Origin of the sequence: Poritiphilus flavus, from assembly GCF_009901585.1 — a bacterium.
Taxonomy (GTDB): domain Bacteria; phylum Bacteroidota; class Bacteroidia; order Flavobacteriales; family Flavobacteriaceae; genus Poritiphilus; species Poritiphilus flavus.
In genome coordinates, this window is the sequence record NZ_WXYO01000002.1 from 576,715 (window position 1) to 634,385 (window position 57,671).

Consider the following 57,671-nt stretch of genomic DNA (forward strand, 5'->3'; position numbering starts at 1 on the left):
GGTCCGGCGCGTAGTAAGGTTTGTGATGATCCTCAGCTGCCAAATGCGAGGAATGACCAGTTTCCAGGAATAACTCACCCTTGTCCTTTAATTTGGATTTTAAGGTTCTAACAAACTGTACTGGATCAGGGAGGTGTGAGTAAACGTTAAGCATTGAAATAAAATCATACTTAACGTCATGGCTCTCTATATCAAAAAAAGTGACGTCTAAATTTCTGTCAACACAAAAAGACTGCTTTTGTTTATTGGGTTCAGACCCTATTACCTTTAATTTGTTTCCAGTGTAATTACCCAGAGACTCAATGAACTCACCAAAACCACAACCGATATCCAACCAATTTAAAGAATCCTGGGACAGTGACTCCTTGGTATAAAAGTCTTTGAGAACGCTTTCGTAGTTCTTTACTTTTAGCGGGCTGTAACTACCGGTTACGTTGATGGTAGAATCTCCGCGGTGCATGCCCATTTTATGCGAAGAATTTATTTCTTCCTGTGAGGGCTGGGGGTTCAGGTAAACCAATCCACATCCAACACATTTAACATAGGTAAACCCATTTTCTTCATCATAGAGCTCTGATCGGCTTTCACCGCAGTTGTAACATGTAACAGAAATTCTTTTCATGTGCATTTAGTGTTTGGTTCCTGGATTTATTTTAAATGAACAGGGCGATTTCCAGGATCAGCTTGAAAATCGCCCGATATCATCATTATACTTATTTAATCATAAAACTTTTATTTCGCTATTACGAGAGGGCTACTATTGGTTTGCCCTTTATTATCCACCGTTCTGACGAAATAAACTCCGGTTTCCAATGAGCTGATATTCAGTAAATACTCTCCGCCTTTAAGGACATCATTGGCCTCATAGATCATAACAGCCCTTCCACTTGCATCAAAGATAATAATATCCTCCAGCACGGAATTGCCTGGATTTAGCCATACTGCGTTAGATGCAGGGTTAGGATACAATACCGATTGCACATTTTGAACTTCCGGTCCGAAGCTGTCCAGGTCAACCTTAAAGGAAGAACTTCCTGTGGCGAAGACCTCAACATTGTCAAAATAATAGAACTCATTGGAGATGCTAACCTGTGCTTCCACAATAACCTGTATAGTGCTACCAGTAAGTCCTGTAGCAGAGAAGGTCTGTGGGGAAATATCGTTCTGAGCAAAACCAAATTGTACAGGAGTTCCCCCATCTACGGAATAGAATGCTCTGATGAAATCAGCATTTTCCTTATTGTTATCCCCGTCATTTACATCTACGGAAACATTAACCACGGCACCGCTAATAGAGATAACCTCCGAAGTCCAGGTACCAAAGGAACCGCTGCCATTGGTTTCGAATTGACCTCCCTGTACCTCAAAAGATCCACTGCCTCTGGAAGAGGTCCATGCCGTAGCGCCATTATCCACTGTAGTCCCGTTGGAAAGCCCGCTAAAGTCTTCAAGCCATAAAGAACCTGAAGTGATTTCCTCCACCACAGTGATTGGTATGGTGGTGGTGGTCACAACGCCACTCAGATCCGTAGTATTCACTACTACATCATAGGTTCCCAGAGCGCTTAGAGGGGGTGTGCCGCGAATAGTTCTTGTCGCCGCGTTGTACTCCATCCAGGCCGGTAATGCAGTAGTTCCGTCAATCAGAACACTGTTAACCGACATTTCATTTCCAGGAAATCCTCTGTCTATGAAGAGATCTATATTAACACTAAAGAAGGTATCTACTTCTGCAAATTGCTCTGAAGCGATTGTGGAGACAGGGTCATCCTCAGGCTTAATATTGATAAAGTAGAACAGGTTATCGTTCCAGTCACACAATGGGCATCCACCGCCACCAGTAAAGTCCATGATACCTATGTATTCATTAGGTACGATGTTTCCATCCTGATCCCTTACTTTAAAGATCCGAGCTGCCAATATGTGCGGGTTTGAACCACTGGTATTCGTTCCTCCACTGGTAAGCCTGTTTTGGATCCGTATCCTGAAAGGCTGCGTAATACCACTGGTGTTCACATCATTACTGATCACCCCGCTATTGTTTCTCGGCAGTAGCGAATTGTACCAATTGATACTTCGGGTGAAATTGATGCCCCCTACCGTGGTTTGATCAAATGTCCTGACAAATCTTGCATTCCCTCCACCAACTCCGGAGAAAGCTGCTAACATAAACGCTCTTACAGGCTGACCGGGATCTGCCTGTACGAAATTCGATGATACGATCAGATCTCCCTCATATCCGGCATTCACGTTGGCCGCTATAGGAAATTCTGCATTCGGAATTTCAGGGGTTGGATTCTCAGGATCTATAGTCCCCTGCTTATTCACAATACTCTTTATGTTGGTCTGGAATCCAAAAACATCGATTATATCAATGAGGTCCATTTCCATGATTCCTCCTGGCCTTGCCTGATAGGAGCCATTCAAGGTTGCCTGAATGGACGCGCCATTATCAGCATTAGACACTATATCGATGGTGCCTCCGTGCATCGAATTATCTGGAGTAACTCCCAGGTCTGTGATAAAGGTAATATTGATATCTACGAAACTACCTGCTCCTACCGTAATAGGGAAAGTAGCCGGAGGATTGGTTACCGGAAGGATCTCATAAGTGTAGTCCGCAGGATCTGAAACAATAATATCAGAAATGATCAGATCCGAAGTCCCTGTATTATGCAATCGCATGATGTTGGAATCGTGGAACAGGGTTAGCGTACCGTGCTCTGTGAATTCCGGATCTCCGATCCTGTGGAAGGAATAATAGTCATCCGCCGGGAATCCCCTGTTGGTACCTGGAATCTTGGTCATATTCTCCAGGGTAAGTTCCGCGCCTGTCGCCGCAACGATAGAGAAATTGTAAGTCTCCTGAGAAATATTCCCATTGCTGTCCTCTGCTTCAACAAATAAAGTGTGAGGTCCAAGATCAGAAACGGTTATTGGCGTGGTATAAGAGGTAATCGAACCTCCATCCAGGATATAGTCCAATCGAATGATTCCACCGCTACCCGTCTGGTTTTCAGCCTGAAGACTTATATCAACTGTACCTCTATAGACATCTGGAGCTTCTGAATTTCCAACGAAATCCGCTGTGATCAACGGAGGTAGGAAGGCAGGATTTACCTGTACAAGCTGAATGTAATTCAACTTGGCATTTACACCGAACGGTTCTAACGCCAGTCGGAGAACACCATTATTAACATCTACCAACTCCATGTTCTCGAAGAACACCAGATTCTGCGGATTGTTGTTCTCCTCATCAAAATCGATAACATTAATGCCATTGACCTCCAGTAAATGGTAGCTGTCGTTGGCCGAAATATCACCAACACTGATATTCACATAGTATTTACCGTTCGGAACATCGATCAACCAATCTCGTGTGGGAAAAGACTGTGAAAGCGATCCCATTACCGAGAGGGTGTTTCTCAGGACATCGTTATTCACTCCCGTGTTTCGGTTTCTCGCATTAGCGCTGGCATCAGCCGGCGTTGCTGTACCTGGTAATACCCATCCAAACTGAATGTCACCCTGAGGCGTACTTTGTACTCCATAAGGTACTCCAAAGTCGTCTATATATCCTGGAGGTGATATTTCAATGAGATCAGGATCCTGGAAGTTAAATTGATAGGCGAATTGTATATCATCTACTATATCGAGATTAATAGTCACCTGAGCCGGAGCATAACCTGGTGATGAGGCGGTAATTGTAGCGCTGTAATTCCCGATCGGAAGACCTCGCGTATCTAATCCTATATCAATAGGTGTTCCCAGTGCAACAGCAGGGAGTACCACCCAGCTTTCTGAGGCGGCCAGATTCACTTCTCCCGCCGTGACCCCACCTGTACCGGTAAGTGTAACAGGCTGGGTAGGAATAATTACCTCCTGCTCATCCGAAGCGGTGAAATTCAAACTGGCAACATCAAAACTTAAGGATTCACCAAATGATGGGGTCGCATTTTCAAGCAGGAAAATGTAATCGTTATAGTCCCCGTCTGTGGAGTCCTCAAAGGCGATGAAATAGGTGTTGTCCAGTAAATTACCATCCCTGTCCTTGGCAGGATATGTCCTGGCCCTGTGGGCAATACCGGTATTTAGGTCGTCCTGGGTATACTTGAATCCACCAAAATTGGCTGATTCCACATATATCCCAAAAGTTTCAGTCAGTGGATCAAAACTTGTTGTTCCTGAAGACACCGGTGGGAACAGTGTTTGAGCATTGTCAAGACCGTCTGCAAGTATCCCAACTTCGTTAGTAACAACAGACCCATCTGAAGTAAACCAGCCAAATGGAAGAGGTTCAGCAGGTGAATAGCGACCCACTGGAGTAATGTTTACCAACCCCTGATTGGCGGCTACCCAGTTCTGAGCAAATATTTCATCTCCCATAATGATCGGATCTGTGCTTGTAGTTAAGGTGGTCCAGCCTACATTAACGCTAACACCGAGTACATCCGCGATATCCTGCAATATTGGTTCTTCCACACCTTCATAACCAACCTTTTTGAGTCCGAACAGCCCTACATCAAACACCGGATTGAATATTCCGTTACTGGTAATTGTAAGACTTGCATCCTGGTATCCGAGATTTGAACCGTCCAGATCAGGCGCGTAGGTCACAGTGTAAATGATGCTTTCACCAGGATTTAAACTGGTTCCACCGGAAGGTGATACCGGGTCAAATTGATTGGCAAAAGTTCCTGTTATGCTCACATCAGTGATATTCAGGATTTCGGTACCGGAATTTGTAATTTCCACGGTCTTGGCATCGGTATTTTGCCCGTCACCATTGGTGGTGATCTCAAAGATCAATTCGTCCGGAACACCAGCTATCCTTGGTCCTGGAGTGGCCGGTGTATCCGCTCTTAAGAGTGTCAGCCTTGGAGTTCCTCCGTTATCCCTGTCGTATTCCGATACGTAGAGATGGCCGGTGCTGGGGTCTTCTACAACATCCAGAGGATCGTCAAAGCCGTCTAAACCTGGAATTGTAGTATAAGCTTCTGCAATAGGTCCGCTAGGCATAGGGTCCATAACCAATACATCATCCTGCCCGCTAAACCTTACTACCATAAGCACACCTTGCAGCTTTCCATCGAAAGCGTCACTCTTGTACTCTATTACTCCATTCGGTGATTTATTCTTTCCAAAATCATAAGCTGGCTCCCTGTAATTTGGATCAGGTCCCAGGTTATCAGGATATTTATCAACATCAACATAGCTGGCCTCTGCCTGGCCCGGAAGGCCGCTGTAGCTAACACCGCCATGGTTCAATACAAATTCTCCCCTGTACGGGTTTGGGTGTCCGTGATACGAACCTCCTTGAGTCGCGTATAGGAAATCTTTCTGAGTTTCTCCTCCATCCAGCGCTGGAACAAATCCCAGTGAAGTGAGTCCATCGATCCTTCTTGCAAGAGTGTAGTCTGAGGTAGAAGGTGCATTTGGCGAATTCACCCCATTACCCGCGGTTCCGTTTGTCGGTACATACAGCCAACCATTGGAGTGCCAAACAAGGTCGTAGGCATTTCGAATACCTGAAGAAAATATGGTCAATGCGGCATTTGTGGCATAGGGATTATAAGTGCCATCACTCATGGTCAGACTACCATCGCTAGCGCTATTAATTACCGATATATCGTCCGTAGTGTGAACATCCAATGGCAGAGTACCTAATTTGCTGAAGTCCAGTTTAAGCACCGCACCTGAAAGCAGGCGTTCAGGCCTGTTCGCCCAAATGATATCGGGCTCTCCTCCCGCGGAATTACTTCCCTGGTTAATGTACATAAAGCCTTGGTCGTCAAAGGCCAAACTGTTCGTCAAGTGGTCTTTAGAAGATCTCGGCAGATTAATTACGATATCCTCCACAACGGACAGGTTGGGACCACTTAGTCTTGTGATCTTCCCATCCCATTCAGGACCGTCCGTAATCGCTGCCATACTATGGCTAACGTAAGCGATAAGGTTCTGTGCGGTAGATGCGGGATCAAATACCAAACCAATGATCAATCTGTCATTGTTATTATTGACCCCGGTTACGGGATGAGGTGAACCTTGTAGCGCCGGACTAAGGATCTCCAGATTACTTAGTGTACCATCCGCTGCCATGTCCCATCTATAAATTTGTCCGTCTGAGGAGAAATCTCCGATCGTACTGGCGTATAATTTACCATCAGGTCCAATTGTAAGACTTGAAAACCGCTGGTTCTCAGTACCTGGTCCAAGAGCCGGGCCCAAAACTTTGGTAAACTGAACCCCGGTAAGATCTCTCATAGGTATCGTACCAGGATCTATATCCCCGGTTGTAAAGGTTGATTCAAATGGAATGAATGATAACCTGTCATTAACATCGCCGATCAGGTTGACCTCAATGTTGCTTGATAATCTAAAGATATAGGTCGTAAAGGGTTTTAGTTCATCGAGCGGTGTAAGTGTAATGGCATCGCCACCTCCGGTATCATTGGAATTTGATGGCACCAGAATTTCTCCAACTCCGGGATCGACCTCAAACAGGTTGACATTTCCTGCAAGGGTACCTTCATCCAATTCGTACCCACTTGGAATGACCAGTTCAACATTTGCCTGGAAATCGTTTATAGCGACGTTAGTCGCGTTATTTGCCGGAGATACATTAGTAAAGAATGGGTTTGAACCAGAATTGAAACTTGTAATTTCAACATAGTTTATTTTCGTATTAAACCCACCAGTAGGATCTATGGTTATTCTGCCGTCAATTACATTCACCAGGGTGGTTTCTGTGGTAAATCTTGTAGAACTTCCCACAGCTCCGCTCGGCACAAAATTGTTAATGGTGTTGAACCCTTCAATATTGATCGTATGAGCGGGAGTTAAAGCCGGGTCAATATCAACCGTTGGGTCACCAACGCTTACAGTTACCGTATAGGTGCCGTTTGGAACTTCTATTTCCCACATGGCATCAGGTAAATAACCGTTGGCAGGATTTGTGGAAATCGTTCCATATTGCATATGGATAAGCGTGTTACTTAGCACATCAACACCTCCGATATTTCTGTTTCTTCCGTTAAGAGTTAGATCTGCAGGAGCTGATGTATTAGCGTCTAACCATCCATAATTAAAGCCATTTCCCCGGTCTCCGTAAGCATCACCGGAGTCTCTTTGATAGTTAGGTGGTGCTGCGGTAGTTGGATTAGAGAAATTGATGTTTACATTAAACTCGCTTGAAACTTCCTGAATATCAAAAGCATCGAAACTCGCGGTAAACTGGGTTCCATTCCTGTGGGTGGCATAGATCCCCGCGAAGGTCAGGTCTGTACCGCTGATGTTCCTACCGGTAAAATAGTTGGCAGGAATAGGAAGGGATCCTAGTAGTGTTCTGGATCCGGCCCCAATAGTATAGTACGCATCAGCCGTAAGGGCTACCGCATCAACTTCCATTTCCAGGACAACCGTTTGACCTGAAATGGCAAAAGTAGACTGAATCTGACCAGGTGAAGTACCCGCAGTCTCTACCCTTAGTTCAATATTGTCGTTGTTGTTGACGTTGAGTTTTACAAAGTTGTCCTCGTCAAACCCAAACCAGATCCCGGCCTGAGCGCTTCCGCCACCAGTCACAATATTAGAGAGTGTAGAACTGATGATGATCCTGGAAGTAATAGAAGTAAGTCCAACCCCCAGGGTATTGACCTGGTTGTTGTTATTGGAGCTCACCGGCGGGTCCAGATAGGCGATCCCTGCCTGTGAGAGTATCTCAAGCATTCCAGCATTCAAGTTCAGCAGCGAGGGCTCATAGCCGTTTACAGAAGGGTCAGAAACGGGAAGGTCGCCTGCTCTGCGTGCTTCGGAATGTTCCAGGATCATGGTGAAACCGGTACCGTTACCACTGCCATCGAGCAGGGAATTGGCCACCGGAGCACTAAAGTCCAGGGAATAAGGTAAGGCAATATCCACGTCGGCACAGTCAAGCGTGCTGATAGGAGGACATAGGCTAGGCAGAGCCTCGGTGACGGTTACCGTCCACACCTGAGGGGTGCCATCTTCTGCCGTTACCGTATAATCAAAAGGAGCAGAGAAATCCTGAGTAGTACCAGACAATGGGCTTATAGTAGCGTCAGCAGAGATGGTAATGGTCGGAGTCAAAGCCGTAAGTCCGCTACCGGCTGTAACTTCTACATCCACCGTGTGCCCTACCGCATCGATAGTGGCTGGCCCGGTTTGTTCGGTCAGTACAAAATCCAGAATATCATTTTCTGCGCTTAGGACGATCTGTTCCTGGATGTCAAAAGCATCGAAACTCGCGGTAAACTGGGTTCCATTCCTGTGGGTAGCATAGATCCCCGCGAAAGTCAGATCCGTACCACTGATATTCCTTCCTGTGAAGTAGTTGGCAGGAATAGGGAGGGAACCTAGCAATGTTCTGGATCCGGCCCCAATAGTATAGTACGCATCCGCAGTTAAAGCTACGGCATCTATTTCCATTTCCAGGATCACTGTTTGCCCGGAGATGGCAAAAGTAGACTGTACCTGGTCAGGTGAAGTACCGGCCGTCTCTACCCTTAGTTCAATATTGTCGTTATTGTTGACATTGAGTTTTACAAAGTTGTCCTCATCAAACCCAAACCAGATCCCGGCCTGAGCACTTCCTCCCCCAGTTACAATGTTGGAGAGTGTAGAACTGATGACCATCCTTGGAGGTACGGTGGGAAGGCCAACCCCCAGGGTATTGACCTGGTTGTTGTTATTGGAGCTCACCGGCGGGTCCAGATATGCGATCCCTGCCTGTGAGAGTATCTCTAGCATTCCAGCATTCAAGCTTAGTAGTGAGGGCTCGTAACCGTTTACAGATGGGTCGGAAACGGGAAGGTCACCGGCGCTTCGGGCTTCGGAATGTTCCAGGACCATGGTAAAACCAGTACCGTTACCACTGCCATCGAGCAGGGAAGCGGCTACAGGAGCACTAAAGTCCAGGGAATAGGGCAGTGCCACATCAATATCCGCGCAGTCAAGCGTACTGACCGGGGGACAGAGTGTCGGCAGAGCTTCGGTTACGGTTACCGTCCACACCTGAGGGGTGCCATCTTCTGCCGTTACCGTATAGTCAAAAGGAGCAGAGAAATCCTGAGTAGTACCAGACAACGGGCTAATAGTAGCATCAGTAGAGATGGTAATGGTCGGAGTCAAAGCTGTAAGTCCGCTACCGGCTGTAACTTCTACATCCACCGTGTGCCCTACCGCATCGATAGTGGCTGGCCCGGTTTGTTCGGTCAGTACAAAATCAAGAATATCATTTTCTGCGCTTAAGACGATCTGTTCCTGGATGTCAAAAGCATCGAAACTCGCGGTAAACTGGGTTCCATTTCTGTGGGTGGCATAGATCCCTGCGAAGCTAAGATCAGTACCGCTGATGTTCCTACCGGTAAAATAGTTGGCAGGAATAGGAAGGGATCCTAGTAGTGTTCTGGATCCGGCCCCAATAGTATAGTACGCATCCGCAGTTAAAGCTACGGCATCTATTTCCATTTCCAGGATCACCGTTTGCCCTGATATGGCAAAAGTAGATTGAATTTGATCAGGTGAAGTACCTGCAGTCTCTACCCTTAGCTCAATATTGTCGTTATTGTTGACATTGAGTTTTACAAAGTTGTCCTCATCAAACCCAAACCAGATCCCGGCCTGGGCACTTCCTCCCCCAGTTACAATGTTGGAGAGTGTAGAACTGATGATCATCCTTGGAGGTACGGTGGGAAGTCCAACCCCCAGGGTATTGACCTGGTTGTTGTTATTGGAGCTCACCGGCGGGTCCAGATAGGCGATCCCTGCCTGTGAGAGTATCTCAAGCATTCCAGCATTCAAGTTCAGCAGCGAGGGCTCATAGCCGTTTACAGAAGGGTCGGAAACGGGAAGGTCACCGGCGCTTCGGGCTTCGGAATGTTCCAGGACCATGGTAAAACCAGTACCGTTACCACTGCCATCGAGCAGGGAATTGGCTACAGGAGCATTAAAGTCCAGGGAATAGGGCAGTGCCACATCAATATCCGCGCAGTCAAGGGCGCTGATAGGAGGACAGAGGATAGCTAAGGCCTCGGTTACGGTTACCGTCCACACCTGAGGGGTGCCATCTTCTGCCGTTACCGTATAATCAAAAGGAGCAGAGAAATCCTGAGTAGTGCCAGACAATGGGCTAATAGTAGCATCAGCAGAGATGCTGATAGTCGGAGTTAAAGCTGTAAGTCCGCTACCGGCTGTAACTTCCACATCTACTGTATGGGCTGTTGTATTGATAGTAGCTGGACCGGTTTGTTCGGTCAGCACAAAATCAAGGATATCGTTTTCTGTGCTTAGGACGATCTGTTCCTGGATGTCAAAAGAGTCAAAACTCGCGGTAAACTGGCTTCCGTTCCTGTGGGTGGCATAGATCCCGGCGAAGCTAAGATCAGTACCACTGATGTTCCTGCCGGTAAAATAGTTGGCAGGAATAGGGAGGGATCCTAGCAATGTTCTGGATCCGGCCCCAATAGTATAGTACGCATCCGCAGTTAAAGCTACGGCATCAACTTCCATTTCCAGGATCACGGTCTGCCCGGAAATGGCAAATGTAGACTGCACCTGGCCGGGTGAAGTACCGGCCGTCTCCACCCTTAGCTCAATATTGTCGTTATTGTTGACATTGAGTTTTACAAAGTTGTCCTCATCAAACCCAAACCAGATCCCGGCCTGAGCACTTCCTCCACCAGTTACAATGTTGGAGAGTGTAGAACTGATAATCATCCTGGGAGGTACGGTTGGAAGGCCAACCCCCAGGGTATTGACCTGGTTGTTGTTGTTGGAGCTCACTGGCGGGTCCAGATAGGCGATCCCTGCCTGACTGAGTATCTCGAGCATTCCGGCATTTAAGTTCAGCAGTGTGGGCTCATAACCGTTTACAGATGGGTCAGAAACGGGAAGGTCACCGGCGCTTCGGGCTTCGGAATGTTCCAGGACCATGGTAAAACCAGTACCGTTACCGCTGCCATCGAGCAGGGAATTGGCCACCGGAGCCCCAAAGTCAAGGGAATAGGGTAGAGAAACATCCACATCAGCACAGTCAATTGTGCTAATGGGTGCGCAAGGTGTCTGCGCATGCATTGTGGCTACCAATAAAATTAAGGGTAGGAGGGGTGTAATTTTTTTCATATGTATCTTTTTTGGCCGGCTTTCAAGACAAACCACAGACCATAATTTGGCCTGCAAACTCTTGATAATACTCACTATAAATGTTTGGGGGAACTTCAGCTTTGAAACAGGGTGAAAGTTATTAAAACATCCCTGAAACAATTCCTATCTATCCTTCATATTTGATAAACGGTAATATTTCATCGATTAACTGCTAAGTGCTTATTTTGTTGGTTTATAAATCTTTGATAATCAGATATTTTATAAATATTTTCTTACGATTTTGTCAGACCTTTAAAAAGCGGATAAACTTTTGCTTTTTTCTAAAAACTGATCCTGATTTAATGCACATTTATCAAAATAGATTCGATTTTTTTAAAACTTTATTTAATCAATAAAAACTATAAATTCCGCCCTGCGGTTTTGCCGATGAAGCGAGTCTCTACAGCTAACTCCATCTGAGCAGTCGTTTATTAATTGCTCCTCTCCTAATGCTTCTATAAAAATCCGATTGTGGGCTATCCCCCGTGCTACCAGAAATTGCTTTATCTGCTTTCCTCGTTTTAACGAGAGTGATTTGTTCTTTGAAAAACTCCCACGGGAATCTGTATGGGTGGTGACCAGGAGTTCCAGTAATTTGTTCTCCTCTAACAAGACACTAAGGCGTTCTAGCTGATTTCTGTTTTCAGTATTTAAATCACCACTGTCTGATTCAAAATACAGAGAGCCTATTTCCGAAAGTTCCTCTAAAACCTCAGATCGGATATTCTCAGCTTTGCGGTAAACTTCCTGTGCCCTGGAGGGAAGAAAAAGTAAAAAAAACGCAATCAGGAAAAGCCAATTTTTTGGCAGTTTCATGTGTCCTTCTATTAGTGTTGCCTAGCAAATCTAGCATCAAAGGTTCAGCAAGGCTATAAAAGGGCATAAAGTGCGGGGATATTCGATAAAGGACAGGAATGACATAAATCAGCTGCTCAATTATCAGGAGATAATCCTTTTAAGGCGAGTTACTCAACTTCATTAAAGCATTTCGGATAATGCGTCAGTCCACCAAATTTAAAGCGATTAATTTGGTCGGCTTCAAGGAATCAGGTTCCGTTATTCTAAGGGTGGATTGATCCAGATATTGAAGATTGGAATTTGCAATGAGCAGGGCCTTATCATCCACAATACAAAAGGTCAGAGGCAGATCGAGTCGTGGGTCTTTGGACAGGATTTGCTCCACTGCGGTAATACTGTCCTGTGTCTCATTAAGGATTAGCTTTCTGAAGTTGTCACCGTGAAGGCGAACTCCATTCTGAACCGCGTATAAATGGCCCCTATAGAACTCAAGTCCGTCTATTCCCTGGGACCAGTTGTTCGCATCTGCTTCATTTACCAGCTCCCTGGAAGCCAGATCTAAAATCCGCACTCCTTTGGTAAAACTGGCTATGTAAAGTTTGGAATCATCCTCCGAAATCGCTATCCCATTAGGGTATTGGATTTCCTGGGATCCGTAGATGCGCTCTAATTTGTCCGCTCCTACTTCCATTTTATATATGGCAGAGGCTTTGGAGTCCGTTATGTATAGATTTCCTTTTTTATCCATGACCAGGTCATTTAAAAAATGGTCCGCGCTATCCAAAGGATGTAGTTTACTCAAAAGTTTTTTAGTATTCAGGTCTAAGGTGTAAAGGGAACTCATCGAATCGTTTAAAGGGAAATAACCGGCCAGAGCATGCACCACTTCCCGCTTTTCATCTATAAGAATGCCAACACCCGGCATGAAACCATGTTGTCCTGTTGTTATGAAGTCCTCCTGCAAGCCGGTTTTAATATCCACTGTAATGATCTTGGACTTTGCAATACTGGTAAGAAACAATTTGTTCTGCCTGGAGTCATAAGCTATACCCTCCGGGACAAGATCCAACTCATCCAGGAGGTATTCTTGCTTCGGTAAACCGGGTTTGCAGTCTGCGAAAATCACTGTCAATAAGCTAAGGATCAAAATCCGGGTCATAACAGGTTGATACCTGATGCTGTTTGTGGAAATGCGCGACATCTTTCCTAATCTTCAATTAAAGATAGCAATTATGGAAACAGCATAATGCGAACTTTAACTGATTTGGATATCCTGACTTTTTCAAAGTACGCTCTACCTGGCTATCATTACTCCTTCGCTCGCGGCAAGGAAACCACCTAAGGCCCCTAAGATGTTCAGAGCGCAATGGATAATGATCCCCAAATAAACATTTTGTTTTTTCCAAACAACGAAACTGATGATGATGCCCACGGCAATGATGCCGATATAGTTATGTGGTTGCCAAAAGTGATACAAGCCAAAAAACAAGCCATTGACCACTGGCGCCCATTTTTTTAAATAAGCCATTCTGGGTAATAAATATCCCCGGAAAAATAACTCTTCGGCAACCGGTCCGGCTATGCCGTCTATAAAAATACCAGCAAAGAATACCTTGGCGATCAGCTCGGTATCCGCGGTGCCAAAGCCAGGATCAAAATACCATTGCGGCAACCAGGAGAATAACGATTCCTTGACAAAAAGTCCTAGCGGGTACAAGGGTATGTAGATGAGGATACAGGATAAAAAACCTATTAGTGACCATTTTAGGTATTGCTTAAAGGACAGCTTTTTGGTGTAGGCAATGACATTTTTTAAACTTGCCCGGCCATTGAGCTTTTTACCTTTCCATAGCAAATGTCCGGTCACCAGGGGAACCAGAATAAGGAGTTCTACGACTAAAAGTGCTGTAAGCCCTGGGTAGCCGAGGTCTACTAGGAATTTTGATATGAATACATAGAAGAGAAGAATTATGAAACCCATGTAAAAGTGGTACCAAACTTGCTTCTTGAATGTGATCTGATCCTGAGCGATGTTAAAGGGAGTTTTCATGAGAAATGTTTTTTGTGATTCGTTGGTAAATCTCAGAAGACAAATCACTTTGTACGACCGATTACACGAAGTCGTACGCATTTAAATCAGTTCGGATTCCGGTATGCAGAAAGTAAAACCTACGAATGCATTTTAAGGAATTCAGTAGGGGTAAGGCCGGTCTTCGCCTTGAATTGGGTGTTGAAAGAGGACTTGGAATTAAAGCCAACGGCATACATAACTTCCAGCACGGTAAGTTTGGGATCGTCCCTTTCTTCCAGCATTTGCTTGGCAGCTTCAATTCTGTAGCCGTTTATAAGGTCAAAAAAATTCTTTCCCAGCCGCTCATTGATCACCTGCGACAGCTTTCTGCTTGAAGTTCCCACCGCTTTAGACAATCCATCCAATGTCAGTTCAGGATCCAGAAAGAGTTGTTCCTCATCCAGTGCCTTAAGGATCAGTTCCGCTACGGAAAGCGACTCTTCCTCGCCCAGACGGCTGGCGGCGTATTTCTCTTGCTCCTGAGCCTGTATTAAGAACGAAGGTTGGTCCAATGCCTTGAAAATCAATCGGGCTATGAATATGCCGGTAGTCAATTGTATAAGCAACAGGCTGAATTCAAAAAAGTCCCGATATCCCCCAAATTGCAGCGTACTGTTTATCACAGAAATTATCATCACAATGATAAGGGCATTCAGAAGTTGCCTCAACCAGTTCAGATTGTTGTGCGAGTAGAACTGTTTTATACGATATGTGGCTTTGCTGATGAGTCGTTTGGATATCAATAAGTACCAAAAGAAATGCAGGTAGATCAATAGAAAAACAAAATAGGCCTCCCAGGGTTGTTGCAGGGAAATAACCTGTTCCAGAATAGCTATTTTTGTTTCTCTGGGTCTGATATGGTAAACCAGTACAATGAGCAATATCCCAGCCAGGAAGGGAATCAGATGTAACAGGTCTGCTTTCCGGAGCTTCCTTTCCGGATCTAATGTATTCCTTGTATATGCGTAGATCAGGGGCCCGTAAAGGAAAATAAAGGGCTCTGTTAAAAGTGCCAGGTTGGGGTAATCCAGGTAAAAGCCGTTAAGCATTAAGAGGCCATCGAGAAAATCAAGGGCCCAGAAGAGAAAAAACAAGCCCAGGAACCGATTGACCATAGTTCTACCTCTTTGAGTTCCCAGCAGGAACAACCCAAGTAATGCAAATAAGGTGATGCATATTACAGAAGTGATGGTAATCAAGCTCATTTTATAATTTCTACCTACTAAGCACCTTCATTTAAGCCTTAATCTAAGAAATAATAATATATTTAGTGCTTCCAAAAATGCAATTAACTATTTAGCCACCCGCCTTGTCATTATCAGTTTGGGATATTGGAATTGTAATCGCTTATGTGATAGGTATCCTGGCGCTGGGATTCTATTTATCCAAACGCTCTTCCAAGAACCTGGAGTCTTATTTTCTAGGGGGTAACAAACTACCGTGGTACTATCTGGGGCTTAGCAACGCCTCCGGAATGTTTGATATTTCCGGGACCATGTGGACCGTGGGCATACTGTTTGTATACGGTCTAAAAAGCGCCTGGCTACCCTGGCTATGGCCAGTCTGGAATCAGGTATTCGTATTCGTGTACCTGGCGATCTGGATGAGAAGGTCTAACGTAATGACCGGCGCAGAGTGGATTACCTTTCGTTTTGGAGACGGGAAAGGGGCAAAGCTCTCCCATATCATTGTGGTAATTTTTGCGGTGATCAGTGTACTTGGGTTCATAGCCTATTTCTTTGAAGGAATAGGCAAGTACTGCACCTCTATCCTTCCCTGGGACCTTGCTTTCGAGTTCCTGGGCTACAAGATCAGCTCCGAAAGAAGCTATGCCTTGATCATATGCGGACTTACTTCCCTATATACAGTAAAAGGAGGTATGCACTCCGTGGTAGCTACAGAGGTGATGCAATTTGTGATCATGACTATCGCCTGTGTTGGTGTGGGTATTGTTGGATATAATCTGGTGCAGGCCGGGCAGGTAGAAGCTGTAGTTCCCGAAGGCTGGAATGATCTTTGGTTTGGCTGGAACCTGGATCTGGATTGGAGCGGCACCCCTTTTCCACAGGTCAATGATAAAATCGCGAATGACGGATTTACACTTTTCGGAGCTCTCTTTATGCTCATGGTACTCAAAGGGATATTTGCCTCCATTGCAGGCCCCGTTCCCAGTTATGATATGCAGCGGATCCTTGCCACAAAAACACCGGCAGAGGCCGCAAAAATGAGCTTCCTGACCGTGACGGTATTGTTCATTCCCCGTTACTTCATGATCATCGGCTTTACCGTCTTGTCCCTGGTGTATCTGGGTCCGGAATTGACCGCCATGGGAGATGCTATTGATTTTGAAAAAGTACTGCCATTAGCTATAAACAACTTCCTTCCGGTAGGTCTAAAGGGATTGATGCTTGCCGGATTCCTGGCAGCTTTCATGGGTACCTTTGCGGCATTTGTGAACTCTGCGCCGGCCTATATCGTGAATGACATTTACAAAAAGTACATCAGGCCGGGGGCATCGGATAAGAGGCTTGTTCGACTGAGTATCCTTTCTTCCATTTTGCTTGTCATGGTAGGGATATTCTTCGGATTCAATGCCGGCTCCCTGAATACGCTTATACTTTGGTTGAGTTCTGCATTGTATGGCGGATATGTGGCAGCCAATGTCTTGAAATGGGTTTGGTGGCGCTTTACTGGACACGGTTATTTCTGGGGAATGCTTTTCGGGCTGATCGCTTCAACCACCAAGCTTTTCTTCTTTCCGGAATACGTGGATATTTTTGTTTTCCCTATCATCTTCCTCTTTGCTATGATCGGTTGTATTGTAGGGACTTATTTAAAGCCGTTGCCCAACCGGGAACAGGTAAAACAGTTTTACAAGCAGACCAGGCCCTGGGGATTCTGGGGACCTATTCGTGACGAGGTGATCAGGGAAGACCCTTCCTTTATGCCAAATAAGGACTTTAAAAGGGATTCTTTTAACATAGTAGTGGGGATAATATGGCAGTTAGCCCAGGTAGTAATTCCAATTTATTTCATGCTTAGGGAAAATACGGAAATGCTCATTTGGAGTGCGGTACTCATACTCACCAGCTATCTCTTAAAGAAGTATTGGTGGGATAAGCTTGAGAAAAACACCTAACTTAAGTTTGTAATGAAGATAAGCGGCACTTTTTTAGATGAAATAAGCCATGACATTCCCCATCAGAACTGGGGTGAAAAAGAATGGGACAATGACTTTGCCCATATGAAAGCCATGGGAATTGATACAGTAATTCTGATCAGGGCCGGATATCGCGACTACCTCACATATCCCTCCGCCTATCTGATAGATCAAAAGGGTTGTTTTAAACCACCTAAGGATCTGGTTCAACTTTTCCTGGATCTCTCCTCCAAACACGGAATGCGGTTTTATTTTGGCACTTATGATAGCGGGGTTTATTGGGATACAGGGGATATGCAGCAGGAGGTAGATATCAATCTTTTTTTAATTGAAGAGGCCTTTGGGAAATATGGACAACATCCCAGTTTTGCAGGATGGTACCTTAGCCTGGAATTGAGCAGGAAGACCAAAGGGGCTATAGAGGCCATAAGTGGCCTGGGGAAACACTGCAAACAGATTAGTGATGGATTACCAGTGCTGATCTCTCCCTGGATAGATGGCAAAAAAGCCGTAAACAGCAAGACTCATCTCCTGGAAAAAATGGAGGCGGTAAGCCTTCAACAACACGAGCAGGAATGGGATGAGATCTTTTCCGGGATTCGGGACCATATAGACGTGGTCGCTTTCCAGGATGGCCAGGTGGAGATAGGAGAATTGGAGGATTATTTGACACTAAACAAGGCCCTTGCTGATAAGCACGGACTAAAGTCCTGGACGAATTCAGAATCCTTCGACAGGGATATGCCTATCAAATTCCTGCCGATAAAATTTGAGAAATTGTTACTGAAACTGGAAGCGGCGAAACGGGCCGGATGTGAAAAAGCCATCACTTTTGAATTTTCCCATTTTATGAGTCCGCAGTCTGCTTATCCGCAGGCCGGGCATCTTTATAACCGCTATAAGGAACACTTCAATACATTGTGAACATTCCCTTAATGGTAATATGCAGGAGTACACGGACATATACAAAAAGGAGCTTTTAGAGCAGATCATCCCCTTTTGGGAAGCACACTCCCTGGATATGGACTACGGAGGTTATTTCAGTTGCTTAACTCCTGGAGGTGAAGTTTACGATACCGATAAATTCCTTTGGCTACAGGCAAGGCAGCTTTGGATGTTTGGCAAGCTCTACAAAGAGGTGGAATCCAGGAAATCCTGGAAAAAAATCGCCCTGAATGGGGCAGAATTCTTGTCAAAACATGGGCGGGATACTGAGGGGAATTGGTATTTTTCACTGGATCGAAAAGGGAATCCTCTGGTACAACCATATAATATTTTTTCCGATTGCTTTGCGGCTATGGCATTCGGGAAACTTTATGAGATAGAGCCCAGAGCGGAATTCGCTGAAATTGCCCGGAACACTTTCGACAATATTCTTAGCAGGAGACAAAATCCCAAGGGGATATACACTAAAGCATTTCCCGGGACCAGGCAGCTTAAAAACTTCGCTTTGCCAATGATCCTTTGCAATTTGACACTGGAATTGGAGCCGGTACTGGGTTCAGAAGACATTCTGGATTTTACGGATGAATTGGTGGAGATGATCATGAGCCAGTTTTTAGACGAAAAAAGTGGACTGGTTCTTGAAAATATAGGACCAAATGGGGAGTTTGTGAACAGTTTCGAAGGGAGATTGCTCAATCCCGGCCATGCTATAGAAGCCATGTGGTTTCTGATGAATATCGGTCTTAGAAAAAATGATCAGGACCTGATCGCGAAGGCCGAGGAGGTCATGTACCGGCAGTTAGAGCACGGCTGGGATGAAAAGTACGGAGGTCTGTTCTACTTCATGGATATTAAGGGGCATCCACCCCAGCAACTGGAATGGGACCAAAAACTTTGGTGGGTTCATATGGAAGCGCTGGTAGCCTTGGCTAAAGCCTATGCCTGTAATGGAAGTGCAAGGGCTGCCGAATGGTTTGAGAGGGTTCATACATATGCCTGGCAGCATTTCCGGGATATGGAAAATGGAGGAGAATGGTATGGTTATCTAAACCGACAGGGGCAGGTGTTACTCCATTTGAAAGGAGGTAAGTGGAAAGGCTGTTTTCATATCCCCAGAGGCATGCTAGAGATCTGGAAGACTTTGGAACAGCTTTAAATAACGCTTTGAATTGACCCAATATGGCTTTAAAAAAATGTGTGATCCTTGGTTTGGTATTGCTGATTACCGAGATGGGCCTGTCACAGGATTTAAGAGGGTTCTGGCTTACCGATGTTGCCAGTAAAGCCCTGGACTCCCCTGAAGGCATAAAGAAGGTTGTGGGCGATTGCAAAGCAGCAGGTTTTTCACAGATCTACGTGGTGGTTTGGAATAGGGGTTATACCCTCTATCCCAGTGAGCTGATGCAAAACACCTTTGGCAAAATGGTTAGCCCCAGGTTTAAAGACAGGGATATTCTAAAAGAACTTATAAACGAAGCCCATAAGGAACAAATTGAGGTACATGCCTGGTTTGAGTTCGGTTTTTCATCCTCTTACCAGGAAGAGGATGGAGGGCATATTATCCGCGCGAAACCGCACTGGGCCGCTTTAGATAATCAGGGTAATTTGGTTGAGAAAAATGGGTTTCAGTGGATGAATGCCTTTCTGCCAGAAGTACAGGACTTTCTTATCTCAATGATCCTGGAAGTTATACGGAATTACGAGGTGGATGGGATACAAGGGGATGATAGGCTTCCGGCAAACCCCTCAACTGCCGGTTACGACCCCCATACCTTAAAACTTTACAGAGCAGAGAACAACGGAGCGGATCCACCGCAAGACTATAAAGACCCTGATTGGGTGAACTGGAGGGCAAATAAGCTGAATGACTTTGCAAAGCGAATTTATACGGAAGTCAAAACCTCAGATCCCAAAATGATCGTCAGTATGGCGCCAAGTATTTTTCCCTGGAGTAAGGAGGAATATCTTCAGGATTGGCCCACCTGGTTAGAAAACGACTGGGTAGACTATGTAATACCCCAGGTTTATCGCTACAACCTCAAGGCCTATAAAAAGACTCTTGATGCTAATTTGGAATTTATTTCAGAGGAAGACCGTAGTCGTTTTATTCCCGGGATTCTCCTGAAGGTTGACCAATATGCTCCAAGTAGAAATTTCCTCAAAAAAATGATCAGAACAAACCGAAAAAGAGGGCTGCAGGATGAGGTTTTTTTCTTTTATGAAGGCCTGAAGGTGCACAAGGATTTTTTTAATAATTTGTACAAAAGACTTTAGCCATGCGGAAGACACGCCCACTCAGCCTGATCTCCTTAGTATTCTGTTTCTTTTTTTTGATTTCCTCATCTGCTTTGGCGCAGCAAGAAGTAGACGTCCTGATCATAGGAGGAGGAGCTGGTGGAACGGCCGCAGGCATACAGGCAGCGAGAATGGGTACCTCGGTATTGATACTTGAAGAAACTCCCTGGTTGGGCGGAATGCTCACTTCCGCAGGTGTATCTGCTATTGATGGGAATCATCTCATGCCCTCCGGGATCTGGGGCGAATTCAGACAGGCTTTGTACGACCATTACGGAGGTGCAAAAGCGGTGGCTACCGGCTGGGTAAGCCATACGCTTTTTGAGCCCTCCACAGGAAATCGAATTCTAAAGCAAATGGCGGATTTGCCCAATTTAAAGAAAGCCTATGGGGCCATCTATACCTCTATTCAACAAATTCCTGGAGGTTGGCAGGTGGAATGGGAACAGAATGGAGCACAAAATGCCACCAAAACCAAAATTCTTATAGATGGTACAGAAACTGGTGATTTGTTGCCATTGGTTGGTGCTGGTTTTCGACTCGGGATGGATTCCAAACAAGATACAGGAGAAGCGGAAGCCCCCGAAAGTGCAAACAACATCGTTCAGGACCTTACTTATGTGGCCATTTTGGAGGATGTTGTAACTGCCAGGGGCAGAAAAGGAAAGGTCAGAAAACCCAAGGGTTACGATGCCGCCGCTTTTGATTGTTGCTGTAAACGGGAAGGGGGCGAAATGTTCGGAGCGGTTTCGGATTGTGAACAGATGCTCAACTACGGAAAGCTGCCTAATGGGAAATACATGATCAACTGGCCGAATTGTGGCAATGATTATTATCTCAATTGGCCTGAACTAAGTAAAGAAGAACGCCTTGATCGACTGGAGGAAGCCAAAAGACACACCCTTGGTTTTGTTTATTATATCCAACAGGAACTCGGCTTTAAAAACCTGAGACTGGCCGATGAATTCCCAACTAAGGACAATATGCCTTTCATTGCTTACGATAGGGAAGCCAGGAGGATGAAAGGCAAAGTATTTTTGACAGCAGACCATTTGGAAAGCCCCTTCAACTTTAATTACTACAAAACGGGTATTGCAGTTGGCGACTACCCCATAGACCATCACCACGATAAAAACCCTGAGGCCCCTGAGATTGATTTTATCAATATAAAGGTCCCCAGTTATAATATCCCGATGGGTAGCCTTGTCCCTGAAACAACTCCGAATTTCCTGGTTGCTGAAAAGAACATAAGTGTATCCAACATTGTTAACGGTACTACCAGGCTGCAACCGGTTGTTTTAGGGATTGGCCAGGCGGCAGGAGCATTGGCAGCTACAGCTGTGTTAGAAGGCCAATCTCCCGAAGAGGTCTCTATTCGAAAAGTACAACAGTCCCTGCTCCAGGCAAAGGCCTATATCATGCCCTATATCGATACGGCACCAGATGATCCGGCATTTGAGGCCATGCAGCGCATAGGAGCTTCAGGAGTGCTGAAAGGGATCGGAATTCCATACTTATGGGCCAATCAGACCTGGTTTTATCCGGAGCGCATTGTTTCAGAATTTGAATGGCATCAGGGAATGTTGCCCTATGCTCCAAAGTTGAAAGGTTTGCCGGCATCAGGAAAAGGTATTACCGCGGAATTTATAGGTAAAGCCCTGACAAAGATGGGCATGGAATACAATAGTGAAACGCTAATGCGAATTTGGCAAGAATCCAACCTCAAAGGAGAATTCCATGAGCAACGAGAATTAAACAGGAGGGAGGTAAGTCTGATAACCGACCTTATCTGTAAGCCATTCGAATATGAGCTGGATTTTAATGGAGACCTGAAATCCCCATAGATCCTTTACTCAAAATCCGCGATCCTGGGTTGTTTATCCTGCCAGTATTCATCGGTTTGGAAAGAATAAGCAGTAGGTTTATAGTCGCCTACCAATCCTACGTCACCTGCTTCAGGAACAGTCATGTCCAATCCCCAGTACACCGCGTTGACCAGTAGTCTTCTGGTACCTTCATTAAGTAGGTCACTGGAAGAGCCTATGGTACTTGTGAATGCTTTTCCTTTCTGCCCTCCAGGCAGCTGATAGCTTTTGGTCCAGGCTATGGGCATCAGGGTTTCATTAACTTTTATCCCCTTATTGTTGACTTCCGCCAGCTCTGTGTCAGTCGGTTTCATTCCGAAAAAGATGTCTTCCTCATCAAATTCCCCGCTGCGGTTTATCACCTGTCCGAGAATTACTGGCTCGCTATCTCCGGGTAAAGGTAACCTTACTTCATAAACATCCGTAGAGCCCCAGATGTCTCCATCCTTTATGCCATTTGTAATGGGATGCGCCACTTCTTTATTTGCAATGACCCCACGCGTACTCTGATGCTTGTGATGGCCATGATGGGCCACCCAGTTCTCGCCCAATACCAACCTGCCAAATCCGTCCTTCCAGGCTTCTTTATCACCCTTGTAGTAGTTGCCATAATGATGGTAATTAGAAGGAATACTGTCTGCAAAATTAAATGCGTGTGTAGCCGTTCTGATAGCTACCAGGGGCTTTCCTGCCATCAGATAATCATCAATATGCTTCATTTGCTCGTCAGGTAAGGCCCTGAATCGGGTGAATATTAGCATCAGATCGGCTTGGTTCAGATGTTCCAACCCTGGAATGTTCCCGGTGTAGTTTGGATCTATGATCCCTGGTTTGCCAGGCTGCTGGGCGAAAAGTACGGTACAGCGGAACCCATGCCTCTGAGAGAGGATCTTTGCAAGTTGTGGCAGGGCCTCCTCCGAACGGTATTCTTCATCCCCGGAAACCAGCACAATATGTTTGGCCTCAGCTGTTTCGCCTTCATAGCTTAGCCATTCCTTCGGCTCTTGCTCAACAGCCTCCGCTGCTTTTGCGCTTTCTTTTTGCTCTTTACAAGACCATAACACGGCCAATACTAATACAAATCTTAAATATTTCACGATGGTGATTTCAAGTTAAATAAATTGCTTTGAAAACAGATAGAGTATCAACTCCTTCTGGTCGGGATCAAATTCCCATACCCTCTTTGATAAGTGCATACCCCTTTTTGTAAATCTCTTCGGACGGCGAATAATCCCTCCAGACATTGATGGCATTTGCGAATTCCGGAATAAGCGTACTAAAAGCCTCTATGGTAAGCCAGCCGTCATAACCTATCTCTTTTAAAGTAGCGAATACTTCCCGCCAATTCACCTGTCCGCTTCCCGGAGTTCCCCTGTCGTTTTCACTGATGTGTACATGCCTTAGGTAGGGAGCAATGGTCTTTAAGGCGATTGCCTGTCCCTTTTCTTCAATATTGCCGTGATGGGTGTCGTACATGGCGCCGAGGTTGGGATGGTCTACATTTTCCACCAGGGTTTTCAGATCTGCCATGGTATTGTACAGATAACATTCAAAACGATTCAGCGCTTCTGGTGTCAGGACTATATCGGCCTGGGCTGCGTATTCCGCGGCCTTTTGAAGTTGTTCTATGCTCCTGCTGCGTTCTTCCGAGGTTGGCGGTTGCCTGGTAAAGTAGGCAAAACTGGAATGAAATGGGCCGCACATTACATCTGCATTCAATGCCGCTCCTCTGTCAATAGACCACTTAAGCCTATCCAGTCCCGCGCTGCGGTGTTTAGGATCAGGACTGGCTATATTTTCTTCAGGTCCCAGGGAGGCCACACAGCTTACCCCCATTCCGATGTTCGAGAAATGATTGCCCAAGTTGGAATAATGGCTCAGGTCTCCTTCTCCGAGAAACAGTTCAATTCCGTCGTATCCGGTTTGTTTTAGGTCGTCTATAATGTTGAAATGCTGCTCTGTAACGTGATTCGTCCAGAGCAGCATGTTCATCCCAATTTTCATGAAATACTAAATTTATCCTTTTGCACTTGCCTGAGATCAGGTAGCTGCCAAAGATGTCCGACTAAGTAGCCGGAGCGGCAACTGGCTGATCTGCTTTTCGTTTACGGATCCAGAACCAAAGAATGGTAAAGAGAATGATCAGTATTCCTGGGAATAAGGTCATTTTTTCCAGGGTAGCCTGTCCGGCAACCAACTCCAGTTCATCCCCGGTAAGGCCTGAAGAAGCAACAGTTTCCCTGTCACTGTCTATCCACTTCCCGATGATTGGCTGGAAGATAGAATTCGCGAACATACCAACAGCTCCTATGATGGACATTCCAAGAGCCCCGCTTTTCGGAATTTTATCCGCAATAAATCCGATCATATTCGGCCAGAAATAGGCGATTCCCAATGCGAATACAATAGCGGCAACATAGGCCATCGCCCCGGTTTGGGTACTAAAGAGGAATACCCCAATAGTGGCCAGCACTGCAGAACCTAAAAGTACACCGGTTTGGTCGAAACGGTGTACAGCTTCCCCTCCAAAGTACCGGGCCACTGCCATGATACCGGTTACAAGTGCCAGTATGATCATTGGAGAAGCCCCGCTTTTAGACAGAATAAGACCTACCCACTGTTGTGGCCCGAATTCTGAGATCGCCGTCAGCGACATACATATCATCATAAAAATGAACAAGGGAGAGATCATGGCTTTCAGATTCCCTACAATAGAGGCAGCTTCCGCGACTTTTGCCTTTGGCCAGCTTTGTCCGAAAAATAAATAGGCGTAAATAAGTGTAGGGATCATGATTACCCAGATCTGGGTTTCCCAACCCAGACCTGCATCGGTCATAAACTTGGAAACCAGACTTCCTATAACGATCCCTCCCGGGAACCACATATGAAAGCGGTTCATCATCTTACTCATCATATTACCTTCGTAAGCATCTGCGATCATTGGATTACAGGCAGCTTCAGTACATCCGTTACCCAATCCGATGAGCAGGGTGGAAATCATGAGTCCTATATAACTTCCGGAATAGATCGTCATGATTATTCCGATGGCATGGGCGAAAAATGCAAATTGCATAATTGCCTTTCCACCTACCTTGTGGTAGATCAGCCCTCCGATCACCATCGAGATAGGAAAACCTAAAAACCACATGGAATTGATATAACCTAATTGCTCTGCGGTTAGGTTTAGTTCCTCCCCTAATTGAGGTAGGATACCTGCACGGATACTGAAGGATAAAGCGGTGGTGATCAGGGCAAAACAGCTTCCGTAAAAAAGCCTTTTGGCGTTGATCCCCGCCATATTTGTCGCGTTTTCCATAAGTCAATAAAATTTAAGAATAGTTAGTTGACCTGTTTGATTGTTTGTTGTTGGTCATTTGAACACATAAGTTTACTGTGTTTTTTGCTAAAATCATAATTAATTTGCAATTGTCTTGCCTGATCCAACAAAAAAGCTGAAAATTTTTATAAGCCTATTAATTTTTGCTAAACCTGATTTTTAGTTATTTTAGAATTTCAGACGACGAACCCTATTTTCCGGTGAAAAATCCTATCAGATAATATCCCTTAAGGCGGGTATTTCGATCACCGGAATGGAACTAATACGATGAACATGCAAAAAAACAACTACCCGAAACTGCACAATGCCTCCTGGCCTGGTGTAGTTGGGAAAGGACCTGATTCCGAACCCCCAATCCCTCTGGACACCATGATCGAGTTAACCGCTAATGCTGAAGTGGACGGCGTAAAGTTTGACGGTTTTGATCTTTTTCTCTTCGATCCGCATATGGATATCGATTCTTCCAAAGACGATATAAAGAGAATGGCTGAAAAGGCCCAATCCAAAAACCTGGAGATCGGCAGTCTTGTGGCACCGGTATGGACCCCCACCGGAGGAGGGTCAGCCATGGGATCCAAAGAAGACAGGGACAGATTTGTTACTCAGGTACGAAAATCCTGCGTGATCGCACAGGAACTCAGGGCGTTGGGCGTACGGCCCAATGGAGTGGTCCGGATCGACTCTTCAGTGGACCCTGCCAGTTGGGCTGAGGATCCGGTAGGCAATACAAAACTCATAGCCCAGACATTTCGCGAAGCTTGTGATATTGCGGCGGATTACGGCGAATCCCTGGCCGCCGAAGGGGAGATATGCTGGGGAGGAATGCACGGCTGGAAATCGATGATAAATACCCTTGAAGCCGTGGACCGGCCCAATATAGGGTTCCAGGCAGATATGGCACATACCTTATTATATTTACTCGGCTACAACAAACCGGATGAGCGCATCCTGCCAGCGGATTTCGATTGGGATGACCGGGAAACACTTACTGCAGGACTTAAAACCCTTACCGCTGCGCTCAGGCCCTGGACCATAGACTTTCATGTGGCCCAAAACGACGGAACGGTCTTCGGAGCTGGATCACATGATAAGACCGGTAGGCATTGCCAGGCCACTGATCCCAATGGAAAGTTGAACATCCCTGTGGATGCCGGGCACTGGTTACGGGATGAAGACGGAACCCTGACCAAAAGATTCCGTCATATTTGCTGGGATGGTTGTATGTTCCCCAACGAGGTGATGATGCAACCCAAGACCTGGAACGATATCCTGGCCGCTATGATACAGGTAAGGGATATGCATGGCTGGTACGAAGCAGAATGATCCAATGATTCCTAAACAACTAAATAACAATGAGTAAAAAAGAATTACGAATAGGTTTGGTCGGATATGGCTTTATGGGCAGGACCCACTCTAACGCCTATAAGAGGGTAGGGGATTTTTTTCCGGATCTCCAATACAGGCCTGTATTGAAAGCGGTAAGTGCCAGGAATGCGGAGAGACTTGAGGCCTTTGCAAAACAGTGGGGTTACGAATCCTTTGAGACAGACTGGAGGAAAATGGTCCAACGGACGGATATAGACGCTATTGATATATGTACCCCCAATGACAAACATGCGGAAATTGCCATAGCGGCCGCTGAAGCAGGTAAGATGGTCCTTTGTGAAAAGCCTCTCGCACGGACGGTAGCCGAGGCCCAACCTATGGTAGATGCTGTGGAAAAGGCCGGTGTTGCCAATACCGTGTGGTACAACTATCGTCGGATCCCGGCCGTAACCCTGGCAAAACAACTTATAGATGCCGGGAAACTGGGCAAGATCTTTCACTATCGTGCAAACTTTTTACAGGATTGGACCATAAGCCCGGAACTACCTCAGGGGGGTGAGGGTTTGTGGCGATTAGACGATAATGCGGCAGGTTCCGGAGTAACCGGAGATCTTTTGGCACATTGCATAGATACGGCCATGTGGTTGAACGGAGGAATTAAGGATGTTTCCGCTGTAACCGAAACATTTATCAAGGAACGGGTACATACAGCATCAGGCAAAAAACAAAAAGTGGGTATTGACGATGCCTGCATTTTTCATTGCCATTTTGACAATGGTTCTCTTGGGCTTTTTGAATCCACTCGATATGCCCGGGGCCATAAAGCGCTATATACCTTCGAAATTAACGGACAACACGCCTCTATCAAATGGAATTTGCACGATCTGAACAGATTGGAATATTTTGATCATAGAGATGATTCCCTGGAACGAGGCTGGCGATCCATCCACGTGACCGATGGGGATATGCCGTACATGGACAAGTGGTGGGTACCCGGACTCTCTGTGGGCTATGAGCATAGCTTTGTGCATCAAATGGCTGATTTTCTCCAAAGTCTGGAAGAAAATAAACCCTGTTCCCCTACCTTTAGAGAGGCCCAGGAAACCCAAAAAGTATGTGAGGCCGTTTTGGCCTCCGCGGCATCGAAAAGTTGGAAAGAAACCGGGACCTCCTGGCCTGGTTAACACAGTAACGGAATGAGTGAACTTTTAAAAGGTTTCTGCCTGCATGGACGCGAAAAGATCAGTCCGTGGAACGGCCGGGACGTGACTCGAAATACCAGTATCGTAGACCTGGAGATCCCTCAGCTAAAAGAAGGAGAGATCCTTGCAAAGACCTTGTATACAGGAATTTGTGGATCTGATAATAGCGCCGCTCTGGGCAAAGCGAATTTTGACTGGGTAGAACGCCCCAGGATCATTGGACATGAATTCAGCGCGGAAATATTGGAATTGGGCCCTGGAGACCACGGAGACCTCAAGGTTGGGGACATATTTACCCCGCTAGCGATGTTGGGTTGCAGGGACGTGAATTGTCACGCTTGCCGAATTGGCAAATGGAATTTATGCCCAAGAAAGCAGATCATTGGATTTCATAGGAACGGAGGATTCGGACAACAGGTGGTTTTGGAATCAGACCGGGTAGTTACCTTAATGGAAGGCCTAAGCCCAGAACAGGGCGCCCTGGTTGAACCCCTTTCTATCATCGTAAACGCTCTGAACAATAAATGCGACATTAAACCCGGGCAGGACATCGTAGTCACCGGATGTGGTATCATCGGATTGATGGCCGCCGAGCTGGCAAGGGCAGCCGGGGGCAGAGTACTGGTAACAGGCATAAGCCGGGACCGTGATGTACGTCTTAAAAAAGCAGCGGAACGCGGCTTTATGACCGCTGAAGTTTCCCCTGAGAACACACTTACCGAACAGTTGCAACAGGGAATTACAGATTCCAGGGGTGTACCCTTTGGCGTTGAAGGCAAGGTAGATCTGTTAATAGAGTGCTCGGGAGTTGCTGCCGTGCTAACCGAAGCCATAGATGTGGTAAGGCCGGAAGGTGATATTTGCGTAATAGCTACCTATCCTACCGAAGTGCCTGTTAATGCCACTCAGCTTACACGTACCTCGCTGAATATGAGAGGATCCATGGGATCTTGCAGGGAAGATTATATGATCGCTCAAAAGCTCATGGTTACCGGGATCTTCCCTTCTGAACACTATGTAAACAGATATAAGTTCGAAAATGTGAAGCAGGCCTTTGAAGAAGCGATCAAAGCAAAAAATATCAAAGCAGTGGTGGAGATGAACTGATATCAATTTTAAAAATGAAGAATAATATTACATGCATACCATACTGATCACCGGGGGCACTGGCTGCATAGGTGCGGTTACCATTTACAAATTGCTGCAGTCCGATGAGGTCGGCAGGATAGTGGTTGCTTCCAGGACCAATAACAAGGATCCCTTAAAATTGTGGCTGGGAGAGCATCTTGACCCTCGGTTGGAATTCGCCACACTTGATGTTTCGGATTACCAGGCAATAAAAAGCGTGGTTCTCGAGGCGGATCCAAGTCACATTATTCACTTAGGGGCTTTTCAAAGCCCGGATTGTTCCGCCAGGCATGTACAGGGGATGGAGATCAATACGGGAGGTACTATGGTACTTTTTGACACTGCCGAAAAGCTCAAGGGACTCAAAAAATTTGTGTTTGCCAGTTCTGCCGCGGTATATGGTAAAAGGGCCATGTACCCTGAAAAAAGTGTTCATGAGGATCTGCGGCTGGCCCCGCCAAACCACTACGGTATCTGGAAACTTGCCGGTGAGCATCTGGCCCGTTTGTTCTATGAGAATACGGCTGTTCCTACCGTCTGCCTGAGACTGAACACAACCTATGGCAAAGGGCGGGATAAAGGAAAAACCTCTGCCCCAACCAATGCTTTGAAAGCTATCGCCCTTGGGCATGTTAGCGGGCGTGTTATTCCTTTTGAAATGCCTTATCAAGGTAGGGAGAATTATCACTTTGTTGAAGATGTGGGCGCCCATTTTTCCCACGTTACCTTACAGCCTTTAGAAGGCTTTGGCTCCTTCAATATCAAAGGCGAAACCATACCTGTTGACAGCTTCCTGGACATCGTCCGTGACGAAGCCGAAAAACTTGGTATGGGTAATGCGGTAGAAATATCCATAGCGGAGGATGCAGATCCAAATTTGTTTGTTTCCGATCTGGATCATCGTAAGATCGATAAAACCTTTCAGGATTTACCGTTAACTTCCATCAATGAGGGGGTCCGTAATTCCTTATTGGCTTTTAGGGAGATGGCAGAAAAAAGTCTACTAACCCAGGCAATGCTTAACATATGAAGACCATTAGAATAGGATTGCTGGGAGCAGGCGATGTGGCGGACTTACATGCCGAAGCCGTAAACAATCTGGCCGGAGCCGAACTGGCGGGACTTTGGAACCGAACAGCCGAGAAGGGCAAGGTCAAAGCAGCACAATATGGCTGCCGGACCTATAGTTCCGTAGATGAATTACTTGCTGATCCGTCAATAGACGCGGTTTTTGTCCTGACCAACATGGAGACACATTGTGAATATACGATCAGGGCCGCGAAAGCCGGAAAACATATACTCGTGGAAAAACCCGCGGCTTCGAACATAGAAGAACTCCGCGAAATGCAAAAGGCGGTCACCGGGACCGGACTTAAGTGCATGCCGGTTCACAACTATATTTATGAAGCCGGTATTGAACGCACCAAAGCTATGATCCAAAGTGGTAAACTGGGCAAAGTAACCCAGTTTTACATGATGTATAATATTCATCATTCCGATGAGATCAGGGCGCGTTATCCCGGGGTTATCCGGCAGATACTGACGCATCATGCCTATACCATGTTGTACTTAGCCGGAGAACCCAAAAGCGTTTCCTGCATGAGACATACGGTAGACCCCACCCTGGCACCCCAGGAGAATGTGGCCATGGCCACAATCGCTATGGAAAACGGCATACTGAGTCATCTTTGTGCGAGCTTCGCTAATGACGATCATTCCGGGGATCCCTGGACTTGCATGATCAAGGTCATCGGGACCAAAGGAAGTACACGCTATAGCTACAGGGATTGGGTGATCAATGAACCTAAAGGAGCCCATTCACAAACCTATTATTGTTATCCGGAAACCATTAAGAATACAGCGACCCATTTTATAGACCGGGTATTAAGGCAGGGGGAAGAACCCCTCTCCACTCTGGAAGATGCGATTCGCTGCCAACATATTATAGAAGCCTGTGAGCGGTCTGTGGAAGAAGGCCGGCATGTAATTCTGTCCTAATATTTTATGATAAAAACAACATCCACTATATGACCTTATTCAAAAAGAATACTGTTCGGAGGTTTTGCCTGGTGCTATGCGTATCATTAGTAATCCTAAGCTGTAGCAAAAAGACAGAACGGATCGATCTCAAAAGAGAATCACGTATTGTTTTAATTGGGAACAACCTGGGTTCCAGAATGATGAATTTTGGTCATTTTGAAACTGAAATGCAGTTGAGATACCCGGATAGTTTGCTGTTTATCCGAAATATGTGTGATGGAGGAAATACGCCAGGCTTTAGACCGCATTCCTCCAGGAATTCACCCTGGGCTTTCCCCGGGGCAGAAGAGTTTCAGACCGAGCTTGCACAGAATTCCGGTAGCATAGGGCATTTTGAAACAGAAGATGAATGGCTTAGCCGGCTTGGGGCGGATATCATCATCGCATTCTTTGGGTATAATGAATCCTTCGAGGGAACTGCAGGCCTGGATAACTTCAAAGCGGAATTAGAGGCTTTTATCCGGCATACCAAATCCCGGAAATACAACGGACAGCGTGCCCCGGAGTTGGTCCTGGTTTCTCCAATTGCCTTTGAAGACCTCTCATCCGTTATGGATCTGCCAGATGGTGGAAAAGAAAATGAAAACCTGAAAAAATACACCGAGGCCATGAGAGAGGTGGCGGCAAAGGACAGTGTACCTTTTGTAGATGCTTTTACACCTTCAAAACAGTGGTACGCTTCAACGGAGGAAGCGCTTACCGCTGATGGATTTCAGCTGAAAAGCAAGGGATACGAGAAATTGGCAAAACTTTTGGCGGATGAGGTCTTTGGCAAATCGGACATAAGTTCCTCCCAAAACCTGGAGTTGGTCAGGGAAGCCGTTATGGAAAAGAACTGGTTCTGGCATAACGATTTCAAGATTCCCAACGGGGTGCATGCCTACGGTCGAAGATTTGATCCTTTCGGACCTGATAACTATCCGGCTGAAGTTAAAAAGACCAGGGAAATGACGGCGATCAGGGATACAGCTATCTGGAATGCCGCTAAAGGTAAAAGTACGGACCTGGCTGCCATGGATGCCAGAACCTCCGTACTTCCAGAGGTGGAAACAAATTATGTGCAGGTCCATGGAGCCGGCAACCCTAAATACCTGTATGGAGAGGATGCCCTGGATGCGATTAAAGTACCTGAGGGCTATAAATTGGAATTGTTTGCCTCGGAAAAAGAATTTCCGGACCTCGCTAATCCTGTCCAATTGTCTTTTGACAACAAAGGCAGGCTTTGGGTGGCGGTTATGCCCAGCTATCCTCATTACAAACCCGGCGATGAAAAACCGAATGACAAGCTTATTATTCTGGAAGACACAGACCAGGACGGCAAGGCGGATAAGCAGACTATTTTTGCCGATAAGCTTCACCTGACCATTGGTTTTGAATTTGCCCCGGAAGGCGTTTATGTTTCACAGGGCACCAACCTGGTACTTCTTAAAGATCTGGATGGAGATGACTATGCTGATGAGACCGAGATCATCCTTAGTGGTTTTGATGATCACGATACGCACCATGCCATCAGTGCCTTTACCACGGATCCCTCCGGCGCGATCTATATGGCGGAAGGGGTCTTTTTGCACACCAATGTAGAAACCGCTTATGGCCCGGTAAGAGGTACTAATGGTGGCTTCTATCGCTATAGTCCACAAAGGCATCATCTGGAGCGTACAGCTCAGCTTCCTATTCCAAATCCGTGGGGCATTGCTTTTGACGATTGGGGGCAACCCTTTTTCGCGCATACTTCGGGGCCGGATATTACCTGGATGAGTCCGGGTACTATAAAACCCCGGTACGGAGAAGCTTCGCCTTTACCGAAAAACCTGATAGAAGAAGCCCATCGGGTAAGACCCACCTCAGGTCTGGAGTTTATCTCCAGCAGGCATTTTCCGGATGAGATCCAGGGCGATCTTATCGTCAACAACTCCATAGGCTTTCTCGGGACCAAGCAGCATATTATGAAAGACGATCCAAAGACGGCCGGTTACTTAAGTGAACATCGGGTAGACCTGTTAACCGGATCGGACCCCAATTTCAGACCGGTAGATATGGAATTCGCACCGGATGGTTCACTCTATTTTGTGGACTGGCACAATGTGCTAATTGGTCATATGCAGCACAACGCCCGTGACCCGCTTAGAGATCATGTACACGGGAGGATATATAGATTGACATATCCTTCAAGACCTTTGGTGCAACCCGCCAAGATTGTAGATGCCAGCATTGAAGAATTATTGGAAAACCTAAAACTACCGGAATATCGCAGCAGGTATCGGACAAAAAGAGAACTACGGGCAAGGGATGCCGAAACTGTACTTCAGAAATTGTCCGAATGGGTTGCCGAACTGGACCAAAATGAGCCAAGGTATGAGCACCATCTTTTGGAAGCGCTTTGGGTTAGCTGGGGACTTAATAAAGTAGACCCCGGTCTACTCAAACAACTTTTAAAAGCTGAGGATTTCCGGGCCAGGGCAGCAGCCGTGAGGGTGCTGAGGTACTCGGGCCATCAGATAGCTGAACAGCCAGGGTTGCTTATGGAAGCGGCTGATGATGAAAATCCCAGGGTACGGCTTGAGGCCTTAGTAGCGGCTTCATGGCTCCCAAAATCCGAAGGCGTACCTATCGTAGAAGCGGCTGGTAAAAAGTCATTAGATGACTGGATGCAGATGCCGTATGAAGCCTCCATGGCCCATTTGAACGGGCATAATCTAGGCCAGGATCCGGAAACCCTCAAAGCCCAGACAGACCTGGAAGGAGCGGAACGGGAACTGTTCGTTAAAGGCGAAGAGATCTACCATAGGGAAGGTTTTTGTGTAACCTGTCATCAGGCGGACGGCAAGGGATTGAGTGCTTCTCAGTTCCCGCCATTGTCAGGTGTTGAATGGGTTACAGGTGATGAGGAGCGGCTGATCAAGCTTACTATGAAGGGTATGATGGGACCTATAGAGATCAAGGGAAAGGTATATCCGGGGCAGGTGCCCATGACACCTTTCGGGGGCATGTTGGATGACGAGGAAATGGCCGCGGTCCTCACTTTCGTTAGAAATACATTTGGAAACAAAGCTGATCCTGTAAGCCCGGAAAAAGTAAAGGAGATCCGGGAGGAAATAAAAGATAAGGAAGGCTTTTATACAGCAGAAGAGTTATTGAAAGAACATCCGATGGACTAACTCACAGGGAACTCAAATATCTTTTCCATAAGCATCCATTTCTCACCTGGGGCTGCAGTAGGCAAGGCCTGTTGATAATTCCACATCAGTTCTTCCCACTCCTGCACTTTAGGGTTGCTGGAGTCCATTTCCGCTTTTTTCTCAAATGAAAAATGATCCGAGACCTCAATGATCATAAACAGCCGATTGCTGAGTCTGTATATCTGCATATGCTCAATGCCTGAATCCCGCAGACTATCCAGTACCTCAGGCCAAACCTTCCGGTGATAGTCTTCGTAGGCTCTGATCAATTTTTCGTCATTCTTTAAGTCTAGTGCCAGGCAATATTTTCTCATGATCTAAAGATCGCTGTTAAAGTTTAATGTATCTAGTTCGGTAGCTTTCCAGGGACTTATTTTTCCTTGGGTACGAAAGCGGATATGTCCTATAGTGCCACTTGAGATCTCCGGTTCCGAATGCCCCCATGTATTTCTGATATAGGTTGCGATTGCCGCAATTTCATGGTTTTGCAGCGTTGAAAAGGAAGGCATTACAGGCAGTATATCGGGAATATCATAGGTCTTGCCTGCCACTTTTACCGGACCTTCCATACCGTGTAAAAGGATCATAGCCAGCTTTTCTTCTTTACCGGTTACCCATTCTGAACTTTTAAGTGGGGGAGCAAAACGAGCTATGCCCTCACCTTGAGTCCCATGACAATTAGCACAAAGATTGACGTATTGCCGCCTGCCTTCGGCTAAAACAGTTCTGTCTATAACAGGCGAATCACCCGTGGATTCCATTGTCTCTTGCGGTTTTCCGGGCCAATTAAAAATTCCGGCCAAAGCAGCTAGTTGCGATTCCTGAAGGTTGACCCATTCGCTTTTTGTTTTAAAAATTTTGGGCTGTTCTGCAAGCTCAATAAGCAGGGAATCTTCCGGCCTCTTGTGATTGATCATACCGTTTACCAGGGCGTTTTTTGCCCAGGAAGAAAGCTTAGTCTCAGTATATTCCTGCATAGCCAGCAATCCACTAACTTCATCGATATTACCCCTGTTTGTTATGGCCGTTGCAAGCATTTCAATGAAGATCTCCTGGTCTTGCCCGTAAGATCGCCAATACGGTTTAGACATGACATAGTCCAACATCGCGGCTTCTTTGTCTTCCAGGCTGCTTAAAATAACATCTCTGGCGATAGGGGAGTCCTTGTTTTCCTCCAGGAAGCGAAGAGCAATCTCAAAAGCCGCTGTTTTCGGAAGGTCTTTGGTCGTAAAAACCATTTGCATCTGTAATAGCGGATCCTTCTGATCGAAGTTACCCTGGACAAATGCTCCAACCCTGGTCCAGACCTCCGGATCTTCCTTAAACCTCTGCTGTAAGATGCGCAGTGCGGCCTGTGCAACAAAGGGGTCTGAGCTTTGCATCCCTTCCAAAAAGGGCTCGGGTTCTCCATAGTTTAATCCTTCAAGGGTCCACAAACTGTGAAGCTGACCTTTTGGACTCATTTCAGCAATTGCACTAAGAATACCGGATATAGTCGACTGGTCTCCGTTTTCCACGAGCAAGCGCTGGGCCATATCACGGGTCCAACCATTGGGATCATCCAAAAGAGAAACTAAAACAGACCCATCCAGACCGGCTAAAGTAGAAAATCTCCCAGGCTGATCTTTTGAGGTGATTCGCCAGATCCTACCCATATTTATGGGCCTGTCTAACTGTCTTTCCAGGGTAACCTTCCGAAGGTAAGGGGTCATATAAGGCCCGTGTTGGATAATTCCTTTGTACATATCTACAACATACAGCGCCCCGTCTGGTCCAGAAGACAATGAAATAGGCCGGAACCTCTCGTCAGTGGAGGCCAGGAACTCCAGTTTTTCATAGGCTGCCTCGGCATTCAATAAAAAACCATCTTCCTGTATCCTGTTTCTTTTGATGAGGTTGGCCGTTGGTTCGCAAACAAAAGCATCTCCGTAAAAGGATGGTGCAAGAGCCTGTCCTCTGTAGATCAACGGGCCACATGCTGATGCAAATTCGAGTAGTTTCCCTTCTTCATCCAGTGTGCCGGGAACATATCCGCGATTTACAGCGGTATTGCTTCTGATCGGATAGATTTTCCTGTCTAAGGTCAAGCCGTGATCAATACCGCTGCTTGGGCTGTGGTTTTTATTGGCCAGTAAGGCATTTGGCGGTACCAGGTCTGCGTGTAGTTGAGACCAGTTATAGTTGTAGAATAACCTCCCCGCATCGTCATGGCAGATACCCCATTGCCCTCTGAATTCGGTCTCTCCTTTCTCCCAGCCGGTAGATGTTCTCCGATACCGGGAAGAAGATTTTGCATTGTAATACCAGTTGTCCATGCCTCTCCACAGCCCGTTTGCCGAGTGCTCAGGCATTCCGTGGCCGCCGTAGGTAGAATCAATGAGGACCTTGCGATCTGCCTTAAAATCTCCATCCGTATCTTCGGCGAACCACAGCGGAATGTTCTCCGCGACCAGGGCTCCTCCCTTTACAATGGCAACGGCTCTGGGCAATACCAGGCTGTCCAGAAAGACTATGCTACGATCCATTTTTCCGTCTTCATCGTCATCGAACAGGACTGAAATCCTTCCCACCTTATCCAGTTCTCCCTTGCCATCTATATCCTGCATAAAGCCCAGCATTTCTACTACCCATAATCGTCCTCCTTCATCAAATGAAATAGCAACCGGGTCCTGAACCAGGGGTTCGGCAGCAACCAGTTCTATTTTGAGGTTGCTATCTGCAAGAACAAAGGAATTTAAAGCTTCTTCAGGGGACAGGGCCGGAGAGGGTCCTCTTTCGCATTGCCAGCACAGCGTAGCAAAGCAAAGCAGGGCAATGAATGGATTGATACGTAAAACGGATTGAAGTTTCCTTGGGATCACAATCCTAAAAATACGAATTCTAAACAGATTTTGCATCGCAGCTCATAAGAGAGGCCGCATTACAGCAAGAATGAGGCTATATAGATAAGCAAGGCCGCAAAACACCCAACCACAAAGGTTCCGAGCGTGTACACCCTATAACCCGTTTTTACTTCTATCCCTGAGAACTGTGTCAGAATCCAGAAACCGCTGTCATTGGCATGAGATACTACCATGGCACCCGCTCCTATCGCTGATACCACCAGGGCCTTATCAATATCGGTACTAAAACCCATTGTAAGCATCAGTGGGGCCAGTATGGATGCTGTGGTAATAAGCGCTACCGTAGAAGAGCCCTGGGCCGTCTTTATTGCCGCACAGAGCAGGAAAGGAAGCCAGATCCCCAGGTTGGCGCCGGAGAGAGCATCAGCAAGCGTTGTAGCAATGCCACTGTTCTGCAGTATGGTTCCGAATATTCCACCTGCTCCAGTAATTAAGATGATATTGGAAGCGTCCGTAAGCGATTTACCTACCCAACCTGTGGTTGAAAGGATTTCCTTGTCCCACTTTCGCGGTAACAAAAAGGCGAAAAGCATCCCTATGATCAGGGCGATCACAGGAGAACCTACAAAGGCCATGAATTTTGCCCATGGTAATTCCATTTGCGCTTCCGAAAGTTTGAACTCCATGAGCGACTTCCCAACGATCAGCAGGATGGGGATAAGAATTGGTAGAAAGGAAGTGAAAGCGCTGGGTGCCTTCTTTATCTTTTCCTGGATCTCCTCTTCAGTAGTTTCAGGATTCGGATCCAAATAATGCCTGGAACCCATATACTTACAATATATCACTGCAACCACAAGGGAGAGCAGGCCTATAACCAGTCCGACCAGCATGACCAGGCCAACATCCGCACCTATAATTCCCGCCGCCGCTATAGGTCCCGGTGTTGGAGGTACTAAAACGTGAGTGATCATCAATCCGAGTATGAGGGCGGTTGCAGTTCCTACTATTGATAGTCCGGCTCTTTTTGTGAGACTTTTATTTAGTGGATTGAGGATGATAAACCCGCTGTCTGCGAATACCGGTATAGAGACGATGAAGCCTACTAGTCCCATGGCTTCATGTACCCGTTTTTTTCCTATGATCCTCAAAATGATCTCCGCCAGTTTGTAGGCCCCTCCGGAGTGTTCAAGAAACGCCCCAATAATAACCCCCAGCACAATGACCACACCGATTTTCCCCAGGGTGATCCCAAAACCATCGTTTATGGATTTAACCACGGTTTCCAACTCCATTCCCGAAAAAAGTGCAAAGATCAAGGCGGCTCCCAGCAAGGCGAGGAAAGGATGTACGTTCCATTTCGCTGTGCATAGGATAATGAATACAACACTAAGGATTAGCAGTAAAATAGAGATCATAAAAAGTTTGGTTTAGTGGGCATCCCTGGTAACTTCATCCCCGGATTTTCCGACAAGGAAATCGAGGTCCGCGCCCAGGTGCGCCTGTTGTACGGTTTTGGTATATAAACTTGTATACCCTCTGTCTGAAGGTAGCTTGGGTGGTTTCCAGGCGGCTTTGCGCCGGTCCAGTTCTTCCTGACTTACTTCCAGGTGCAATTTTCTATTGGGTACGTCCAAAATAATCGGGTCACCTGTTTTCACAAGGGCCAGTAGCCCTCCAACAGAAGATTCGGGAGAAACGTGAAGCACTACTGTACCAAATGCCGTTCCGCTCATTCTCCCGTCCGATATGCGGACCATATCTTTTATCCCCTTTTTGAGGAGTTTTTCCGGAAGATCCATATTACCCACTTCGGCCATACCCGGATAGCCAACGGGTCCGACCGCCTTTAGGACCATTACACTGTTCTCATCTATCTCCAGATCTGGTTGGTCTATAGTTGCATGGTAATCCTCAATGGTCTCAAAAACGACGGCCTTACCTCTATGACTCATCAATTCCGGGGTGGCGGCGGAAGGTTTGATAACCGCCCCATTCTCACATAGGTTTCCATATAAAACGGCTATTCCCGCTTCTTCTAAAAAAGGTTGGTCCAGGCTGGCGATAACCTCTGTGTTATAGCATACCGCCTGAGTATTATTTGTCCCAATGTCCTTACCATTAACGGTTATAGCGTCCGTATGCAATTGATCCTTCACTTCATTGATCACTACCGGCAGGCCGCCGGCATCAAAGAAGTCCTCCATAAGATAAGGGCCTGAAGGCATTAAGTTGACCAAAAGCGGGATCGTACTTCCAAGGGTATCGAAGTCCTTAAGCTCCAGTTCCACACCGATACGGCCTGCAATAGCCTGCAGATGTATGATAAAATTGGTGGATCCTCCAATTGCAGCGTTGATCTTGATCGCGTTTTCGAAGGCCTCACGAGTAAGTATTTTAGATAGTTTGAGATCTTCCCGGACCATTTCCACAATGCGCCTTCCGGAAAGCTGGGCCAGTGTTTTCTTTCTGGAATCTACAGCGGGAATGGCAGCGGCACCCGGTAAGGTCAATCCCAGCGATTCTGCCATACAGGCCATTGTTGAGGCGGTCCCCATGGTCATGCAGTGCCCGGAACTACGGGCAGAGCAAATCTCTGCCTCCACCTGGTCTTCGGGAGTGAATCCCTCATTCTGAATCTTGTCCTTTAACTGCCAGACAAAGGTGCCGGAACCTATGCGCTCTCCCTTGTATTTTCCGTTGAGCATGGGACCACCAGGGACGATAATGGTAGGAAGGTCTACACTGCAGGCCCCCATCAGGGTTCCAGGGGTGGTTTTGTCGCATCCTGTGAGTAAAACTACCCCATCCAACGGATTTCCCCTTATGCTCTCTTCCGTATCCATACTCATCAGGTTACGGAAAAGCATGGCTGTTGGTCGGATAACCGTTTCTCCGGTACTCATTACCGGAAATTCAAAAGGAACACCACCGGCCTCCAGAACACCTCTTTTGACGTATTCCGCAAATTCTCGTAAATGTCCGTTACAGGGGGTTAGCTCAGACCAGGTATTGCATATGCCTATTACAGGACGACCCCTGAAATAATCGTCTGGATACCCTTGATTGCGAAGCCAGGAGCGATGAATAAAACCAGTTTTCTCGTCTTTCGGATTAAACCAAGCTTCGCTTCGGAGTTTGCCGGGGTCTTTTTTAGTCACTTTAGGTGGTTGGTTAGGGAGTTCTTAATCTTTTTGGATTTCGGATAACTCGTTTAAAGTAAACATCTTTGTTCAAGTTAGCAAAACAGAGGACGTAATAATTTCTCATCCTGGCCTTTTTGTACATAATTTTAGAACCGCTTCAAATCTTTTGCTACATTTAGTAGCTATCCCGCTGAGCAACAGAAAACGGGATCGGTTAAATGGTATCTACCTTAAAATACTCATTGGAAATGCAAACAGATTGGAAGAACAAAACAGCGATTATCACTGGCGCTGCCAAAGGACTGGGATTAGCCCTGGCCGAGCGGCTATTGGGTTATGGAGCCCGTGTGGCTATGTTCGATCGTGAGTTGGAAACACTTGAAAAGTCTACAAAGGACAACCCAAATGGGTATAGTTATGAGGTAGATGTGGTTGATTATGATCAGGTAAAAAAAGCGGTTGATCATTTTGCCACAGAAGTAGGAAGGATAGATATTTTAGTCAATTGCGCGGGAATTGTTGGAAAAACAAATATAAAAAGCCACGAAGTGGCCACGGCAGATTTTGAAAACGTTATGGCAGTCAATGTTCTGGGCTCCTTTCATACTTTTAAGGCTGTGGCTCCCTATATGCTGGATCAGGGGCACGGCCGGGTGTTGCATGTGGCATCTATATCCGGTAAGGATGGGAATGCCGGTATGCTGGCCTATTCAACTTCCAAGGCGGCCGTAATTGGTATGACGAAGGTTCAGGGGAAGGAATATGCCCAATCGGGAATACTGATCAACGCCATTGCACCGGCCGTAATTCGTACAGCCATATTAGATGGTATGGCCCCGGAACAGGTGAAGTACATGACGGATAAGATACCGATGGACCGTTGCGGCACCCTTGACGAATTTGTGGAAATGGCCAGTTTCATTGTCTCCGATCAGAACAGCTTTACCACAGGGTTTACCTATGATTTGAGTGGCGGAAGAGCACTGTACTAGAAAATATTGAATAGCTTGCTTCTATGAAACGCAGAGAGTTCATTAAGAACAGTTCCACGGCAGCCCTCGCTGCGGCTATCCCAGCTATGCCTTCCTTTTCGCCACTGCTGCGGGAAACGCGATTTGGTGTGGCGGAAGCTTCCTACCTCATGCGTTGGTATCGCAACATGGAGAGCGAAAAATACCCACCCTTTAAGCTGGCACTGGATATGATCGAGCATTGCGCCGCACTCGGTTTTGGAGGTGTTCAGGTGAACGTTCGGGGATGGGATAAGAAATATGCCAACAAAGTAAAAAGAAGGGTGGAGTCTGACCAATTGTTCCTGGAAGGGCAGATCAGCCTTCCAAAGGACGAATCGGATGTGGATCGCTTTGAAAGTCAGATCAGGATTGCAACAGAGGCCGGGATCGATATTTTCCGGACCGTATGTCTTTCAGGAAGACGGTATGAGAACTTTGATACCATGGAGGCCTTTGAGGAATTCAGGAAGAACTCCCTGATAAGACTTCAACTGGCTGAACCCCTAGCGCGAAAACACAAGGTGAAGCTTGCTGTGGAAAACCACAAGGATTTCAGGATTGCGGGCATGATGGAGGTGTTAAAAGCGATGGATAGTGAATGGATTGGGGTTACCCTGGATACAGGGAACAATATTTCGCTTTTAGAAGACCCAATGGAGGTAGTAAAGGCATTGGCACCATTTGCTTTTTCAGTACATCTCAAGGATATGGCAGTGGAAGAATACGGGGATGGATTCCTGCTTTCCGAAGTAAATCTAGGGGAAGGGATTTTAGATATAGAAGGTATGATTCAGGAGATAAGATCAAAACAGCCTGAAGCCCGATTCAATTTGGAAATGATCACCCGGGATCCGCTAAAAATTCCTTGCCTGACTGAAAAATATTGGGCTACTTTCGATAAGATCCCGGCTGTAGAACTAGCAGTCTTCCTGAAAGGGATCAGAGAACAGAAATCGACAAAACCCCTGGCCATCGTAACAGATAAACCCACAGATAAACAACTAAACCTTGAAGTAACCAATAACCGTGTCTCCCTGGAATACGCTAAAAAACATTTGGGCTTCAAATAAACAGATCCATCATGAGTGAAACCGCATTACCCGGAATAAAACAATTTGATCTCACCGGAAAAAACGCCATTGTCACCGGCGGTTCCAAAGGCCTTGGTTATGCTATGGCAGCAGGTCTTGCCTCAGCCGGGGCCAACACATTATTGTTAAACCGTAATAAGGAAGAAGGGCAGGCAGCCGCCGCGAAACTAAGAGAAGATTTTGGGGTGAAGGCCCAGGCCTACAGCGCCGATGTAACGGATAAAGAACAGGTAGAAAAGGCCGTGGCAGACATGGTTAAGGACTACGGACATGTGGATATTCTGATCAACAGTGCCGGTATCAATATCCGAGGAGCCATCGATGAGCTAAGCTACGAGGATTTTCAAAAGGTAATGCAGGTGAACGTAGACGGTCTATGGATTGCCTCCAGAGCAGTGACACCCTATATGAAGAAGCAGGGATGGGGACGTATCATCAATATGGCGAGTACTCTGGGGCTGGTCGGATTGGCAAACCGGACCCCCTATGCGACAAGTAAAGGAGCGGTTGTTCAAATGACCAGGGCTCTTGGCCTGGAACTGGCCCCTTTTAATATTTGCGTCAATGCGATTTGCCCGGGACCATTTTTAACCGAAATGAATATCCCGATCGCTGAGACCAAAGAAGCCAAGGAGTTTATAGTAGGGGCTACAGCTCTGGCAAGATGGGGAGAACTTAATGAAATTCAGGGTGCCGCTATCTTTCTATCCAGCGATGCCGCCAGTTATGTGGTTGGTTCCATGCTGACCGTAGACGGAGGTTGGACGGCAAAATAAAACTCCACTTTCATGAGACTTAGAACAATTATCTTTAGTGGTATTGCCCTGGCTCTGTTGTTTGTTTCTTCCTGTAAGAATGAACCCAAGCCTGAGACTTCGGTAGATTTACGCCCCAACATTATCTACATCCTGGCAGACGATCTGGGCTATGGGGAATTGGGAGCCTACGGACAGGAGCTGATTGAGACGCCCAATATAGATGCCCTGGCCCGATCAGGAATGCTTTTTACACAACACTACAGCAGTGCTCCGGTCTGCGCCCCGGCAAGGTATATGCTTATGACCGGACAACATTCCGGCCATGCCCACATTAGAGGTAATGAAGAATGGCGAGAACGAGGAGCGGTTTGGGATTATATAGCAATGGCTAAAGATTCTGTACTGGAAGGACAAAGGCCAATGCCTGAGACTACGGTAACCTTGCCCATGAAACTCAAGGAGATTGGCTATGCCACAGGGATGGTAGGAAAATGGGGTTTAGGTGCCCCTCATACCCACTCAATTCCAACGAAAATGGGGTTCGACTACTTCTATGGCTACAACTGCCAGAGACAAGCACATACCTATTACCCCTTGCATCTATACGAGAATGAGAACAGGGTGCATCTCAATAACGACACTGTCCCTCCACATACGGGGCTTGCTGCGGATGCTGACCCTCTGGATGCTAACAGTTATGCCAATTTCAACCTGAATGATTACACCCCTGCATTAATGTTTGAGGCTTTGACCTCATTTGTAGAAGAGCAAAAAAGTGAACCATTCTTTCTGTATTGGGCTACACCCATTCCTCATGTTGCCATACAGGCTCCGCGGAATTGGGTGGATTATTATCGGAAAAAATTCGGAGAGGAGGAACCTTACCTCGCGGACAACGGATTTGGGTATTTCCCGCATCAATATCCGCATGCAGGTTACGCCGCCATGATTTCGTATCTGGATGAGAATGTTGGTAAGTTGGTAGCCCAATTGAAAGAGGCGGGAATCTATGAGAATACGCTTATTGTATTTACTTCAGATAATGGCCCGTCTTATGCCGGTGGGGCAGACCCCGCCTGGTTTAAAAGCGCTGGGTCACTGGAAGGCGGATTTGGAAGGGGCAAAGGTTTTGTGTACGAGGGAGGGATCCGCGTGCCCATGATTGCGAGCTGGCCTCAGAAAATAAAAGCTGGCACAGTGACCGATCACATCTCCGCGCATTACGACGTTATGGCCACCTTAGCTGATATTTGCGGTTTTGAAGTTCCTGACATAAACGATGGCATAAGCTTTGCCCCAACACTTTTAGGGGAAGATCAAAAAGAGGTTCATGAGTTTTTGCTTTGGGAGTTTCCTGAATACGGCGGTCAGGTTGCAATGAGGATGGGAGACTGGAAGTTGATCCGGCAAAATCTGAAAAGCGAGGAAAATGATCCGACGGTTGAGCTTTACAACCTCAAAACAGATCCCAGGGAACAGCAAAATGTGGCCGAAACACATCCCGAGGTACTGCAGGCTGCTGCCGAGATCTTTGCAAGTGAACGAACTGAGGCCAGCATAGAAAAATTCAAGGTCCCCATCTTAGATCAGGGCTTGCTTAACGAGGAATAATTCGCTATGGTTTTATTCCGTAGTTTTAAATTGATAAACGCATACTGAATTATACTGCTCTCCGGGTTCCAATATTGTGCTCGGGAAGTTTTGCTGGTTAGGAGAATTCGGGAAGTGTTGGGTTTCCAGGCATAAAGCGCCTCTGTGGGCATAGATCTTTTCTTTTTTTCCTACGGTCTTCCCGTCCATAAAATTCCCGCAATACAACTGCACCCCGGGCTCGTTGGTATAAACTTCCATTACCCTGCCACTTTTGGGTTCTGTCACCCGGGCCGCAAGTACCAGACCGGAGGCGTTGGTCGGGCTGTCGTTCAATACGAAGTTGTGATCATACCCTCCTCCAAATTGCATTTGTTCATAGTCCGAGTCTATTTCCTTACCAATCAATTTGGGTTCAAGGAAATCAAAAGGAGTGCCTTTAACCGGTCGCAGTTCTCCTGTTGGGATTAGGCCTTTACCTGCCACAGGAGTAAAATGGTCTGCATTTACATAAAGAATATGATCTGTAATATCTCCGTTGCCAGCTCCCTTGAGATTAAAGTAGGAATGATGAGTGAGGTTTACATGTGTCTTTTTATCAGTTTCCGCCTCATAGCTAATTTCCAGTTCATTGGCATCTGTTAGGGTATATCTTACCACAACCTCAAGATTTCCAGGATAGCCTTCTTCCATATCCGGAGACAACCTTCGGAAACGAATGTGATTATCCGTAAGGGAGTCAACCTCCCAAACAACGGCTTCGAAACCTATTTCGCCTCCATGCAGATGGTTGGGGCCATTGTTCCTGGCCAGATCGAAATTGACCCCGTCCAATTCAAAAGAACCATTGGCGATCCTATTGCCGTATCGGCCTACAACCGCTCCAAAAAACATCCCCCTGCCAACAGTATAGGGTTCAAGAGAAGAAAAGCCCAATACCACATCTTCAAAACGTCCGTTCTTGTCCGGTACAAGGAGGGATATCAGGCGCTGACCGTAATTTGTAAAAGTAGCTTCCAGGCCATTCTTGTTTTTCAAGACGTACAGGCCTACGGGTTTTGAATTGATAGTATCCGTAAAGTGTGTAGCTTGTAAGCCGGACAGGGTTGTATCTGTTGAAACCGAGGCGAGGTCAGCAGGGATCTGGTTGTCCGATCTTTTTTCCTTGCAACTACTGATGATGATCAAAATAATCATCAGTAGTACTAGTTTCGGGCGTATTTTATTTTTCATATAGAGAGCTGTTGGTTGTATGAAGATAAAAAATAACTTTACATACTGTATTTTGTTGAATCACCTATGACTTCAAAACTGATCAAAGGACTTTGTTTTACGATTGTATTGGCTTTCACTTATGCCTGTGGGGAGCAGAAAACCTCTAAGAAGGCGGATAAGACTGAAACAGAGGATGAAATAAAGCTTAGCGCTGTAAAGGATACCTTTTCACTATTAAAAGAACCCCCGGCACACATCGGGGTACCGGATGGGATGGTCTGGATCCCCGGGTCCGTTTATATGCAAGGGGCGGTTCCCGGAGACGCTTATGCCATGGGCCATGAGAAGCCACAGCATTCCGTTGCTGTAAACGGGTTTTTTATGGATTTACACGAAGTTACCAACGCCCAGTTTGCGCGTTTTGTAGATGCGACAAATTATATCACGGTCGCGGAAAGACCCATAGACTGGGAAGAAATGAAAAAACAGTTACCCGAAGGAACTGCGAAACCCCACGACTCGGTAATGCAACCCGGGTCCCTGGTATTTCGTAAACCCGGTAAACCAGTGCCCAACCTCTATGATTTTTCGCAGTGGTGGATGTGGAAAATCGGAGCAAACTGGAAAATGCCCAAAGGTCCCGGAAGCTCTATTGAAGGTAAAGATGAATATCCTGTGGTTCATATCGCCTTTGAGGATGCCGTAGCCTATTGCGAATGGGCGGGAAGGCGATTACCTACTGAAGCGGAATGGGAGTTGGCCGCTCGGGCCGGCAGGAAAAACCAGGTACATCCCTGGGGTGATGATGCTGAGTCGCTGGCTAAAATGGCGAATACCTGGACGGGTGAATTCCCGGTTTCCAATACTAAGAATGACGGTTTCGAAGGCAGCGCACCGGTAAAAACCTATCCGCCAAACGATTTTGGTTTATACGATATGTCCGGTAACGTCTGGGAATGGACTTCGGATTGGTACAACACAAACTATTACAAACAGCTGAGTACCGGTAAAACTGCGTACGATCCTATGGGATCTTCAGAGCCTTACAATGCCGGTAATCCTTATGCCAGAGAAAAGATCATAAAAGGCGGTTCCTTCCTTTGTAACGCTTCCTACTGTGCCAGTTACCGCACTTCTTCGCGTATGGCTAACAGCCTGGACTCTTCGCTGGAGCACCTGGGCTTTAGAACGGTTGCTACCGTAGACATGCTGGAGAAGGATTCCGATGGCTAGTCTATAGCGCTTAGATTTGCCCATCCTGGGAGACAAAGAGCCATTAAGCGGTTTTTTTTATCTTTAAAAGCTAACGCCAAAAACTATATGCGCTTAAGATTCTGTCTTTTAGGGGTAATTTTTCTATGGACAGGCCTGCAGGGAATTGCACAGAAGTTTCAATATGTGCACTACCAGGGAACTGAGGTGCCGTTTGAAAATGTCAACCAGGCTATTCAGGATTCCCTGGGGTATATGTGGCTGGGAACGGATCAGGGATTGTTCAGATTTGATGGGAAGACCTTTGAGGATCACAATACCTCTTTAAGGTCCAAAACAATAAGGGCTTTTGCCGGAGGTGGTACAGGGACTTTAGTTTTTTCTAATGACACTGGCATTTACAGCATTAGTTATGATCAAGGTAAACCGCAGATAAAGGAGTTTAGGAAAGAGGCTAAACTTAAATATCCCACCGAACTTTTCATTGACACTAAAGGCAGGTATTGGGCCGGGCTGCTGGATGGGCAGGTATATTCATTTACTGACCCGGATGGGGAATCCGCTACCTACCAACTTGGAGAGAAGTCAAAAACAGCACACACTTTTTTTGGTGAGGACCGTTATGGCACGCTGTGGGCGCTGATCCCGGGAGAAGGTCTGTTTTACTATGATGAAAATGGCCGTCAATTTGTGGTTTTTGAGAGTTACGAGGATGTCAATCACTTCCTGGTCCTGGAGGATACCCTTTGGATGGTGGGAGAGAACATCTATCGGATCGTCTTAAATGCGGATCATTCAGTACAGTCTAAAAAAACCTATCGCACCTCTTTGTCCTTTAACAGAATAGCTCAAAAGAATGCTGAATACCTGATGTTGGCAACTGCATCCGAACTCTATACTTTTCCATTCTTGAATGAAAAGCCCGGATTCACTAAGGTATTCGGGTCTAACGATCCGCATAGAGTAGAGGATCTGCCTTTTGAATCCATCAATCAACTGCATTTTACCCGGGATCAGATGAGCTTTAATGAGTTGGTTTGGGTAAGTTCAGAAAACGGACTTGGACTCTTGTGGTACAGTTTTTTTCAGACAGTCTTTGGTTTGGGCTATGACAATGTACTGGGACTTCACGCCACGGATAACGGAAAGGTGCTGCTATCTCAGGGTCCTGTTTATGAGGTCAACAACAGGGGAAATTCTGTGTCATTTAGCCGGGCAAACGAGCTGAATAGTATTACCGGGATTGCCACAAATGGCCCGGACACCTGGTACGGTTCCACACAAGGGGAGATCTTCCACTATAGAAACAACAGCCTTTACCGCAAGCACGACCTCAGTTGGAGAGGCGGAGGGGTATTTTTTATTTATGTGGATCATACGGACAAGGTTTGGTTCTGTCAGGCCACTTCGGACAAACCCATAGTTGGTGTGGCAAGATTGGATGAATCGGGGCGGATAATCCAATACGGCACAGATAAAGGGTTTCAGGACAGGGTACTGGTTATCAAAGAAGGAGGGAAAAATGAGCTTTACGCCGCTGGAATCGGCATTTCCTCCTATCTCTATAAATACGATAGGGAGCAGGATCGTTTTGTCAATAAAAGCCTTCCATTTCCTTTCCCCGTCAGTGCAACTTTTGAGGTACACGATATGGCGGTAGACGATCTGGGTATTGTCTGGCTGGCCACAACAGATGGCTTATTAAAATACGATTCTGAAACCATAAGGAAAGTGGCTATGGGGGAGTTTACCCATACCGAGATACGATCCATCAGTGCGATGCCCGATCGCAGCCTTTGGTTCGCTACTGATACCTATGGGCTGATCCACCTGGATGACAAAGGCAATTATGTGGTTTTTGATGAGAACGCCGGAACACCTTCCAAGGTTTCGGCATATCGCTGCCTTACTACAGACAGCAATTCTCAATTGTGGGTAGGAACCGCCGAAGGCCTTGTTCATTCCTTACAATCACTGCCAGGGCCTTTGCCTACTAAAATGCCGGTACTGCAAACTGCCGTTGTGGGAGGGGAGCAGTACTCAACTGCACAACAGGCGGATCTATCCGAGTCTGAAGAGCTGCTTTTGAGGATGACTACCATTACCTTTCCCAGTGACAATGTCCGCTATCAATACAAAGTATTTGAGAGACAACTCCCCGCAGATGAGATATCAGACCTTCTCTGGAACGATTCGGAAGACCCGGAAATACTACTAAGCGGATTAAGCACCGGGACCCATCGGGTTCTTGTGAGGGCACAGAAGGAAGGCGGATACGCCTGGAGTATGCCAATGGAATTGGAAGTATACGTATCCGGAATGTGGTACAAAACCTGGTGGGGTATTTTGCTTTTGGCCGTTTTGGTCTTTTTGTTTTTCTGGTATTTCGTCCGGCGCTGGTTCCGGAAACGCATAGAGCAGCTACAGGCCAATCTGCTCCAAAAACAACAGGAGTTGAGCAGCAAAGAAGCAGAACTGGCCACTCAGAGCGATACCTTGAAACATCAACAACAAGAACTAAAAAACACAGGTACCAACATTCATTTACTTCACCAACTGATACAACAAATCTCTAAGGATGCGGACAAAGACGGGGGTAGTGTGGTTTTTCAAAAGCTGGTAGACCTGCCTACCGGCATCGGTATGTTGGAAGTTGCGAATAAGTCTGAAGAGTACATAGATTATCTGAGCTATAGTCCAGGAGGAAAAAGTCCTGAAAAAAGGCGGGGAGAGTTTAATGATAAGGATAATCTTGCCAGTTATGCCATGGTACGGGAAAAGACCGTTAAGATCAACGATTTTGAAAAGGAAGTAGAGCAATACATTAGTGGAAAGGATACCCGCGGATTTCCTTCCCGTCTTTTTATTCCTTTTGATAGAAAAAATGGTTCATGCTCTGTCTTATGCATTTATGCAATAGAGAAAAACGCGTTTACAAGAAGACATGTGATGTTACTGGAGATCCTGGTGAAGTTTATAGGGCTTCAAACCGAAAACAAAATGACGTAGGAATGCTAAAAGCGATAACATACCGATATATAACACTGGGTTTGATTATTCTGACCGGTTCCGCCCATGCCTTCCAGAGCAGGGACACGCTGATTGTTGGGATACATGAGGATCCTCCTTTTATTTTCAGTGAATCCGGCGGCTATTCAGGACTTTCCGTGGATCTGTGGGAACGCATATCGGAAGAAACCGGCCTGCCCTTTAGCTACAGAGAATTCAGCGATGTGGTCGGAATTGTGCGTTCACTGGATTACGATGAACTGGATATATCCATAAACCCGCTGACCAACAGCCCTTATCGTGTGGAACATTTTCAGGTGAGCCAACCCTTCTTTATTTCCAGTATTGGTGTAGCGGCTACCTCACAGAGCGAGAGCCAGTTTAGACTATTCCTGAGTAACTTTTTTTCCAGGGACTTCTTAGACGTTGTTTTATTGTTATTGGTCATACTGCTCACCTTCGGTACTTTGTTGTGGTTTGTAGAACGGAGGAAGAATCGATATCAATTCAGGCCCGGGCTGATGGGACTTTTTGACGGTCTATGGTGGGCTGCGGTGACTATGACCACTGTGGGTTATGGAGATAAAGCCCCTAAAACACATATGGGCAAGACCATTGCCATTATCTGGATGTTTACAGCCATCATTATCATATCCAGCTTTACGGCTACCATCGCCTCTACATTGACGGTGAATACGCTTGAAGCGGATATCAAAGGTCTTGAGGACCTTCAAACCGTTAAGAAAATAGGGGTGGTAGGAGCTTCGGAGGGCGAATTGTTCGTTCAGCAGAACCATTTACAGGCTTCAGACGTCTATAGCAGCCCTGAACAGGGACTAAGGGCCCTCGCGAGAAAAGAGATCGATGTTTTGATCTATGACAGGACCACTTTGGGATATCTTATCAAAACCAACGACCTTGAATCCAAAGTAAGCCTGCTACCATTGAGTTTCCGAAGACAATATCGCAGTTTTATAATGCCAAAGGCGCATCCCGCGTTCGACCAGGTAAACAAGCAACTCATTACGGAGATCCAATCCTTATATTGGCAGGAAGTGCTTAAAAAATACGGTTTAATGGAATGAAACCATTTTTGGCATTCACTATAACCGATTTCTTGAATGGCATAATAACTTTTGATAACTTTCAGCGTAAGGTTTTGAGCTAAAAACCTACTTTTATATCGGAAATATTTAAGCGAAAATTGAATTATGTCAGAAAATAGAGAACGGATAAAAACGCTTATCCTTGGATCAGGCCCCGCTGGTTATACAGCAGCTATCTATGCTGCCAGGGCAGATCTTAAACCAGTTATGTATACAGGGATGGAGCCAGGTGGCCAATTGACCACTACCACAGAGGTGGACAACTTTCCCGGATACCCGGAAGGCATAGACGGTCCCACTATGATGGTACAATTACAGCAACAGGCGGAACGTTTCGGTACCGAAGTGCGTATTGGGATGGCTACCGCGGTGGATTTTAGTGATGAGGTTGGTGGAATTCACAAAGTCACCATTGACGATAATAAAGTTGTAGAAGCGGAAACAGTGATCATTTCCACTGGCGCATCCGCTAAATACCTTGGAATCCCCAGTGAACAACGCTTACGGGGAGGTGGTGTATCCGCCTGTGCGGTCTGCGACGGCTTTTTCTATAAAGGGCAGGATGTCGCTATTGTTGGAGGAGGGGATACGGCTGCCGAAGAGGCATCTTATCTGGCCAATATTTGTAATAAGGTCACTATGCTTATCCGTAAGGATCATATGAGAGCTTCCAAGGCAATGCAACACAGAGTTAACAGCCTTTCCAATATAGATATCCGTTACAATACCGAAGTAGACGAGATCCTGGGAGATCAGGTGGTAGAGGGTTTGCGAATGGTAAACAACAAAACCGGTGAAAAAGAAGAAATAAAGATCACTGGCTTCTTTGTGGCCATAGGGCACAAACCTAATACCGATATTTTTAAAGGACAATTGGAGATGGATGATGTAGGCTATCTCATTACCAAAGGAAAATCTACCAAAACCAGTAAGCCCGGAGTGTTTGCCAGCGGTGATGTTCAGGATAAAGAATACAGGCAGGCGGTTACTGCTGCTGGTACAGGATGTATGGCGGCTCTTGATGCCGAAAGGTATTTGGCTACCGTAGAAACGCCGCAGGAAGTGAGTTAAGCTCTTTTCAAAAGTTTATTACAAAAAAAAGCTCTAAATCCTTAGAGCTTTTTTTGTGCTATTTATCAAGTCTTTTATAGTTTTCCGAGGAGATTCGGTTACCTTCTTCATCTATAAATATCTGGGTATAATAATCTTGCTTAAGATCCAATTCCATATTCCATTCGAGAAATTCGGGTGCAATTTTCCGAATGGAAGCAGACATATACTCCAGTTTTTCGGTAAGCGTACTGTCTGTAGTTTTGTATGATCCATAGCCGAACCATTCAACGGAATCTGTGGGTACGTAGCGGGTCCACATGATCTTCCCGTTATAGAACATTTTAATTTGTCGGTATCCATCCGCAGTAGGAACGGTATCAGTTACGTTCCCTTCTTCATCAAAGTTGTAAAAATCAACCAATTCCCAGGTACCTTCTATGGAGGGTGTAGTTTGTAGTTTAGAAGATGAGCTAGTCGTGGCCGCGACCAAAATCAACATCAAAAAAACCAATCCAATTAATTTTTTCATGGCTGCGTGTTTTTAAAGTGTTCGAAATATTACTTCTTAAAAGTTACGAATTTTTTTGTTAAATATATAAATTTTTAGGAAGTGAATAATAGAACTGTAAAAGTGTTGAGAATTCTCACTTATCCTTTAGTCCGGGACTTTAGCACGGAAACCAGATATTGAATATCCTCTTTCTGATGGGCCGCGTTAAGCACCACCCGGCTGGTCAGGTTTTCGTTGTCATTTCCGTAATTGAAGTCTGTCACTATTATGCCATTCTCTTCCAGATTCCTGGTGAGCTTCTCGTCTGCGTAAGCAAATGCAGGATGACCTTCAATGGATCGGAAATCGGCCAGGGACGCAGATTCTTTTAGGAAAGTTTTTATGTGTTGCTTCAGGATCTTTCTCTTTTCAGCGTAATAGTCAAACGAATCCAAAAAAGTGGCCATATATGCCGGCGGTGCCGGACTGGCTCCTTCAAAGAATACCGTTGAGGCCATTTGAGAAAGGCGCTCTTTGGAGCCGCAAATGGCTCCAGCCTGAATTCCCATTGCCTTTCCCAGGGAGCAACACAAAATGAGCTCTTTGGCATTCAGTTCTTTTAGCTTTTTAAAAGAGCCATTCCCGGAGGACCCAACGACACCAATTCCATGGGAATCATCCGCAACAAGGATGATCTCTTCCAGTGGTAAAGTTGAAAGTCCTTCAAAATGAGGGTAACTGTATCCGGAAAAATCAATGCTGTCCAGAAATACTACCGGGCTTATTTTAGGACGCAATCTGAGATGTTCCCTGAGCGCAAAATTCAGAGCGGAATAGGTAACATGGGGTTTTATCTTTGCTTTCCCGCTATTAAGGGTGCGAAGTGCGGAATGGCTATTCGGAGCGTAAAAGAGTTTATACCGGGAGCTTTGAAAAGAACTGCACAACAACTGACCCGCCAGATAGCCTGAGGAAAGGGTTAGGCTGGCTTCACTACCTATCCAGCGTGCCAAACGCTTCTCTGCCTCCTCGTAAATGGACAGCTGGATATTGGAATTCCTGGAAGCCCCGTAATTGGTTCCGTACTTTTTGATATTCCCGATCAAAATTTTCTGGAAAACCGGATCTGCCTGTACCCCAAGGTATGCGGTACCCCCAAAATACAGGTAAGGCCTGCCTTTGACTTCTATGTTACGTCCCGGATATCTACTGACTATATGTGCCATTATCGCAGAATTACACCACTTCCGTTTACTTCTGGGAATAGTACCTCCCCATTCTTTTTGATCACCACACCCCGGGCGATATCCTCCTTCAACAACATGGCTCCATCCATGTCAACATAGTCCAACTGTGGCAATAGTTGGGCAATAGCGGATATGCCAACAGTAGATTCTGTCATACAGCCCACCATTACTTTAAGACCCATTTCCCGGGCTTGCCTTATCATACGTAAAGCCGGACTAAGGCCGCCACATTTGGTCAGTTTAATGTTGATCCCGTCAAAATACTGCCCACATTTGGCCACATCCTCTTCTACAATACAGCTTTCGTCCGCGATAACCGGCAGTACGCAATGCCGCTTCACCTGCTCCATACCCTCCCAATCATCGGCTTTTAATGGCTGTTCCAGGAACTCCACTCCCAATTCCTTAAGTAAGGGGGCATTATGGATGGTTTCCTTTGCAGTCCAGGCGCAATTCGCATCGATACGAAACACCGCATCGCTGTGCTTTCTCAAAGCTTCCACGATAGCTACATCCTGATCTGTGCCCAATTTTATTTTGTAGATGGGCCAGGGTTTTTCGGCCATTTTCGCAAGCATTTTTTCTATAGTGTCTATGCCTATAGTGTAGTTCGTGGTTGGATAGGAGTTAATGTCCGTCTCCCAGATCTGGTACAGCGGTTTTCCATGTAGTTTTCCGTAAAGATCATGGGCGGCCAGATCCAGGGCGCAGATCGCGAAATTGCTCAAACCCTTGCTTTTGAGGAAATGATGGAAATCTTCAGGTTGACCGAAGGGAAAGCTGTTTATTTCAGGAACGATCTTTTCAATTTCGGCCTTCATGCTATTGAAGGTATGATTGTAATAGGGGTTAGAAGTTGCTTCTCCATAACCGCTTACGCCATCCAGTTGCAACTCGGCAATCAGCGTTTCCTGGAAATCGTAGGCCTCCCGCGATATGCGAAAGGTATGTTTTAGGGGTAGTTCATATTTTTTTAAGCGGACTTGCATAGTACGAATATAGCCAAATACCTGCCCATCAAAAAACAAAAACCCTGCCTTCTCAATACCGATGAAGATTGAGTAAAACAGGGTTTTAAGGGTTAGGTTGGTCTGCTTGAAGGACGGTTGGCTGTGCTAAATTTATTAGTACTTGTGTACGCTTCCTGAGACGGATTTCTTTTTCTTTACGCTGGCCTCTCCGGAATAGGAGATGTCTCCACCACTACTTGCATGAGCGGTCAGGGATTCAGTTACGTATACGGAGATATCTGCTCCGCTACTGGCTCCTGCATTACATGTCTTTACTTTAAAGTCTCTTGCTTTAATATCTGATCCGCTGCTGGCATCTGCATAAAATACATTGGCCTCACCTGATATTTTGATATCCGCACCGCTGCTGCAATCTGCCTCTACCTCGTCTGCGGTAAGGGCTACCTGCAGATCCGATCCGCTACTCGCGTCCAGAGAGATCTTGCTCGCTTCAATGCTCTCCCGTACAATAAGGTCAGCCCCGCTGGAAGACTCCAGTCCTGTTATTTCTGGCAGACTTACATAGATCTTCTTGGTAGCGCGACCTATATTTTCAATAGTATGGATCTTAAGACGTCCGTCTCTGATATCCGTGGCGATCAGATCAATTACATTCTCATCTGCCTCAACAGTGATATCGAACTCGTCGTCCTGAGTTACATAAACATCCAGTCCTTCAGAAGCTTTAACAACAGTAAACTCTTCAGTAACTTCTCTGCGGTCTTCGGCAATTACACCGTTTCCTTTCTTTCCGTCACCGAAACTGATGTCGAATGCACAGGATGATGCAAATAATGCCATAATTAAAGCGATGGTAATTCTTGCTAGTGTTGTCATGATAGTTGTTTTTTATTAGCTGCCTTATTCAGGCACGTGGTATTAAACTTTCGTTTTTGATTGATGTAAAATTCTTATTCTTTGTTAAGGTGTAATAGTTATTCTTGCCGAGTTGTCAATTTCAGGGTCTGAATTGAGACTTTTGCTGTCTTCATCAGCTTTTATTTCCACTCCGTTCTCGTCTAACTTCATTTTAAAGGAATCTCCGTTCTCTTCAATGTTGATCTTAATCCCATCCTCATCTATGATGATCCTGCCATTGGCATCGTCATCGGAATCCTCATCCATGGACTCCGGGCAGTCCACACATTGCAGCTGACCGTTGTCTCCCATGATCCAGAGGTAATCTACTATTTCACTTCTGTAGAGATCCTTGTCGTAGCGGGTGGTTCTTCCGATATGTCGCTTTGCGGATTCGTCGAATCTGATATGAGTCCCTTCAGGTACAAAGACCGTCACCCGAACTTCCTGATCCCTCAACTTGTTCTCTATCGCGGTGGTTAAATAGTCATTTAAAACCAGAGTGCTTCCGTCAATGGCATATGCATACTCTATTTTGGCGGCTCTGTCCCTGGCATTTTCAAAAGAACTTCCGTTGGCATCCTTGCGTATGCGGATCTGTGGTACTGAATCCTCTGCTTTCTTGATATCAAACCGAATGTCATCCGAATAGATAAAGCGCTCTCCATCGTCATTATAGGTAATGGTCATACCGTCAAAACGGACGTTTTCCTGGTTTTCGTAATACTCACTGGCGCGTAGATTTACAGTAAGCGTATCCAGTGCAGCAGGAAAATACAAGCTTTCGTTTATGGTCTTGCTCCCGGTATATGCATGTGCTGAGGCTTGTTTAACACCCAGTACCGTAAGTCCTATCAGCGATAACAACCAGAGTCCGAGCAGCGAAAACTTTGCAATGTTCCCGATGGATTTCAGGTTGTTCACTAAGATCTTCAGTCCCAGGTAGAGCAGGAAGAAGAACGGGATACCTACCACAAAGAACGTCAGTAGTGATACCAACCACACAGGGGCGTCCGTAGAGTTGACCATATCGTAGAAATCAACTCCGGGAATATGAACCATGTCCAGTATGCCTACAGTAAAGAGGCCGACAAAAAGTCCGATTAGAGTCGCAGCACCGATGATGATCAGGAGTATCCCAATGAATTTTCCAAGTACTTTGAAAAGGAAAAGGATGATATCTCCTAAGGTATCAAAAAAGGTCTTACCACTGCTTTTTACCTTATTGCCAACCTTGTCGTAGTCTACGTTCTTTACTCTGTCGGCAACATCGTCAAAACCCTCCTTCACCTTGCGTTCAATATTACTAATGTTTACGGGCTCTCCCTTCATATTGAGTTTTTGGGAAGTGGTAGCGGCTTCAGGGACCAATATCCAAAGCAGGATATAAGCGATGAATCCGAAACCTGTAAAAAGGGCAAGCAGTATAAAGGCGAGACGGATCCAAAGCGCATCTACTCCCAGGTAGTGTTCCAGACCGGAACATACCCCACCGATGTACTTGTCATCAATATCTCTGTAGAG

General features: G+C 46.1%; 38 protein-coding genes (2 of these 38 only partly in view). 19 read left to right on the top strand and 19 right to left on the bottom strand.

What is annotated here, in order from left to right:
- The 6 genes from GTQ38_RS05895 to GTQ38_RS05920 all read right to left on the bottom strand — a co-directional run.
- Positions 1–622 carry the 5' portion of a class I SAM-dependent methyltransferase gene (locus GTQ38_RS05895; RefSeq protein WP_161434546.1) on the bottom strand. The gene continues 230 nt to the left of window position 1, outside the view, so the window shows 622 of its 852 coding nt (coding positions 1–622); its start codon is at positions 620–622; its stop codon lies off the left edge, out of view.
- Between the two features lie 110 nt (positions 623–732).
- Complete coding sequence (locus GTQ38_RS05900; RefSeq protein ID WP_161434547.1) at positions 733–11,142, bottom strand: T9SS type A sorting domain-containing protein; 10,410 nt, start codon at positions 11,140–11,142, stop codon at positions 733–735.
- Between the two features lie 366 nt (positions 11,143–11,508).
- Positions 11,509–11,979, bottom strand: coding sequence for an OmpA family protein (locus GTQ38_RS05905; RefSeq protein WP_161434548.1), 471 nt, complete (start codon positions 11,977–11,979; stop codon positions 11,509–11,511).
- 184 nt (positions 11,980–12,163) lie between these two features.
- The gene (locus tag GTQ38_RS05910) at positions 12,164–13,120 is read right to left on the bottom strand and encodes an SMP-30/gluconolactonase/LRE family protein (protein WP_161434549.1); all 957 of its coding nucleotides are present in this window, start codon (positions 13,118–13,120) and stop codon (positions 12,164–12,166) included.
- A 135-nt stretch (positions 13,121–13,255) separates the two neighbouring features.
- A complete protein-coding gene (locus GTQ38_RS05915) occupies positions 13,256–14,011 on the bottom strand; it encodes a CPBP family intramembrane glutamic endopeptidase (RefSeq protein ID WP_161434550.1) in 756 nt (251 codons plus the stop codon).
- A gap of 119 nt (positions 14,012–14,130) precedes the next feature.
- The gene (locus GTQ38_RS05920; protein ID WP_161434551.1) at positions 14,131–15,237 is read right to left on the bottom strand and encodes a helix-turn-helix domain-containing protein; all 1,107 of its coding nucleotides are present in this window, start codon (positions 15,235–15,237) and stop codon (positions 14,131–14,133) included.
- A 104-nt stretch (positions 15,238–15,341) separates the two neighbouring features.
- On the opposite strand from GTQ38_RS05920, the gene GTQ38_RS05925 reads away from it, so the two are divergent.
- The 5 genes from GTQ38_RS05925 to GTQ38_RS05945 are packed head-to-tail and all read left to right on the top strand — an operon-like array spanning position 15,342 to position 22,276.
- Positions 15,342–17,171, top strand: a complete 1,830-nt coding sequence (locus GTQ38_RS05925) for a sodium:solute symporter family protein (RefSeq protein ID WP_161434552.1) — start codon at positions 15,342–15,344, stop codon at positions 17,169–17,171.
- A gap of 12 nt (positions 17,172–17,183) precedes the next feature.
- On the top strand, positions 17,184–18,116 hold the full coding sequence (locus GTQ38_RS05930; RefSeq protein ID WP_161434553.1) for a DUF4434 domain-containing protein: 933 nt from the start codon (positions 17,184–17,186) through the stop codon (positions 18,114–18,116).
- A gap of 19 nt (positions 18,117–18,135) precedes the next feature.
- Positions 18,136–19,293 carry an AGE family epimerase/isomerase gene (locus GTQ38_RS05935; protein ID WP_161434554.1) on the top strand — a complete coding sequence of 386 codons (1,158 nt, stop codon included), beginning with the start codon at positions 18,136–18,138 and terminating at the stop codon, positions 19,291–19,293.
- A gap of 23 nt (positions 19,294–19,316) precedes the next feature.
- Positions 19,317–20,411 (top strand): glycoside hydrolase family 10 protein, encoded by a 1,095-nt coding sequence (locus tag GTQ38_RS05940; protein ID WP_161434555.1) that lies wholly within the window; start codon positions 19,317–19,319, stop codon positions 20,409–20,411.
- Between the two features lie 2 nt (positions 20,412–20,413).
- Positions 20,414–22,276, top strand: coding sequence for an FAD-dependent oxidoreductase (locus GTQ38_RS05945; protein ID WP_161434556.1), 1,863 nt, complete (start codon positions 20,414–20,416; stop codon positions 22,274–22,276).
- A 5-nt stretch (positions 22,277–22,281) separates the two neighbouring features.
- Here GTQ38_RS05945 and GTQ38_RS05950 read toward each other — a convergent pair whose 3' ends face one another.
- The 3 genes from GTQ38_RS05950 to GTQ38_RS05960 all read right to left on the bottom strand — a co-directional run bounded on the left by GTQ38_RS05950 (position 22,282) and on the right by GTQ38_RS05960 (position 25,613).
- Positions 22,282–23,394 (bottom strand): ThuA domain-containing protein, encoded by a 1,113-nt coding sequence (locus GTQ38_RS05950; RefSeq protein ID WP_161434557.1) that lies wholly within the window; start codon positions 23,392–23,394, stop codon positions 22,282–22,284.
- Positions 23,395–23,461: 67 nt separating this feature from the next.
- Positions 23,462–24,301 (bottom strand): sugar phosphate isomerase/epimerase family protein, encoded by an 840-nt coding sequence (locus tag GTQ38_RS05955; protein WP_161434558.1) that lies wholly within the window; start codon positions 24,299–24,301, stop codon positions 23,462–23,464.
- Positions 24,302–24,362: 61 nt separating this feature from the next.
- Positions 24,363–25,613 carry an MFS transporter gene (locus GTQ38_RS05960; protein ID WP_161434559.1) on the bottom strand — a complete coding sequence of 417 codons (1,251 nt, stop codon included), beginning with the start codon at positions 25,611–25,613 and terminating at the stop codon, positions 24,363–24,365.
- A 294-nt stretch (positions 25,614–25,907) separates the two neighbouring features.
- On the opposite strand from GTQ38_RS05960, the gene GTQ38_RS05965 reads away from it, so the two are divergent.
- From GTQ38_RS05965 to GTQ38_RS05990, 6 genes are read left to right on the top strand one after another with little or no spacing between them, the layout of a single operon-like run.
- Complete coding sequence (locus tag GTQ38_RS05965; protein WP_161434560.1) at positions 25,908–26,957, top strand: sugar phosphate isomerase/epimerase family protein; 1,050 nt, start codon at positions 25,908–25,910, stop codon at positions 26,955–26,957.
- Positions 26,958–26,986: 29 nt separating this feature from the next.
- A complete protein-coding gene (locus GTQ38_RS05970) occupies positions 26,987–28,144 on the top strand; it encodes a Gfo/Idh/MocA family protein (RefSeq protein ID WP_161434561.1) in 1,158 nt (385 codons plus the stop codon).
- A gap of 12 nt (positions 28,145–28,156) precedes the next feature.
- On the top strand, positions 28,157–29,269 hold the full coding sequence (locus GTQ38_RS05975; RefSeq protein WP_161434562.1) for a zinc-dependent alcohol dehydrogenase: 1,113 nt from the start codon (positions 28,157–28,159) through the stop codon (positions 29,267–29,269).
- 31 nt (positions 29,270–29,300) lie between these two features.
- A complete protein-coding gene (locus GTQ38_RS05980) occupies positions 29,301–30,320 on the top strand; it encodes an NAD-dependent epimerase/dehydratase family protein (protein WP_161434563.1) in 1,020 nt (339 codons plus the stop codon).
- Positions 30,317–31,288, top strand: a complete 972-nt coding sequence (locus GTQ38_RS05985; RefSeq protein WP_161434564.1) for a Gfo/Idh/MocA family protein — start codon at positions 30,317–30,319, stop codon at positions 31,286–31,288. Before GTQ38_RS05980 ends, GTQ38_RS05985 begins: the two co-directional genes overlap by 4 nt.
- A gap of 29 nt (positions 31,289–31,317) precedes the next feature.
- Positions 31,318–34,488: a PVC-type heme-binding CxxCH protein gene (locus GTQ38_RS05990; RefSeq protein ID WP_161434565.1), complete on the top strand. Its 3,171-nt coding sequence runs from the start codon at positions 31,318–31,320 to the stop codon at positions 34,486–34,488.
- On the opposite strand, the gene GTQ38_RS20945 is transcribed toward GTQ38_RS05990, so the two are convergent.
- From GTQ38_RS20945 to GTQ38_RS06005, 4 genes are read right to left on the bottom strand one after another with little or no spacing between them, the layout of a single operon-like run.
- Positions 34,485–34,823 carry an L-rhamnose mutarotase gene (locus GTQ38_RS20945; RefSeq protein ID WP_238857809.1) on the bottom strand — a complete coding sequence of 113 codons (339 nt, stop codon included), beginning with the start codon at positions 34,821–34,823 and terminating at the stop codon, positions 34,485–34,487. The two genes, GTQ38_RS05990 and GTQ38_RS20945, sit on opposite strands and share 4 nt — an antisense overlap.
- Before the next feature lie 3 nt (positions 34,824–34,826).
- A complete protein-coding gene (locus GTQ38_RS05995; RefSeq protein WP_238857810.1) occupies positions 34,827–37,406 on the bottom strand; it encodes a PVC-type heme-binding CxxCH protein in 2,580 nt (859 codons plus the stop codon).
- A 23-nt stretch (positions 37,407–37,429) separates the two neighbouring features.
- Positions 37,430–38,767, bottom strand: coding sequence for a GntP family permease (locus GTQ38_RS06000; RefSeq protein ID WP_161434566.1), 1,338 nt, complete (start codon positions 38,765–38,767; stop codon positions 37,430–37,432).
- 12 nt (positions 38,768–38,779) lie between these two features.
- Entirely contained in the window at positions 38,780–40,510 is a 1,731-nt protein-coding gene (locus GTQ38_RS06005; protein WP_161434567.1) for an IlvD/Edd family dehydratase, read from the bottom strand.
- A gap of 233 nt (positions 40,511–40,743) precedes the next feature.
- Between GTQ38_RS06005 and GTQ38_RS06010 the strand changes: the two genes are divergently transcribed.
- Genes GTQ38_RS06010 through GTQ38_RS06025 form a run of 4 tightly spaced genes read left to right on the top strand, consistent with a single transcriptional unit; the run spans position 40,744 to position 44,968 of the window.
- A complete protein-coding gene (locus tag GTQ38_RS06010; RefSeq protein ID WP_161434568.1) occupies positions 40,744–41,487 on the top strand; it encodes an SDR family NAD(P)-dependent oxidoreductase in 744 nt (247 codons plus the stop codon).
- Positions 41,488–41,510: 23 nt separating this feature from the next.
- On the top strand, positions 41,511–42,578 hold the full coding sequence (locus GTQ38_RS06015; protein WP_161434569.1) for a sugar phosphate isomerase/epimerase family protein: 1,068 nt from the start codon (positions 41,511–41,513) through the stop codon (positions 42,576–42,578).
- Positions 42,579–42,589: 11 nt separating this feature from the next.
- Positions 42,590–43,375 (top strand): SDR family NAD(P)-dependent oxidoreductase, encoded by a 786-nt coding sequence (locus tag GTQ38_RS06020; protein WP_161434570.1) that lies wholly within the window; start codon positions 42,590–42,592, stop codon positions 43,373–43,375.
- A gap of 12 nt (positions 43,376–43,387) precedes the next feature.
- Entirely contained in the window at positions 43,388–44,968 is a 1,581-nt protein-coding gene (locus GTQ38_RS06025) for an arylsulfatase (RefSeq protein WP_161434571.1), read from the top strand.
- A 12-nt stretch (positions 44,969–44,980) separates the two neighbouring features.
- Here the strand turns inward: GTQ38_RS06025 and GTQ38_RS06030 are convergent, their stop codons facing one another.
- Positions 44,981–46,180 (bottom strand): aldose epimerase family protein, encoded by a 1,200-nt coding sequence (locus GTQ38_RS06030; protein ID WP_161434572.1) that lies wholly within the window; start codon positions 46,178–46,180, stop codon positions 44,981–44,983.
- Between the two features lie 66 nt (positions 46,181–46,246).
- Here GTQ38_RS06030 and GTQ38_RS06035 point away from each other — a divergent pair, with 66 nt between their 5' ends.
- From GTQ38_RS06035 to trxB, 4 genes are all read left to right on the top strand, one after another.
- Positions 46,247–47,395, top strand: a complete 1,149-nt coding sequence (locus GTQ38_RS06035; protein WP_161434573.1) for a formylglycine-generating enzyme family protein — start codon at positions 46,247–46,249, stop codon at positions 47,393–47,395.
- Positions 47,396–47,482: 87 nt separating this feature from the next.
- Complete coding sequence (locus tag GTQ38_RS06040; protein WP_161434574.1) at positions 47,483–50,383, top strand: ligand-binding sensor domain-containing protein; 2,901 nt, start codon at positions 47,483–47,485, stop codon at positions 50,381–50,383.
- Between the two features lie 2 nt (positions 50,384–50,385).
- On the top strand, positions 50,386–51,468 hold the full coding sequence (locus tag GTQ38_RS06045) for an ion channel (protein ID WP_161434575.1): 1,083 nt from the start codon (positions 50,386–50,388) through the stop codon (positions 51,466–51,468).
- A 126-nt stretch (positions 51,469–51,594) separates the two neighbouring features.
- Positions 51,595–52,560 carry a thioredoxin-disulfide reductase gene (gene trxB, locus GTQ38_RS06050; protein ID WP_161434576.1) on the top strand — a complete coding sequence of 322 codons (966 nt, stop codon included), beginning with the start codon at positions 51,595–51,597 and terminating at the stop codon, positions 52,558–52,560.
- 58 nt (positions 52,561–52,618) lie between these two features.
- On the opposite strand, the gene GTQ38_RS06055 is transcribed toward trxB, so the two are convergent.
- From GTQ38_RS06055 to GTQ38_RS06075, 5 genes are all read right to left on the bottom strand, one after another.
- Complete coding sequence (locus GTQ38_RS06055; RefSeq protein WP_161434577.1) at positions 52,619–53,071, bottom strand: hypothetical protein; 453 nt, start codon at positions 53,069–53,071, stop codon at positions 52,619–52,621.
- A 119-nt stretch (positions 53,072–53,190) separates the two neighbouring features.
- Entirely contained in the window at positions 53,191–54,258 is a 1,068-nt protein-coding gene (locus GTQ38_RS06060; protein WP_161434578.1) for an aminotransferase class I/II-fold pyridoxal phosphate-dependent enzyme, read from the bottom strand.
- A complete protein-coding gene (locus GTQ38_RS06065) occupies positions 54,258–55,268 on the bottom strand; it encodes a dipeptide epimerase (RefSeq protein ID WP_161434579.1) in 1,011 nt (336 codons plus the stop codon). The genes GTQ38_RS06060 and GTQ38_RS06065 overlap by 1 nt, the downstream gene beginning before the upstream one ends.
- Positions 55,269–55,403: 135 nt before the next feature.
- Positions 55,404–56,126 carry a head GIN domain-containing protein gene (locus tag GTQ38_RS06070; protein ID WP_161434580.1) on the bottom strand — a complete coding sequence of 241 codons (723 nt, stop codon included), beginning with the start codon at positions 56,124–56,126 and terminating at the stop codon, positions 55,404–55,406.
- An 84-nt stretch (positions 56,127–56,210) separates the two neighbouring features.
- Positions 56,211–57,671, bottom strand: partial view of a PspC domain-containing protein gene (locus tag GTQ38_RS06075; RefSeq protein WP_161434581.1) — the 3' portion only. 327 nt of this gene lie beyond the right edge of the window; only the last 1,461 of its 1,788 coding nucleotides appear in the window; its start codon lies off the right edge, out of view; its stop codon occupies positions 56,211–56,213.

What these genes read in the sequence shown, in the direction of transcription:
- GTQ38_RS05900 (WP_161434547.1), bottom strand. Translation starts at nt 11,142, where the DNA reads ATGAAAAAAATTACACCCCTCCTACCCTTAATTTTATTGGTAGCCACA.
- GTQ38_RS05905 (WP_161434548.1), bottom strand. Translation starts at nt 11,979, where the DNA reads ATGAAACTGCCAAAAAATTGGCTTTTCCTGATTGCGTTTTTTTTACTT.
- GTQ38_RS05910 (WP_161434549.1), bottom strand. Translation starts at nt 13,120, where the DNA reads ATGACCCGGATTTTGATCCTTAGCTTATTGACAGTGATTTTCGCAGAC.
- GTQ38_RS05915 (WP_161434550.1), bottom strand. Translation starts at nt 14,011, where the DNA reads ATGAAAACTCCCTTTAACATCGCTCAGGATCAGATCACATTCAAGAAG.
- GTQ38_RS05920 (WP_161434551.1), bottom strand. Translation starts at nt 15,237, where the DNA reads ATGAGCTTGATTACCATCACTTCTGTAATATGCATCACCTTATTTGCA.
- GTQ38_RS05930 (WP_161434553.1), top strand. Translation starts at nt 17,184, where the DNA reads ATGAAGATAAGCGGCACTTTTTTAGATGAAATAAGCCATGACATTCCC.
- GTQ38_RS05935 (WP_161434554.1), top strand. Translation starts at nt 18,136, where the DNA reads ATGCAGGAGTACACGGACATATACAAAAAGGAGCTTTTAGAGCAGATC.
- GTQ38_RS05940 (WP_161434555.1), top strand. Translation starts at nt 19,317, where the DNA reads ATGGCTTTAAAAAAATGTGTGATCCTTGGTTTGGTATTGCTGATTACC.
- GTQ38_RS05945 (WP_161434556.1), top strand. Translation starts at nt 20,414, where the DNA reads ATGCGGAAGACACGCCCACTCAGCCTGATCTCCTTAGTATTCTGTTTC.
- GTQ38_RS05955 (WP_161434558.1), bottom strand. Translation starts at nt 24,301, where the DNA reads ATGAAAATTGGGATGAACATGCTGCTCTGGACGAATCACGTTACAGAG.
- GTQ38_RS05960 (WP_161434559.1), bottom strand. Translation starts at nt 25,613, where the DNA reads ATGGAAAACGCGACAAATATGGCGGGGATCAACGCCAAAAGGCTTTTT.
- GTQ38_RS05965 (WP_161434560.1), top strand. Translation starts at nt 25,908, where the DNA reads ATGCAAAAAAACAACTACCCGAAACTGCACAATGCCTCCTGGCCTGGT.
- GTQ38_RS05970 (WP_161434561.1), top strand. Translation starts at nt 26,987, where the DNA reads ATGAGTAAAAAAGAATTACGAATAGGTTTGGTCGGATATGGCTTTATG.
- GTQ38_RS05975 (WP_161434562.1), top strand. Translation starts at nt 28,157, where the DNA reads ATGAGTGAACTTTTAAAAGGTTTCTGCCTGCATGGACGCGAAAAGATC.
- GTQ38_RS05980 (WP_161434563.1), top strand. Translation starts at nt 29,301, where the DNA reads ATGCATACCATACTGATCACCGGGGGCACTGGCTGCATAGGTGCGGTT.
- GTQ38_RS05985 (WP_161434564.1), top strand. Translation starts at nt 30,317, where the DNA reads ATGAAGACCATTAGAATAGGATTGCTGGGAGCAGGCGATGTGGCGGAC.
- GTQ38_RS05990 (WP_161434565.1), top strand. Translation starts at nt 31,318, where the DNA reads ATGACCTTATTCAAAAAGAATACTGTTCGGAGGTTTTGCCTGGTGCTA.
- GTQ38_RS20945 (WP_238857809.1), bottom strand. Translation starts at nt 34,823, where the DNA reads ATGAGAAAATATTGCCTGGCACTAGACTTAAAGAATGACGAAAAATTG.
- GTQ38_RS05995 (WP_238857810.1), bottom strand. Translation starts at nt 37,406, where the DNA reads ATGCAAAATCTGTTTAGAATTCGTATTTTTAGGATTGTGATCCCAAGG.
- GTQ38_RS06000 (WP_161434566.1), bottom strand. Translation starts at nt 38,767, where the DNA reads ATGATCTCTATTTTACTGCTAATCCTTAGTGTTGTATTCATTATCCTA.
- GTQ38_RS06010 (WP_161434568.1), top strand. Translation starts at nt 40,744, where the DNA reads ATGCAAACAGATTGGAAGAACAAAACAGCGATTATCACTGGCGCTGCC.
- GTQ38_RS06015 (WP_161434569.1), top strand. Translation starts at nt 41,511, where the DNA reads ATGAAACGCAGAGAGTTCATTAAGAACAGTTCCACGGCAGCCCTCGCT.
- GTQ38_RS06020 (WP_161434570.1), top strand. Translation starts at nt 42,590, where the DNA reads ATGAGTGAAACCGCATTACCCGGAATAAAACAATTTGATCTCACCGGA.
- GTQ38_RS06025 (WP_161434571.1), top strand. Translation starts at nt 43,388, where the DNA reads ATGAGACTTAGAACAATTATCTTTAGTGGTATTGCCCTGGCTCTGTTG.
- GTQ38_RS06030 (WP_161434572.1), bottom strand. Translation starts at nt 46,180, where the DNA reads ATGAAAAATAAAATACGCCCGAAACTAGTACTACTGATGATTATTTTG.
- GTQ38_RS06035 (WP_161434573.1), top strand. Translation starts at nt 46,247, where the DNA reads ATGACTTCAAAACTGATCAAAGGACTTTGTTTTACGATTGTATTGGCT.
- GTQ38_RS06040 (WP_161434574.1), top strand. Translation starts at nt 47,483, where the DNA reads ATGCGCTTAAGATTCTGTCTTTTAGGGGTAATTTTTCTATGGACAGGC.
- GTQ38_RS06045 (WP_161434575.1), top strand. Translation starts at nt 50,386, where the DNA reads ATGCTAAAAGCGATAACATACCGATATATAACACTGGGTTTGATTATT.
- trxB (WP_161434576.1), top strand. Translation starts at nt 51,595, where the DNA reads ATGTCAGAAAATAGAGAACGGATAAAAACGCTTATCCTTGGATCAGGC.
- GTQ38_RS06055 (WP_161434577.1), bottom strand. Translation starts at nt 53,071, where the DNA reads ATGAAAAAATTAATTGGATTGGTTTTTTTGATGTTGATTTTGGTCGCG.
- GTQ38_RS06060 (WP_161434578.1), bottom strand. Translation starts at nt 54,258, where the DNA reads ATGGCACATATAGTCAGTAGATATCCGGGACGTAACATAGAAGTCAAA.
- GTQ38_RS06065 (WP_161434579.1), bottom strand. Translation starts at nt 55,268, where the DNA reads ATGCAAGTCCGCTTAAAAAAATATGAACTACCCCTAAAACATACCTTT.
- GTQ38_RS06070 (WP_161434580.1), bottom strand. Translation starts at nt 56,126, where the DNA reads ATGACAACACTAGCAAGAATTACCATCGCTTTAATTATGGCATTATTT.